The organism is Nocardioides sp. B-3, from assembly GCF_024703895.1.
Lineage (GTDB): Bacteria > Actinomycetota > Actinomycetes > Propionibacteriales > Nocardioidaceae > Nocardioides.
On sequence record NZ_CP087968.1, the window covers coordinates 440,166 to 497,074 of the forward strand.

55 protein-coding genes and 9 pseudogenes (2 of these 64 cut by a window edge) are annotated in these 56,909 nt (G+C 71.5%); 25 read left to right on the forward strand and 39 right to left on the reverse strand.

The annotated features are described in order from the left end of the window. Positions 1-305: the 3' end of a hypothetical protein gene (locus LP418_RS02995; RefSeq protein ID WP_257955175.1), read on the forward strand. Its footprint begins 376 nt before the window's first position; only the last 305 of its 681 coding nucleotides appear in the window; its start codon lies off the left edge, out of view; its stop codon occupies positions 303-305. Positions 306-350: 45 nt separating this feature from the next. Next, entirely contained in the window at positions 351-1,187 is an 837-nt protein-coding gene (locus tag LP418_RS03000; protein ID WP_257955176.1) for a hypothetical protein, read from the forward strand. Between the two features lie 51 nt (positions 1,188-1,238). Here the strand turns inward: LP418_RS03000 and LP418_RS03005 are convergent, their stop codons facing one another. From LP418_RS03005 to gatC, 4 genes and pseudogenes are all read right to left on the reverse strand, one after another. After that, on the reverse strand, positions 1,239-2,933 hold the full coding sequence (locus tag LP418_RS03005) for a hypothetical protein (protein ID WP_272496310.1): 1,695 nt from the start codon (positions 2,931-2,933) through the stop codon (positions 1,239-1,241). A gap of 211 nt (positions 2,934-3,144) precedes the next feature. Continuing rightward, positions 3,145-4,682, reverse strand: a pseudogene (gatB, locus tag LP418_RS32240) (Asp-tRNA(Asn)/Glu-tRNA(Gln) amidotransferase subunit GatB). Beyond that, a pseudogene (gene gatA / locus LP418_RS03040) lies at positions 4,679-6,165 on the reverse strand (Asp-tRNA(Asn)/Glu-tRNA(Gln) amidotransferase subunit GatA). Before gatA ends, gatB begins: the two co-directional pseudogenes overlap by 4 nt. Positions 6,166-6,211: 46 nt before the next feature. Further along, positions 6,212-6,493, reverse strand: a pseudogene (gene gatC, locus LP418_RS03045) (Asp-tRNA(Asn)/Glu-tRNA(Gln) amidotransferase subunit GatC); the annotation flags it as partial. Between the two features lie 63 nt (positions 6,494-6,556). Between gatC and LP418_RS03050 the strand changes: the two are divergent. After that, the gene (locus LP418_RS03050; protein ID WP_257955179.1) at positions 6,557-7,108 is read left to right on the forward strand and encodes a sigma-70 family RNA polymerase sigma factor; all 552 of its coding nucleotides are present in this window, start codon (positions 6,557-6,559) and stop codon (positions 7,106-7,108) included. Then, a complete protein-coding gene (locus tag LP418_RS03055) occupies positions 7,105-8,265 on the forward strand; it encodes a hypothetical protein (RefSeq protein ID WP_257955180.1) in 1,161 nt (386 codons plus the stop codon). The genes LP418_RS03050 and LP418_RS03055 overlap by 4 nt, the downstream gene beginning before the upstream one ends. Before the next feature lie 230 nt (positions 8,266-8,495). On the opposite strand, the gene LP418_RS03060 is transcribed toward LP418_RS03055, so the two are convergent. The 3 genes and pseudogenes from LP418_RS03060 to ligA all read right to left on the reverse strand — a co-directional run bounded on the left by LP418_RS03060 (position 8,496) and on the right by ligA (position 12,091). Next, positions 8,496-9,740 (reverse strand): calcium-binding protein, encoded by a 1,245-nt coding sequence (locus tag LP418_RS03060; protein WP_257955181.1) that lies wholly within the window; start codon positions 9,738-9,740, stop codon positions 8,496-8,498. Between the two features lie 69 nt (positions 9,741-9,809). Next, positions 9,810-9,947: a hypothetical protein gene (locus LP418_RS03065; protein WP_257955182.1), complete on the reverse strand. Its 138-nt coding sequence runs from the start codon at positions 9,945-9,947 to the stop codon at positions 9,810-9,812. 20 nt (positions 9,948-9,967) lie between these two features. Then, a pseudogene (ligA, locus tag LP418_RS03070) lies at positions 9,968-12,091 on the reverse strand (NAD-dependent DNA ligase LigA). Between the two features lie 136 nt (positions 12,092-12,227). Between ligA and LP418_RS03075 the strand changes: the two are divergent. The 3 genes from LP418_RS03075 (at position 12,228) to LP418_RS03085 (ending at position 14,579) form a co-directional block, all read left to right on the forward strand. After that, positions 12,228-12,971, forward strand: a complete 744-nt coding sequence (locus tag LP418_RS03075) for a TetR-like C-terminal domain-containing protein (protein ID WP_257955183.1) — start codon at positions 12,228-12,230, stop codon at positions 12,969-12,971. Next, on the forward strand, positions 12,964-13,686 hold the full coding sequence (locus LP418_RS03080) for an MFS transporter (RefSeq protein ID WP_257955184.1): 723 nt from the start codon (positions 12,964-12,966) through the stop codon (positions 13,684-13,686). The genes LP418_RS03075 and LP418_RS03080 overlap by 8 nt, the downstream gene beginning before the upstream one ends. Positions 13,687-14,102: 416 nt before the next feature. Further along, positions 14,103-14,579, forward strand: coding sequence for a hypothetical protein (locus LP418_RS03085; protein ID WP_257955185.1), 477 nt, complete (start codon positions 14,103-14,105; stop codon positions 14,577-14,579). Positions 14,580-15,132: 553 nt separating this feature from the next. Here LP418_RS03085 and LP418_RS03090 read toward each other — a convergent pair. The 7 genes and pseudogenes from LP418_RS03090 to LP418_RS30230 all read right to left on the reverse strand — a co-directional run. After that, positions 15,133-16,650, reverse strand: coding sequence for a hypothetical protein (locus tag LP418_RS03090; protein WP_257955186.1), 1,518 nt, complete (start codon positions 16,648-16,650; stop codon positions 15,133-15,135). Positions 16,651-16,667: 17 nt separating this feature from the next. Beyond that, a complete protein-coding gene (locus tag LP418_RS03095; RefSeq protein WP_257955187.1) occupies positions 16,668-18,077 on the reverse strand; it encodes an ArnT family glycosyltransferase in 1,410 nt (469 codons plus the stop codon). Positions 18,078-18,266: 189 nt separating this feature from the next. Further along, positions 18,267-18,650, reverse strand: a complete 384-nt coding sequence (locus tag LP418_RS03100) for a hypothetical protein (protein ID WP_257955188.1) — start codon at positions 18,648-18,650, stop codon at positions 18,267-18,269. Between the two features lie 525 nt (positions 18,651-19,175). Beyond that, positions 19,176-20,234, reverse strand: a complete 1,059-nt coding sequence (locus tag LP418_RS03105; RefSeq protein WP_257955189.1) for a flippase-like domain-containing protein — start codon at positions 20,232-20,234, stop codon at positions 19,176-19,178. Next, the gene (locus tag LP418_RS03110; RefSeq protein ID WP_336275891.1) at positions 20,231-20,821 is read right to left on the reverse strand and encodes a class I SAM-dependent methyltransferase; all 591 of its coding nucleotides are present in this window, start codon (positions 20,819-20,821) and stop codon (positions 20,231-20,233) included. The genes LP418_RS03105 and LP418_RS03110 overlap by 4 nt, the downstream gene beginning before the upstream one ends. Positions 20,822-21,430: 609 nt before the next feature. Next, on the reverse strand, positions 21,431-21,793 hold the full coding sequence (locus LP418_RS32245) for a glycosyltransferase (RefSeq protein ID WP_442940218.1): 363 nt from the start codon (positions 21,791-21,793) through the stop codon (positions 21,431-21,433). After that, positions 21,777-22,049, reverse strand: a pseudogene (locus tag LP418_RS30230) (glycosyltransferase family 2 protein); the annotation flags it as partial. The pseudogene LP418_RS30230 and the gene LP418_RS32245, both read right to left, overlap by 17 nt. Between LP418_RS30230 and LP418_RS03120 the strand changes: the two are divergent. The 3 genes from LP418_RS03120 to LP418_RS03130 are packed head-to-tail and all read left to right on the forward strand — an operon-like array spanning position 22,048 to position 23,400. Then, positions 22,048-22,725, forward strand: a complete 678-nt coding sequence (locus LP418_RS03120; RefSeq protein ID WP_257955191.1) for a hypothetical protein — start codon at positions 22,048-22,050, stop codon at positions 22,723-22,725. The pseudogene LP418_RS30230 and the gene LP418_RS03120 sit on opposite strands and share 2 nt — an antisense overlap. After that, positions 22,673-22,969: a hypothetical protein gene (locus LP418_RS03125; protein ID WP_257955192.1), complete on the forward strand. Its 297-nt coding sequence runs from the start codon at positions 22,673-22,675 to the stop codon at positions 22,967-22,969. Before LP418_RS03120 ends, LP418_RS03125 begins: the two co-directional genes overlap by 53 nt. Continuing rightward, entirely contained in the window at positions 22,966-23,400 is a 435-nt protein-coding gene (locus LP418_RS03130; protein ID WP_257955193.1) for a hypothetical protein, read from the forward strand. The genes LP418_RS03125 and LP418_RS03130 overlap by 4 nt, the downstream gene beginning before the upstream one ends. On the opposite strand, the gene LP418_RS03135 is transcribed toward LP418_RS03130, so the two are convergent. The 4 genes and pseudogenes from LP418_RS03135 to LP418_RS03150 all read right to left on the reverse strand — a co-directional run bounded on the left by LP418_RS03135 (position 23,341) and on the right by LP418_RS03150 (position 26,802). Continuing rightward, positions 23,341-23,961, reverse strand: coding sequence for a hypothetical protein (locus LP418_RS03135; protein ID WP_257955194.1), 621 nt, complete (start codon positions 23,959-23,961; stop codon positions 23,341-23,343). The genes LP418_RS03130 and LP418_RS03135 overlap by 60 nt on opposite strands. Then, entirely contained in the window at positions 23,933-24,331 is a 399-nt protein-coding gene (locus LP418_RS03140) for a hypothetical protein (protein ID WP_257955195.1), read from the reverse strand. Before LP418_RS03140 ends, LP418_RS03135 begins: the two co-directional genes overlap by 29 nt. After that, a pseudogene (mnmA, locus tag LP418_RS03145) lies at positions 24,328-25,465 on the reverse strand (tRNA 2-thiouridine(34) synthase MnmA). Before mnmA ends, LP418_RS03140 begins: the two are co-directional and overlap by 4 nt. Further along, positions 25,465-26,802: a cysteine desulfurase family protein gene (locus LP418_RS03150; RefSeq protein ID WP_336276011.1), complete on the reverse strand. Its 1,338-nt coding sequence runs from the start codon at positions 26,800-26,802 to the stop codon at positions 25,465-25,467. Before LP418_RS03150 ends, mnmA begins: the two are co-directional and overlap by 1 nt. Here LP418_RS03150 and LP418_RS03155 point away from each other — a divergent pair. The 3 genes from LP418_RS03155 to LP418_RS03165 all read left to right on the forward strand — a co-directional run bounded on the left by LP418_RS03155 (position 26,712) and on the right by LP418_RS03165 (position 29,117). Next, positions 26,712-27,155: a hypothetical protein gene (locus LP418_RS03155; protein ID WP_257955196.1), complete on the forward strand. Its 444-nt coding sequence runs from the start codon at positions 26,712-26,714 to the stop codon at positions 27,153-27,155. The two genes, LP418_RS03150 and LP418_RS03155, sit on opposite strands and share 91 nt — an antisense overlap. After that, on the forward strand, positions 27,094-27,942 hold the full coding sequence (locus LP418_RS03160; RefSeq protein WP_257955197.1) for a hypothetical protein: 849 nt from the start codon (positions 27,094-27,096) through the stop codon (positions 27,940-27,942). The genes LP418_RS03155 and LP418_RS03160 overlap by 62 nt, the downstream gene beginning before the upstream one ends. A gap of 182 nt (positions 27,943-28,124) precedes the next feature. After that, positions 28,125-29,117 (forward strand): hypothetical protein, encoded by a 993-nt coding sequence (locus tag LP418_RS03165; RefSeq protein WP_257955198.1) that lies wholly within the window; start codon positions 28,125-28,127, stop codon positions 29,115-29,117. Between the two features lie 37 nt (positions 29,118-29,154). Here LP418_RS03165 and proB read toward each other — a convergent pair whose 3' ends face one another. From proB to LP418_RS03220, 11 genes and pseudogenes are all read right to left on the reverse strand, one after another. Next, positions 29,155-30,276 (reverse strand): glutamate 5-kinase, encoded by a 1,122-nt coding sequence (gene proB, locus LP418_RS03170; RefSeq protein WP_257955199.1) that lies wholly within the window; start codon positions 30,274-30,276, stop codon positions 29,155-29,157. Further along, positions 30,273-31,828 (reverse strand): annotated as a pseudogene (gene obgE, locus LP418_RS03175) (GTPase ObgE). The gene proB and the pseudogene obgE overlap by 4 nt, the downstream one beginning before the upstream one ends. A gap of 95 nt (positions 31,829-31,923) precedes the next feature. Continuing rightward, positions 31,924-32,178, reverse strand: coding sequence for a 50S ribosomal protein L27 (gene rpmA, locus LP418_RS03180; RefSeq protein WP_257955200.1), 255 nt, complete (start codon positions 32,176-32,178; stop codon positions 31,924-31,926). A 46-nt stretch (positions 32,179-32,224) separates the two neighbouring features. After that, positions 32,225-32,536, reverse strand: a complete 312-nt coding sequence (gene rplU, locus LP418_RS03185) for a 50S ribosomal protein L21 (RefSeq protein ID WP_257955201.1) — start codon at positions 32,534-32,536, stop codon at positions 32,225-32,227. Positions 32,537-32,752: 216 nt separating this feature from the next. After that, entirely contained in the window at positions 32,753-33,265 is a 513-nt protein-coding gene (locus tag LP418_RS03190) for a hypothetical protein (RefSeq protein WP_257957305.1), read from the reverse strand. Positions 33,266-33,278: 13 nt separating this feature from the next. After that, positions 33,279-35,168 (reverse strand): annotated as a pseudogene (locus LP418_RS03195) (Rne/Rng family ribonuclease); the annotation flags it as partial. Beyond that, a complete protein-coding gene (locus LP418_RS03200; RefSeq protein ID WP_257955202.1) occupies positions 35,086-35,367 on the reverse strand; it encodes a hypothetical protein in 282 nt (93 codons plus the stop codon). The pseudogene LP418_RS03195 and the gene LP418_RS03200, both read right to left, overlap by 83 nt. A gap of 910 nt (positions 35,368-36,277) precedes the next feature. After that, positions 36,278-36,940 carry a TIGR03936 family radical SAM-associated protein gene (locus LP418_RS03205; RefSeq protein WP_257955203.1) on the reverse strand — a complete coding sequence of 221 codons (663 nt, stop codon included), beginning with the start codon at positions 36,938-36,940 and terminating at the stop codon, positions 36,278-36,280. Between the two features lie 78 nt (positions 36,941-37,018). After that, positions 37,019-38,206, reverse strand: a complete 1,188-nt coding sequence (locus tag LP418_RS03210; RefSeq protein WP_257955204.1) for a winged helix DNA-binding domain-containing protein — start codon at positions 38,204-38,206, stop codon at positions 37,019-37,021. Positions 38,207-38,210: 4 nt separating this feature from the next. Further along, positions 38,211-39,488: a hypothetical protein gene (locus LP418_RS03215; RefSeq protein WP_257955205.1), complete on the reverse strand. Its 1,278-nt coding sequence runs from the start codon at positions 39,486-39,488 to the stop codon at positions 38,211-38,213. Between the two features lie 8 nt (positions 39,489-39,496). Next, a complete protein-coding gene (locus LP418_RS03220) occupies positions 39,497-40,786 on the reverse strand; it encodes a glycosyltransferase family 39 protein (RefSeq protein ID WP_257955206.1) in 1,290 nt (429 codons plus the stop codon). A 69-nt stretch (positions 40,787-40,855) separates the two neighbouring features. On the opposite strand from LP418_RS03220, the gene LP418_RS03225 reads away from it, so the two are divergent. Both LP418_RS03225 and LP418_RS03230 read left to right on the forward strand, forming a co-directional pair. Continuing rightward, complete coding sequence (locus LP418_RS03225) at positions 40,856-41,416, forward strand: glycosyltransferase family 2 protein (RefSeq protein WP_257955207.1); 561 nt, start codon at positions 40,856-40,858, stop codon at positions 41,414-41,416. 5 nt (positions 41,417-41,421) lie between these two features. Further along, positions 41,422-41,757: a hypothetical protein gene (locus LP418_RS03230; protein WP_257955208.1), complete on the forward strand. Its 336-nt coding sequence runs from the start codon at positions 41,422-41,424 to the stop codon at positions 41,755-41,757. Between the two features lie 6 nt (positions 41,758-41,763). Here LP418_RS03230 and LP418_RS03235 read toward each other — a convergent pair whose 3' ends face one another. Both LP418_RS03235 and LP418_RS03240 read right to left on the reverse strand, forming a co-directional pair. Next, positions 41,764-41,952, reverse strand: coding sequence for a hypothetical protein (locus tag LP418_RS03235; protein ID WP_257955209.1), 189 nt, complete (start codon positions 41,950-41,952; stop codon positions 41,764-41,766). A gap of 113 nt (positions 41,953-42,065) precedes the next feature. Next, positions 42,066-42,989, reverse strand: coding sequence for a glycosyltransferase family 2 protein (locus LP418_RS03240; RefSeq protein WP_257955210.1), 924 nt, complete (start codon positions 42,987-42,989; stop codon positions 42,066-42,068). A gap of 181 nt (positions 42,990-43,170) precedes the next feature. Between LP418_RS03240 and LP418_RS32250 the strand changes: the two are divergent. From LP418_RS32250 to LP418_RS03270, 7 genes and pseudogenes are all read left to right on the forward strand, one after another. Beyond that, positions 43,171-44,115, forward strand: a pseudogene (locus LP418_RS32250) (DUF7657 domain-containing protein); the annotation flags it as partial. A gap of 706 nt (positions 44,116-44,821) precedes the next feature. Next, on the forward strand, positions 44,822-45,031 hold the full coding sequence (locus LP418_RS32255; RefSeq protein ID WP_442940219.1) for a DUF7654 domain-containing protein: 210 nt from the start codon (positions 44,822-44,824) through the stop codon (positions 45,029-45,031). Positions 45,032-45,197: 166 nt separating this feature from the next. After that, positions 45,198-45,419 (forward strand): hypothetical protein, encoded by a 222-nt coding sequence (locus LP418_RS03250; RefSeq protein ID WP_257955212.1) that lies wholly within the window; start codon positions 45,198-45,200, stop codon positions 45,417-45,419. A 16-nt stretch (positions 45,420-45,435) separates the two neighbouring features. Further along, entirely contained in the window at positions 45,436-45,708 is a 273-nt protein-coding gene (locus LP418_RS03255) for a hypothetical protein (RefSeq protein ID WP_257955213.1), read from the forward strand. Between the two features lie 282 nt (positions 45,709-45,990). Next, positions 45,991-46,470, forward strand: a complete 480-nt coding sequence (locus LP418_RS03260; RefSeq protein WP_257955214.1) for a hypothetical protein — start codon at positions 45,991-45,993, stop codon at positions 46,468-46,470. After that, positions 46,403-47,089, forward strand: a complete 687-nt coding sequence (locus LP418_RS03265; RefSeq protein WP_257955215.1) for a rhamnan synthesis F family protein — start codon at positions 46,403-46,405, stop codon at positions 47,087-47,089. The genes LP418_RS03260 and LP418_RS03265 overlap by 68 nt, the downstream gene beginning before the upstream one ends. Further along, positions 46,980-48,257 carry a hypothetical protein gene (locus LP418_RS03270; protein ID WP_257955216.1) on the forward strand — a complete coding sequence of 426 codons (1,278 nt, stop codon included), beginning with the start codon at positions 46,980-46,982 and terminating at the stop codon, positions 48,255-48,257. Before LP418_RS03265 ends, LP418_RS03270 begins: the two co-directional genes overlap by 110 nt. Here the strand turns inward: LP418_RS03270 and LP418_RS03275 are convergent. Genes LP418_RS03275 through LP418_RS03290 form a run of 4 tightly spaced genes read right to left on the reverse strand, consistent with a single transcriptional unit; the run spans position 48,200 to position 51,123 of the window. Next, entirely contained in the window at positions 48,200-48,541 is a 342-nt protein-coding gene (locus tag LP418_RS03275; protein WP_257955217.1) for a hypothetical protein, read from the reverse strand. The genes LP418_RS03270 and LP418_RS03275 overlap by 58 nt on opposite strands. Continuing rightward, positions 48,487-49,251: a hypothetical protein gene (locus LP418_RS03280; protein WP_257955218.1), complete on the reverse strand. Its 765-nt coding sequence runs from the start codon at positions 49,249-49,251 to the stop codon at positions 48,487-48,489. Before LP418_RS03280 ends, LP418_RS03275 begins: the two co-directional genes overlap by 55 nt. Beyond that, positions 49,166-50,773, reverse strand: coding sequence for a rhamnan synthesis F family protein (locus LP418_RS03285; RefSeq protein ID WP_257955219.1), 1,608 nt, complete (start codon positions 50,771-50,773; stop codon positions 49,166-49,168). The genes LP418_RS03280 and LP418_RS03285 overlap by 86 nt, the downstream gene beginning before the upstream one ends. Further along, positions 50,770-51,123, reverse strand: a complete 354-nt coding sequence (locus tag LP418_RS03290) for a hypothetical protein (protein WP_257955220.1) — start codon at positions 51,121-51,123, stop codon at positions 50,770-50,772. Before LP418_RS03290 ends, LP418_RS03285 begins: the two co-directional genes overlap by 4 nt. A 278-nt stretch (positions 51,124-51,401) precedes the next feature. Between LP418_RS03290 and LP418_RS03295 the strand changes: the two genes are divergently transcribed. Next, a complete protein-coding gene (locus LP418_RS03295; RefSeq protein ID WP_257955221.1) occupies positions 51,402-51,593 on the forward strand; it encodes a hypothetical protein in 192 nt (63 codons plus the stop codon). A gap of 113 nt (positions 51,594-51,706) precedes the next feature. Continuing rightward, on the forward strand, positions 51,707-52,378 hold the full coding sequence (locus LP418_RS03300) for an alpha/beta hydrolase family protein (RefSeq protein WP_257956882.1): 672 nt from the start codon (positions 51,707-51,709) through the stop codon (positions 52,376-52,378). Positions 52,379-52,420: 42 nt separating this feature from the next. Here LP418_RS03300 and LP418_RS03305 read toward each other — a convergent pair whose 3' ends face one another. The 3 genes from LP418_RS03305 to LP418_RS03315 all read right to left on the reverse strand — a co-directional run bounded on the left by LP418_RS03305 (position 52,421) and on the right by LP418_RS03315 (position 55,605). Next, positions 52,421-53,212 carry an aminoglycoside phosphotransferase family protein gene (locus tag LP418_RS03305; RefSeq protein ID WP_257955222.1) on the reverse strand — a complete coding sequence of 264 codons (792 nt, stop codon included), beginning with the start codon at positions 53,210-53,212 and terminating at the stop codon, positions 52,421-52,423. 5 nt (positions 53,213-53,217) lie between these two features. Beyond that, positions 53,218-53,523: a pyrimidine/purine nucleoside phosphorylase gene (gene ppnP / locus LP418_RS03310; RefSeq protein WP_257955223.1), complete on the reverse strand. Its 306-nt coding sequence runs from the start codon at positions 53,521-53,523 to the stop codon at positions 53,218-53,220. Between the two features lie 108 nt (positions 53,524-53,631). After that, positions 53,632-55,605 (reverse strand): TIGR03960 family B12-binding radical SAM protein, encoded by a 1,974-nt coding sequence (locus tag LP418_RS03315; RefSeq protein ID WP_257955224.1) that lies wholly within the window; start codon positions 55,603-55,605, stop codon positions 53,632-53,634. A 148-nt stretch (positions 55,606-55,753) separates the two neighbouring features. Between LP418_RS03315 and LP418_RS03320 the strand changes: the two genes are divergently transcribed. Further along, positions 55,754-56,713, forward strand: coding sequence for an endonuclease/exonuclease/phosphatase family protein (locus tag LP418_RS03320; RefSeq protein WP_257955225.1), 960 nt, complete (start codon positions 55,754-55,756; stop codon positions 56,711-56,713). A gap of 79 nt (positions 56,714-56,792) precedes the next feature. Here the strand turns inward: LP418_RS03320 and LP418_RS03325 are convergent, their stop codons facing one another. Beyond that, positions 56,793-56,909, reverse strand: the 3' portion of a protein-coding gene (locus LP418_RS03325) for an FtsW/RodA/SpoVE family cell cycle protein (RefSeq protein ID WP_257955226.1). Its footprint extends 264 nt past the window's final position; 117 of the gene's 381 nt are visible here — the last part of the coding sequence; its start codon lies beyond the right edge, outside the window — the gene reads right to left on this strand; it ends in the stop codon at positions 56,793-56,795.

Below are 56,909 nucleotides of genomic sequence, written 5' to 3' on the forward strand. Positions count from 1 at the left end.
ACCAGCACCCTGCCGTAGCTGACGCCACCGAAGAGGACCCGGAAGGCGACGCGGATGATCACGATCATCAGCCCGAGCAGGAGGTAGAGCCGGAACGACCGCGCCCACGGGTGGTCGGAGCGGCGCGCCATCACGACGAGCGCCGTGGTCGTCACGAGCAGCGCCAGCAGGAGCGGGTTGGTCGTCAGCGTCGCTGCGGCGGCCGGGCCGACCGCCCAGATCCACCACGCCACCGGGTGCAGGTCACGAGGGAGGCGGGGCCCGGTCGGCGCCATCAGGCGCGGGTACGGCGACGCGCGGCGTAGGCCGACATCCCGATCGCGAGCAGCAGCATCGCGAGGATCGTGAGCGTGAGCCGGGTCGGGACGCGGCTCGACTGCTCGTCCGTGCGTGCCTCGGGCGGGACCGGGTCCGTCGGCGTCGCGGTGGCCTCGGTCGGCTGCGTCTCCGAGGGCTGGCTCGTGGGTGACTCGGTGGGCGACTGGGTGGCGCTGGACTCCGTGGGCTCCGGCGTGGGCGAGCCGGTCGTGGCCGAGGTGCTCGGTTCGGTGGTCGACGGCGTCTCGGTGGGGGCGGTCGGGGTGGTCGTCACCGAGCCGCTGGTCGTGGGCGCTGTCGTCGGCTTCCTCGTCGGCTTCCCGGTGGGGCTGGTCGTCGGCGAGGAGGTCGTGGTGGTCGATCCGGTCGAGGTCGGCGACGTCGGTGCGGGTGCTGTCGACGTGGGCGTCGGTGTCGGTGTCGCCGTGGGGTGGGCGGTCGGACTCTGGCCGGGCGGGCGGCGGACGCCGCTCTGCCGAGGCGAGACCGATGTAGCCGCCGTCGGGCACCCGGAGACCGGTGGCGCCGACGTCGGCGTAGTGCCGGGCGCCGTCCTTGCCGTCGGACCAGAAGAGGCCCCAGTAGGCGTCGGGCGGTGGGGTGTTCACGCAGGTGCTCCCGGCGGGGACGCCGTTGACTCGGCAGATGAAGCCGGGCTGACGCTGGACCCGTGTCAGCGCGAAGCCGGCGGCGGTGATGACCTCGTTGGCCGGCCTGTTGGCGCCGTCCGCCACGCACGCGGTCTGGATGCCGCCGGTCGCACCCTCGAAGTCGACGACGACCGACACCCCCGACGAGGACGAGCACGCCTCGGCGCTGGCGGGGGCCGAGGCCCCCGACCAGCGCGGCCGGGGTGGCCGTCATCGTGACGATGACGGCCACCGGGCGGCGTACCCACCCCGTGGGGGTGTCGAACGAGGTCACTTCTTGCGCAGCCAGAACTTCGTGACAGCGCGCTCGGCGCCCGGTGCCGTCTGGACGGCCTTGACCTTGATCCGGCCGTCCGAGAGCAGCTTGCGGATCGGCTTGGACACGCGAAGGCGGATCGTGGTCCTTCCGTCCGGGGCCACGGTGTAGCCGGTCGTCTTCGCGACTCGCAGCTTCCCGGCCTTCGCATCGCCGACCCGGAACTTGCGAGTGGTGCGGATGACCAGCTTGCCCTCGCAGGCCTCGGTGTCGTCACACTTGACGGCCAGCTTCACCCTGTTCTTCTTGACGGTCTCGACCCGGTTGGCGATGAGCTGGCCGACCTCCGGGGTGGGGATCAGCGTCGCGGTGGTGACGGCGTTCTGCGCGCCGGCCGGGGTGATGAGCTTGAACGTGTGCGTCGCCGCACCCGCCGGCAGGTCGAAGGTCACGGACACGTTGCCCCCGGTGCCGGTGACCGGCTTGGTGACGGAGCCGAACGTGACGCACCCGGCCTCGCCGGCGCCGAGGCCGGCAACCGTCACGGTGACGGTGCTCTTCTCGACCGCGGTGGCCGGAGCCGAGACGGTCAGGGGGCCGGTGCCGGCGGGCACGCTGGCCAGTGCGGGCAGGGCCCGGGCGGTGGCGAAGGCGTACGAGAGCCGCTGGCCGGCGGGGATGGCGCCCGCGGTCCGGGTCGAGGCGAGGATCTCCGGCTTCGGCGCGACGGCGCCGTTCTCGGCGGTGAGCTGGGTCGCGCACGGGGCCGGGTCGGCGATCTGGACAGCACGCAGCCGGGTCGCGGCCTTGGTGGCCGAGGCCGTGTCGCCGGCCGCGGCCAGAGCCCGCGCGACCAGTCCGGTCGTGTTGGCGTTGGTGCCGTTGTCGGTGTTCGCGAACGAGCCGTCCGCACCCTGCTGTGACTTCAGCCGGGTCGCGGCCTTCGAAGCGGCAGCCGTCCCCTCGGCGGAGACGCCCGGGGTGTCGAGGAGGTTGATGACGGCCAGCGCGGTGGTGTCCGTGTCGGGCGCGCTGTCAGCGGCTCCCGTCACGCAGCCCTGCTCGGTGGCGGACTTGTCAGTCGTGAGGTCGAAGCGGAAGAAGCCTTCGGTGCACTGCTGGTCGAGCAGGAACGCGGTGGCCTCACCGGCGCGCGCGGACCCGACCGCCGTCAGGGCACGCGCCGCGAACGACTGACCGATGGCGTTGGCGTAGTCCCCGTACATCGAGACATCCACGATCCGACCGGCCGTGGGGGCCGTGGTGCTGACCGTGCTCTCGAGCCGCGAGACGAGGTCTGCCCCGCCGTAGGACGCGGGGTCGGCGCCGACCACCGTGGCGAAGGTCGCGGCCTTGGCCGCTGCGCCGGCGTAGGTGCTGCCGGCGTCGCCGAAGGCCTCGCCGGAGATGTAGTTCTCGATCTGGGGTCGCAGGGCGGCGTCGACGAGACCGGCGCCGGCGCTGTCGCCCACCTCGGCGAGGGACAGGGCGACATCGATCGAGGGCCCGTAGGCGGGACCGAACTCGCCGACGAGGAACCCGCCCTCGAGCTCGCCCTTGAGCCACGAGGCCGAGGCGTTGACGGCACGATCGCCTGCGGGGTGCGCGTTCGCGGGAGCGGAGGTGAAGCCGAGGCCGGCGGCGACCAGCGACGTGGTCGCCAGCGCGGCGGCACTGCGGCGACCCCGGGTGGAGGAGAGGTGAGACATGATGGTGAGGGTCCTTCCCGCTGTACGGGAGGGCGCTCGGGGCGTCGACCCGCTGGTTCCGCGCAGCGTGATGTCGGGTGCTTGCACGGGGCGGTCCGGCTCGCGTTCCGCCCTCCCTCGAGTGGGGGCGGAACGCCTACGGTTGCAGGGTCAGCGCCGGGATTCGACCGGCTTCCCCACGTGCTCGCGATTGATGTTTCCGGGGCGAACACTACAACCAGCTGCTCAGGTCAGCTTCTCCAGGGATGAGCTCGCGCACCCGGCCCGCGTCGGCCTGTCCACGCATCTCCTTCATCACCGCACCGATGAGCGCACCGGCGGCTGCGACCTTGCCGTCGCGGATCTTGTCCGCCACGTCCGGGTTGGCCGCGATCGCGGTGTCGACGGCGGCGCTCAGGGCGCCCTCGTCCGACACGATCGCCGGAGCCGCGGGCGGCGACGATCTCGGCGGGCGTGCCCTCGGCGGCGTACAGGCCCTCGAAGACCTGACGGGCCAGCTTGTCGTTGAGCGAACCGTCGTCGATCAGCTTCTGTACGGCGACCACGTCGGCCGGGGTCACGCCGAGCTCGGCGATGTCGGAGCCGGTGTCGTTGGCGCGCCGGGCGAGCTCGGAGAGCCACCACTTGCGCGCGACCTGCGGGGTCGCGCCGGCCGCGATGGTCTCCTCGACCGGGCCGAACGCGCCGGCACCGATCGTGTCGCGCATCTCGAGGTCGGTGAAGCCCCAGACCTCCTGGAGTCGGGCCCCGCTTGACGGTCGGGTTCTCCGGCAGCGTGCCGCGGAGCTCCTCGACCCACTCGCGGCTGGGCGCGACCGGGACGAGGTCGGGCTCGGGGAAGTAGCGGTAGTCCTCGGCGTCGGACTTCTCGCGGCCACTCGTGGTGACCCCGGTGTCCTCGTGCCAGTGGCGGGTCTCCCGGAGGATCGAGCCGCCGCCGTCGAGGATGGCGGCATGCCGCTGCATCTCATAGCGGGACCGCCCGCTCGACCGAGCGCAGCGAGTTGACGTTCTTGGTCTCGGTGCGGGTGCCGAGGGCGCCGGTGCCGATCGGGGCGAGCGACAGGTTGACGTCGGCGCGGATCGAGCCCCCGGTCCATCCGGGCGTCCGAGACGCCGAGCGCCACGATGAGCTCGCGGAGCTGGGCGACGTAGGCCTTCGCCACGGCGGGTGCCCCGGCGCGGGTGCCCATGATCGGACGGGTGACGATCTCGATCAGGGGGATGCCGGCCCGGTTGTAGTCGACCAGTGAGTAGTCGGCGCCGTGGATGCGGCCGGTGGCGCCACCGACGTGCAGCGACTTGCCGGTGTCCTCCTCCATGTGGGCGCGCTCGATCTCGACCCGCACGACCTCGAATTCACCTCGGGCCGCCTCCATCAATGGGCACGGTGACGTCCATGAAGCCGTCGAAGGCGATCGGTTCGTCGTACTGCGAGGTCTGGAAGTTCTTCGGCATGTCCGGGTAGAAGTAGTTCTTCCGGGCGAAGCGGCACCACTCGGCGATCTCGCAGTTGAGCGCGAGGCCGATCCGCATGGCCGACTCGACGGCGACGCGGTTGACGACCGGCATGGCGCCGGGCAGGCCCGGGCAGGTCGGGCAGACCCGGGTGTTGGGCTCGGCTCCGAACTCGGTCGGGCAGCCGCAGAACATCTTCGAGTTGGTGTTCAGCTCAACGTGGACCTCGAGGCCCATCGCCGGGTCGAACTTCGCCAGCGACTCCTCGAAGGTGAGCAGTGCGTCAGTCATCGGGTCTCCTCCGAAGAAAGGGCGGGAGCCCGGTCGAGCAGCGGTGCGCCCCACTGCTGCGCGAGCAGGGTCTCGAGCGCGGCGCCGACGCGGTAGAGGCGCTCGTCCTCGAGCGCAGGGGCGAGGATCTGGAAGCCCGCGGGCAGCCCGTCCTCGTCGGCCGGCCGCTCGGGACCGAGATGCCGGGGACACCGGCCGGGTTGGCGGGGATGGTCGCGAGGTCGTTGAGGTACATCGCGATCGGGTCGTCGAGCTTCTCCCCCAGCTTGAAGGCTGTGGTCGGGGCGGTCGGCGACACGAGCACGTCGACCTGCTCGAAGGCGGCCTCGAAGTCGCGGCTGATCAGCGTCCGCACCTTCTGCGCCCGGCCGTAGTAGGCGTCGTAGTAGCCGCTCGACAGGGCGTAGGTTCCGAGGATGATCCGGCGCTTCACCTCGTCGCCGAATCCGGCGTCACGGCTGGCGCGCATGACGTCTTCCGCGCTCGGGTCGCCGTCGGGGACGACGCGCAGGCCGTAGCGCATGGCGTCGAACTTGGCGAGGTTGGAGGACGCCTCCGCCGGCAGGATCAGGTAGTAGGCCGCCATCGCGTGCACGAAGCTCGGGCAGGAGACCTCGACGACCTCGGCGCCGGCCTTGACCAGCAGGTCGATCGACTCCCGGAAGCGGGCCATCACGCCGTCCTGCCAGCCATCGCCGGCCAGCTCGGTGATGACACCGATCTTCACCCCGGTCATGTCGCCGGTCGCACCGGCCTTCGCGGCGTCGGTGAACGACGGCCGGGCACGGTCGATGCTGGTGGAGTCGCGCGGGTCGTGCCCGCCGATGACGTCGTGCAGCAGCGCCGAGTCGAGGACGGTCCGGGTGACGGGGCCCGCCCGGTCGAGGCTGTTGGCGAGGGCAACGAGGCCGTAGCGGGACACTCCGCCGTACGTCGGCTTCACGCCGACCGTGCCGGTGACCGCGCCGGGCTGGCGGATCGAGCCGCCAGTGTCGGTGCCGATGGCGAGCGGGGCCTCGAAGGCGGCCACGGCCGCGGCCGAGCCACCGCCGGAGCCGCCGGGGATCCGGTCGAGGTCCCGTGGATTGTGGGTCGGGCCGTACGCAGAGTGCTCGGTCGACGAGCCCATGGCGAACTCGTCCATGTTGGTCTTGCCCGGGATCGGCAGGCCAGCGGCCTTCAGCTTCGCGACGACGGTTGCGTCGTACGGCGGGATCCACCCCTCGAGGATCTTCGACCCACACGTCGTGGGGAGGCCCTCGGTGGCGAGCACGTCCTTGACCGCGATGGGCACGCCGTCGAGCGGGCTCAGGGTCTCGCCGGCGGCGCGGCGGGCGTCGGCGGCGGCGGCCTGTTCCAGAGCGCCGTCACGGTCGATGTGCAAGAACGCGTGGACGGCGCCGTCGACTGCGTCGATGCGGTCGAGGTGGAGCTCCGTGAGCTCGACGCTGGTGACGGTCCCGTCGGCGAGCGCCTGCGCCATCTCCGCGGCCGTGCTGCGAATGGTGATCGTCACTGTTCGTCTCCCGGATCCGCGGGACGGAGAAGCGCTGCTGGTCGACCGCGGGGGCCATGGCGAGCGCCTGCTCGGCGGTCAGCCCGGGCGTGACGACGTCGTCGCGGAAGACGTTGGTCAGCGGCAGCGCGTGCGACGTCGGAGGGACGTCGTCTCCGGCCACACCGTTGATGGAGGCGACGGACTCGAGGATCACGCTCAGCTGGGGAGCGAGGTGATCGAGCTCTGCGTCGTCGAGGTCGATGCGGGCGAGGTTCGCGAGGTGCGCGACCTCGTCTCTGGTGATCTCGGGCATGGGCTGAATCCTAGGTGCGCCCAACCGATGTGCCGCACGCGGCGTCTGTTGGGGTGACAATCAATGAGGCATTCGAGGGGGACTGATGGCTCGACCACCCACTGGCGCGCTGCACGACGCGGACTTCACCGAGTTCGTGCAGGGCCAGCTGGCCGGCGCTCTACCGCACGGCCTACCTGTTGCTGGGCGATCGCGAGCTGGCGGAGGACCCGGCGCAGACCGCCCCAGGCCAAGACCTACGCCGCCCGGTCCCGCATCGACGACCGGGTCGCCGCTCCGGCCTACGCCCGGCGCACGTTGGTCAACACCGCGGCCTCGTGGTTCCGCAAGAAGGGGTGGCGCAACGAGCTGCCCACCTCCTCCCTGCCGGAGGCGTCCTACGCCTCCGACCCGAGCACCCGGCCGGCGGTGATCGACGCGCTCGGCCAGCTGCCACCGCGGCAACGCGCCGTCGTCGTCCTCCGCTACTACGAGGACCTCTCGGTCGCCGAGACCGCCGACGCGCTCGGCTGCTCGCCCGGGACCGTCAAGAGCCAGACCTTCGAGGCCTTCGCCAAGCTGCGCGTGCTGCTGGGCGATGCCGTCATTCCCGAGACCCCAGGGAGCCCACCGTGACTGAACGACTCTCCGCACTCCTCCGCGCCGATGCCGACGCCCCGGACGTCCCTCCCGTCGACCACGCGGCGATCCCGGGCCGGGGGCGTCAAGCGCGCACCCGTCGCCGTACGACCATGTTCCTCACCGCTGCGGCCGTCCCGGCCGTCGTCGGCACGGGCACCGCACTCGCCCTCAACGGTTCCGGCTCCCCCGACCGCGACGGCAAGGCCACCGACTCGATCGCTTCCGAGACCCCGTCGCACGGCATCGTGGCGTACGGCGCCGGCTCGACGGTCGTCGTCGACGGCGTCACCGCCACCATCCCGGACACCCTGCACTCGTTGCACTACACGTCGGTCGGCGTGCTGACCCGCAGCAATCCCCACGACGGTGCGTCCGACGGCTCGGGTCCCGAGAGCCTGACGCTGGTCGCCGCCGACGGCACCACGACCGACCTCGGCACGATCCCCGAGGGAGTCGGTCCCGCCACGGATCCCGACGAGCGGGTCTACGCACTGGCCGAGAAGTCGGGCGACGGTTTCCGGGCCGTGGTCCGCGACGCCACCACCGGCGAGGAGGTGAGCAGCGTCCCGCTCCCGGACCTGCCGATGAGCTACTGGCCGGTCCCACCGCTCGCGCTCGACGGCGACGTCGTCTATGCCGGGTTCGAGCAGGAGGCCTACGCCGTCAACTGGCGCACGGGCGAGATGCAACCCGCGACCGGGCTGGGCGGAGGGATCCTCGAGGTCCGTGGCGGATTGGCGCTCGACCACGGCGAGGAGATCGGTGAGGGCGGAGCCCTCGACATGGTCATTTCGGTCGTCGACGCAGCCACGGGCGCGAGCGCGCTCGTCGTCCCTTTGGAGGAGGGTGAGTACGGCTCCGGCAGCCTCTCCCCCGACGGGAAGTACCTTCGCTTCACCCGGGACGGGATGAGCGGGAACGGTGAGTACTCCGAGCCCGACTCGGTTCACATCTACGACGTCGCCACCCGGGAGCGGGTGACCCTCGTAGGCGACCCGTACGGCTGGGGCTGGACCTCTGGAGGCTTCGCTTTCAGCGTGTCGGGCAACGAGCTCACTGTGTGCGATCCCGCCACGGGCGCATGTGAGACCGAGGCGGGACCCGGTGTCGGTCAGAACCTCAGGCTCGGCGGGAACGCCTACGAGAGCTGATCACGACGCGACTCGGCGGTGGCGACCCCAGTGGGTTGCCACCGCCGCTGTGCGCCGTACCCGATCGACCCCATCCCCAGCGGTGCCAAGCCCACATTCCCAGCGTCGCGAATGTGGGTGGCTCACCGGCGGGCCGGCGAGCCTCCGGCGACACGCCCCATGGCGGTGTCAGGGCCACATTCTGAGCGCAGAAAATGTGGGTCACTCACCGCCGCAAGATGAATGACGCGTCAGCAGCTCTTGCGCCGCTCGATCAGCTTGCACTTGTCCCGGCCACCCTTGCCGAAGCCCGGGTCGAAGCCCTTGCCGCCGATCAGCAGGTCCAACTTGTTGGAGCCAGTGAGCACGTCGGCGCCGCCGCGGGTCTTGATGATCGCGCGGAAGTCGGGGTGGGCGTCGATGACCTCGCCCTTGTCGGTGCCCTTGTAGATCGTCTTCGCATTGGCGGGCAGTGAGACCTCGGTGAAGCTCTGGATCTTGCCGGTGATCGCGACCGGCAACAGCTTGGTCACCTTGGTCAGTCCCTTGCGCTGGTCGATGCGCACCGTCGGGAAGATCGCCGGGTTGGCGTAGGACACCATCCGCAGCTTGTCCCGGCCGCCGTTGCCGACCACCTTGAAGCCCGACTCGCTGGGCACCGGGATGGTGACCGTGTCGCCGCCAGAACCAGCCTTGATCAGCTTCGAGTTCGGCGAGGTCGCGGTGATGGAGTCGGGGCCGGGGCCGCCGACGATGGTGTCGGCGCCGGCCGGGCTGACGATCGTGTCGTCGCCCGATCCGCCGTCGACGGTGTCGTTGCCGGCACTGTCGTTGCCGTCGGGCGTGATCACGTCGTCGCCGTCCCGGCCGAAGAGCTGGTCGTCGCCGGCCATGCCGTAGAGCCGGTCGGACTTGTAGGTGCCGCGGATGATGTCGTTGAACGGCGTCCCGATGAAGCCGATGGGCGAGCCCGCGGCGATGACGATCGTGTCGGTCCCGTCGGCCCCCACGACGGCGGGTACGGCGCGGAGGTCGACCACCGCAGGAGCCGGGGCGCCGAAGTAGCTGATGGTGTCCTGCTCGACCTTCACGCCCGCCGAGACCGGCCGGGCGTCGTAGCCGGGGTCGACGTAGTCGTTGCCGGCGCCGGGGATGATCGTGTCGCCCGTCCGGTGGAACCGGCCGAAGGCATCGGCGCGGTAGTCGTCGAGCTCGCCGTAGATCGTGTCGTCGTCGGGACCGCCCGAGATCCGGTCCGCGCCGGCGCCCGCGCAGATCAGGTCGTTGCCACCCGGGCCGGAGATCGTGTCGTTGCCGGCGCCCGCCCAGATCACGTCGCGCTTCGCCGTACCCGTCAGGTTGTTGGCCTTGCCGTTGCCGACGACGGTGGCCCGCTCACCGGCGCACAGGGGCGCGGCCGCGACCGCGGGCGCACCCGGGGCGATGAGTGGCACGGTCAGCGCGAGCGAAGCGGTGATGGTGGGCAGGAAACGCATGGGAACCTCCGGGTTGACGTCCTGTGCTCTGTGTCCAGACGTGGGACGCGGCAAACCTCGGCGGAGTTGTCAGGCGCGTGTCCAGAGCAGCCACAACGTGAAGCCGTCGGCCACGAGCACGGAGACCACGACGAGCGCCATCGTGGAGTCGGACCATCGCCGGGAGATGCCCACGAACGGCAGGATCATCCCCGCGTGGCCGCGCACGACCCCCGGGTCGTCGGCCGTTACGCCGGCCCGTTGGCCAGCAGCGCGACGAAGCCGGCCTCGTCGAGGACGGGCACGCCGAGCTGTTCGGCCTTCTCCGCCTTCGACCCGGCGTTGTCGCCGACCACGACGTAGTCGGTCTTCTTCGACACCGAACCGGAGGCCTTGCCGCCGCGCACGATGATCGCCTCCTTGACCGAGTCCCGCGTGTAGCCCTCGAGCGAGCCGGTGACGACGATCGTCAGCCCCTCGAGCGTGCGGGCGACGGACTCGTCGCGCTCGTCCTGCATGGTGACGCCGGCCGCGGCCCACTTGTCCACGATCGCCCGGTGCCACTCGTGCTCCGGGCCGTCGAACCACTCGCGCACCGATGCGGCGATGGTCGGTCCGACGCCGTCGGTGTTGGCCAGCGTCGTCTCGTCGGCCTCGCGGATCGCGGTCATCGAGCCGAACTGCGTAGCGAGCGCCCGGGCCGCGGTCGGTCCGACGTGGCGGATCGACAGCGCGACGACCACCCGCCACAGCGGCACGGTCTTGGCCTTGTCGAGGTTGTCGAGGAGGCGCTGGCCATTCGCAGACAGCTGCGGGCCTTCCTCGCCCTTCTTGGCTGCGCGGGTGAACAGCGCGGCCTTGAGCAGGTCGTCCCCGGTCAGGTCGAACAGGTCGCCCTCGTTGGCGATCGCCCCGGCGTCGAGGAGCGCGACCGCGGCCTCGTAGCCGAGGCCCTCGATGTCGAACGCCCCCGGCCGGCGACGAAGAAGGCGCGCTCGCGCACCCGGGCCGGACACTTCTCGTGGTTGGGGCAGCGCAGGTCCTTGTCGCCGTCCTTCTGCTGGACCAGCGGGGTGCCGCAGCCACCGACCTCCGGCGGGCACACCGTCGGCGGCACCCACGGCTCGAGTCCCTCGGGCCGCAGCGCCAGCACCGGACCGACGATCTCCGGGATCACGTCGCCGGCCTTGCGCAGGATCACCGTGTCCCCGGGAGTGCCCGGCCGGACGTCCTTGCGCACGACCTCGTGGAAGTTGTGCAGCGTCGCGTTCTCCACGGTGGAGCCCGCGACCCTCGTGGGCTCCATGACGCCGTACGGCGTGACGCGACCGGTGCGCCCGACGTTGACGCGGATCTCGAGGAGTCGGGCGTTGACCTCCTCGGGCGGGTACTTGAAGGCGATGGCCCAGCGAGGCGCGCGACTGGTGGAGCCGAGCCGGCGCTGCAGGTTGACGTCGTCGACCTTGACCACGACGCCGTCGATCTCGTAGCCGACGATGGTGTGGCGGTGCTCCCCCACGTGCTCGATGTAGGCCCGGACGTCGGCCAGTGTCGGCACGACCTTGACCTGGTCTGAGGTGGGCAGGCCCCGGGCCCGCATGGCGGCGTAGGAGCCGGACTGGGCCGTGGGCTCGAAGCCCTGCCGGGCGCCGAGGCCGTGGCAGACCATGCCGAGGGAGCGGGTCGCGGTGACCTTGGGGTCCTTCTGGCGCAGCGAGCCGGCCGCGGCGTTGCGCGGGTTGGCGAAGAGCGGCTTGCCCGCGTCCGCCATCGAGGCGTTGAGTCGCTCGAAGGCCTCGGCGGGCAGGAACACCTCGCCGCGCACCTCGACCAGCGTCGGCACCGGGAACTCGTCGGTGCCGGTGAGGCGGTGCGGGATCGAGTCGATCGTCTTGACGTTGGGGGTGACGTCCTCGCCGGTGCGGCCGTCGCCGCGGGTCAGGGCGCGCACGAGGCGACCGCCTTCGTAGAGCAGGTTGATCGCCGGGCCGTCGACCTTGAGCTCGCAGAGCAGGTCGGCCGACTCGACCCCGTCGCGGGCGAGGCGGGCGTGCCACGAGGCGAGCTCCTCGAAGGAGAACGCGTTGTCGAGGCTCTCCATCCGCTGGAGGTGGTCGACCGCCGTGAACTCCGTCGACACCGCGCCGCCCACGGTCTGGGTCGGCGAGTCGGGAGGTGCGGAGCTCTGGGTGGGTCTCCTCGAGGGCCTCCAGCTCGCGCATCGACGTGTCGAACTCGGCGTCGGAGAGGGTGGGGTCGTCGAGGACGTAGTAGCGCCAACGGGCGTCCTCGAGCTGCTCGCTGAGGGCCCGGTGACGCTCGCGCGCCTCCGGGGGCGCGGGCTCGACGGCTGGGGTCTCCGACTCACTCATGGGGACAGTTTGCCCGTCCTCACCGACGTCGCCGTACGCCCGGGGTAGTCCAGTTGCAGATGGCTGTCAACGAGCCCTCCGGACGACCATCTGCCACTGGACTAACGAGGTTTGCCGGCCGGCCACCCCCTGCCCGATGAAACGAACTTGTTCCATCGGAATATTTGGCCTACTTTCCTGCTTGGGAACGAAACAGTTTCGTTTCATCACCACGGGAGGAACCACGACCATGAATGCCCCGGACCCGCAGGCGACGCGCCCGCGCATCGAGGGCGACCGTGAGCAGGAGATCCTGCAGGCCACCCTCGACGTGCTCGCCGAGGTCGGCTACGACCGCCTGACCATGGACGCGGTCGCGTCCGCGGCCAAGGCCAGCAAGGCCACGCTGTACCGCCGCTGGAACGGCAAGGTCAGCCCGGTCATCGACGCGCTGCTGTCGCAGAAGCAGCCGAGCGAGGTGCCCGACACCGGCACCCTGCGCGGCGACCTGATCGCCGCCTACTGCGGCATGGGCGGCTTCGGCGACGCCCGGGCCGTCTCCACCTTCACCAGCGTGCTCACCGCGATGGTGCGCGACGAGGAGTTCGCCGAGGCCTACCGCCGCGATGTGCTCGGACCCAAGGTGGCGGCCAGCTCCGCCATCTACGCCCGCGCGCTCGAACGAGGAGAGCTCGGCGAGGGGGCAGACGTGTCCGTCCCGGCGCCGGCGCTCGCCGGCATCGTCATGCACCGCTTCTTCCTCCATGGCGAGGAGCCGAACGAGGAACGCATCGCGCGGATCATCGATCAGATCATCATTCCGGCCGCAACCTGTCCGCATCTGCCGACAGCCTCCGACCAGACACCCCACGAACTCACAGACGAGGAACTCCATGACTGACACCACAGCGGTCGCCCCCGAGGTGACCCCCGCGGAGCACAAGCGCCTGCGCTGGGCGCTCGTGCTCATCTCCCCGGCGCAGCTGATGGTGGTGCTCGACAGCACCATCGCCAACATCGCCCTGCCGTTCATCGGCCGGGACCTCGACATCTCGCAGGGCAACCTGCAGTGGATCGTCACCGGTTATGCGCTCGCCTTCGGTGGCCTGCTGCTCCTCGGTGGTCGCCTCGGCGACCTCTACGGCAGGCGCCTGATCTTCATGATCGGTGTCACGGTCTTCGCCGTGGCCTCGCTCACCGGCGGACTCGCCCAGAACGAGGGCATGCTGCTCACGTCGCGAGCCCTCCAGGGGGCTCGGCGCCGCGCTGGCCTCCCCGCCGCGCTGGCCCTGATCACCACCACGTTCCCCGCCGGCAAGGAGCGCAACCGGGCCTTCGCGGTCTACGCCATGATGTCCGGCGCCGGTGCCGCGGTCGGCCTGATCCCGGGTGGCTGGCTCACCGGCATCCACGACCTCGAGCTGCTCGGCACGCCCGTCAACGGCTGGCGCCTGACCTTCTTCATCGTCGTCCCGATCGGCCTCGTCGCCGCTGCCTTCGCCCCGCGCTTCTTCGAGGAGTCGGAGCGCCACGCGGGTGAGCTCGACATCCCCGGTGCCATCACCGGCACCCCCGGGCCTGCTCGCCCCGGTCTACGGCTTCTCCCGTGCCGGTGACGCTGCCCACGGCTGGAGCGACTCGGTGACCATCGCGTCGCTGGGCGCCGGCGTCGCACTGCTCGTCATCTTCGCGGTGATCGAGTCGCGCGTGGAGCACCCGCTGCTGCCCATCCGCATCTTCGCCAACCAGACGCGCGCCGCGTCCTTCGCCGCGATGATGCTGATGCCGGCCGCGATGTTCTCGATGTTCTTCTTCCTCAGCCTCTACATCCAGAACATCATGGGCTACTCCCCCCTCAAGGCCGGCGTCGCGTTCCTGCCCTTCAGCGTCGGCATCGTCATCTCGGCCACCATCGTGTCCAACTTGGTCGGCCGGTTCGATCCGCGCTTCATCGCCGGCACGGGTACGGCGATGGCGGCTCTGGCCCTGTTCCGGGTTCTCGCGGCTCGACATCCCGGACGGTGCCGGCGACGTGCTCTCGGCCGCGTCCTCCGGAGCGTTCCTCGGTGCCGACGTGAACTACTGGACGAGCATCTTCCCGTTCGTCATGTTGATGTCGCTGGGCATGGGCGCGGTCTTCGTGCCGCTGACCCTGACGGCCGTGCACCACGTGCGCGCCGAGGACTCGGGCATCGGCTCGGGAGTCCTGAACACGATGCAGCAGGTCGGCGGTGCCCTCGGGCTCGCGATCATGTCCACCATCGCGAGCAGCGCGGCCACCGACCACGCCGACAAGATCGCTCCCGGCGTCGCCAAGGGCCTCGCCGGCGCGGAGCCCAACGTGATCCGGGGCCTCGTCCAGCTGGGCTCGTTCCCGACCGGCGCCACCGCGGCGTTCTTCTTCGGGACGTTCCTGATGGCTGCCGGCTCGCTCATCGTGTGGCTGTTCCTCAACGTGAAGCACGAGGAGCTCGCCACCGACGGTCCCGCGGCCGTGCCCGGCCACTGATCGCCGTACGAACAAAGGGAGGGCACCCGGTTCCACCGGGTGCCCTCCCGTCGTCCCATCCGATGTCCCGATCGCTCCGAAGGAGAGACGTGACCGATCCGTTCCTGACGAAGCTCGACGCGCGGGGACGCCCGCGCGCGCTGATCCCGGGGCTGCACGGCGGCAAGCCGCGCTCGCACCAGCCGGTCGACGGTCGCAGCGCGTCGTGGCGCCGCGCCGCCCGGCTCCAGCGCGACATCGCGCCGCGCGCACAGGCGGCCGGGATCGGAGTCTGGCTGCTGCGCTACCGCGAGCGCGGCTGGAACGGCGGCGCCGACCGGATCGCCGACGCCCGCTGGGCCCCCGGACCGTGTCCGTACGGCGCACGGCGACGTCCCCGTCGTGATGCTGGGCCACTCGATGGGCGCACGAGTCGCGGTGCACGTCGCAGACGACCGCTCCGTGGTCGGCCTGATCGGGCTGGCGCCCCGGTGGTCGGCCGAGGACCCCGTCTCGACACTCGCAGGCAAGGCCCTCGTGGCCGCACACGGCCGGCGGGACCGGATCACCTCCTTCAAGGAGACCACCCGCTACGTCGAACGCGCACGACACGTCGCCGACAGCGTGCAGCTGCGGGACATGGGCGCGCTCGGCCACTACATGCTGACCGGCTCCGCCACTCGGCACGACGTCGCGATCGACTCCGTGCTGGACCTCGTGGCCGCCCGCGCCCGCCCGACCAGCACCGAGACGATCGCCACCCCCGACACCGACCGCCAGCACCACCAACACGTCCGGCAACGGGCCGTCGACCGGCGAGCTCTCCTGCCGGTCGAACACGTAGTACTTCTCCAGCCGGGCCAGCGCCCCCGCCAGCCACACCAGCAGCACCGCTGACCACCCGGCGGCCACCCACCAGTCGCGACGCTCGGCCGCCCGGGTCGCATGCGCTGGGCGGCGCCACCAGCGACCCACCTCGAGCATGCCGACGGCGGTCGCCGTGGCCAGCAGCGGCATCGCCTGCATGAGGTAGCGGTCGTGGAAGCCGCCGCCGGTGGCGAGGAAAGCGACCACGTTCTGCAAGGTGACCAGTGCCTGCAGGCACAGCAGCACCCACACCGCATCGAGCCGCACGCCGTCGCGTCGCACCGAGCGCGCCAGCGCGATCGGGACGAGCACCAGCGCGGCCACGATCACGATCGGTGTGGCCAGTGTGGGCTCGGTGAGCCCCGGGATGTTGTCGATCCGGTCGAGTCCCGCCACCGGGGACCGCCCGAACTTGGCCAGCAGGGCGTTCTGGCCCGTGAGGTCGCCGTACAGGTGCAGGTTGCGCACGTAGAACCAGCCGAACGCGAGGGCCGGGATGCCGCCGACCGTGGCGAAGGCTCCCACTCCGCCGCGCCACCCCTCCCGCCGGGTCAGCACGATGAGCAGCGCGACCGCGCACAACGCGACCATCAGCACGCCCCGGGCCCGGGTGCCCGCCGCCACCGTCCCGGCCAGCGCAGCGATGGCCAGCAGGCGCGGGGTCACGGCACCACGCAACATCCGGATCGTCATCAGGACCAGCAGCAGCGCGGACGCCGACGCCCAGCCGTCGTTGACGAAGAACGCCGACCGCAGCACGAGTGTCGGGGCCGCCGCGACCACCGTCGCCAGCGCCGCCACCGCGGGCCGTCGAGGCACCAGCTCGCGCGCGATCGCGCCCACCGGGGAACAGCCACACGGCGAAGCCCAGCGTGTTGGCGAGCCGCATCGTGATGATCATCCCGCTCTGGTGCTCAGACGCGACCCACCAGACCGGCACCATCGCCGGGTGGAACAGCGGCGGGTGGTTGGCCGTCCAGATGTCGCCGTGGTCCTCGTCCCAGCCGCGGAACTCGCCGGCGGTCCCGGGGAAGCGATCGGGGTCGTCGACGATGTCGGTCTCGATGGTCGGCAGCCGACCCTCGGCCAGCGCGGCGACGTAGCCGGTGTGGGCGGGCTCGTCGTTGCCCCAGCTCGGCACCTTGAAGACCATGGCGATCTGGGCGCCGACGAGAGCCGGGAGCAGCGCGGCCAGCAGCGGGACGGCGTAGGGGTGGGTTCGCATCCGGGAGATGTGCACGATCAGCGTCCTTCTTCGGCGGAGCAGCCACGCAGGTGGCGCAGCTCGATGACGGGTCCCGGGCGACGGTGCGCGGGCGGGTAGTAGTTGAAGCTGAAGTCGTAGGAGAAGCCGGTGGGCGCGTCGCCGTTGGCGAACGGGCTGGCGCGCAGCACGAGGTCGCTCTCGGCGGCCAGCGTCGTGTAGTAGGCCGCGGCGTCAGTGAGCCCGGCGGCGAGGCCGCGGTCGTGCTGGTGGCCGTTGACCATCACCCAGCAGAAGCCGTCGGCGCGGTAGTCCTCGACGAGGCCGGAGTTCAGCGACAGCTCGTAGCGCTGGAACGGCCGCTCGATCGGGTACAGCTCGAGCCCCGCGTTGCGGAGCTCGCGACGGTACGTCCCCGGCACGGCCGGCTCCACCACGATCCGCTCGCCGGCCGGGACCTCGGCCAACAGCCACGTGAGCGCGGCGGCGCGGGTGTCGGTGCGGGTGAGCAACAGGTCGCTGCGCACGACGTCGACGACGGGCTGGGCCAGCACGACGATGGCCACGAGGGCGACCACGGTTCTCTCTTCCAGTCGCGGGAAGCGCGTGCCGAGTGCGTCGACGACCCTGCTGGCGCCGTACCCCGCAAGGACGGCCAGCGCCGGATAGGCCGGCAGCATCCAGCGACCGAAGTAGCGGCCCTGCATGGCCATCGCGACGTAGAGGACGACCGGGAAGGCGACCGGGAGCAGGGTGCGGGCGCGGTTGTGGCGCCACGCGAGCACGAGGCCGACCGCGGCGAGGAGGAGCGGCACCACGCCGAAGCCCCAGAGGAGGGTCACCGGATAGCCGACCCGGGCCGAGCCGGTCTGGCCGAGCTTGGTGGTTGCTGCCTGTGCCGACTGGCCGGTGAAGTTGGCCCAGAACTTGTCGAGCTCGACGGCGATGAAGGGGTTCAGTGCGAGCAGGCAGGCCACGCACGCGAGGGCCGCCGCGGCCAGCCGGACGAGGGCAGGCGTGGGGCGCATCCGCCCCTCCGGGACCCGCAGGAGCAGGGCCAGTCCGATCAGCAGCGCCATGGGTGCGGCGAGGTACTTCGTGGCGGCGGCGACCCCGACCAGTCCGCCGGCGAGCAGCACGTCGGTCCAGGAACCGCGCTCGTGCACCGCCGGGCACGCCACCAGCGCGAGCGTCAGCGGCAGCAGGGTCGGGACGTCGTTGATCGCCCGGTGGCCGTAGAAGACCGGGAGGTAGGCGAAGCCGACGAAGGCCGCCGCCCACACTCCCGTACGGCGGTCGAAGAACCGTCGCCCCGCGAGGAAGACCGCCGCAACCGTCGCCGTCCCGAGCAGCGCGACCACCACGCGGGCCACGGTGAACACCGCCGTCGGGTCGTCGACGAGCATCGAGGACACGTCCCGGTCCCAGAACACGACGCGGTAGAGCACGGCCGGGGAGGTCGGTGAAGCCGCTCGGGTTCTCGAAGTAGCCGGAGTACCAGTCGCCGTCCGCGGCGCGGGTGGCCTGCGGGACGTAGTGCAGCTCCTCGTCGGCGTTGTAGGCGTGCGGCAGCCCGTGCCGGATCCCCGACCGGGGCGCGAGCAGTGACAGCGCGAGCACGAGGCCGAGCGTGAGCCTCACGACCATGTCCACACCCCGCCCCAGACCGGGTAGCCGAGGCTCTGCGCGGCGGCCGGGACCCAGAGCAGGACGGTGATCACGGCAAGGGCACGCAGCCGTCCCCCGAGCTGCAGCACCCGGGCCAGCAGCATCGGCTCGCAGCCCCAGCGCAGGTAGGCCTGCCCGCGGTCCCAGACGGGCAGGCACAGCAGCAGGGCGAGGTAGCCGGCGAGCGCGAGGCGTTCGTACGGCGGGCCGTCGCGGTGTCGCAGAGCGGCGGCCGCGATGCCGAAGGCGGCCAAGGTCGGGAGCAGGAGCACGAGGTTGGGCCACTCGCTGCCGAGGTGTGTCGCTGCGAGACCGAGGTACTTGCCCAGTGCGGTGAGCGGCGCCTCGAGCACGTTGTCCCGGGGCCCCTCGCCCGACCAGCGCTGGCGAACCCCGGTACGCCAGGGCGACGTAGACAGTGAGCGGGACTGCCCCCGACCCACCACGGGGGCGACGCCCGCCTCTCAGGGCCGCCAGCAGCACCGCCACCGCCACCACCAGCGTGGTCTCCCGGGTCAGCGCGGCAGCGGTCAGCGCGAGCACGGCCCACACGTGGCGGCGCGCACGGAGGGCCACGAGCGCACCGAGCAGCAGGGCACCGGCCAGCGGTTCGGTGAGGTCCCGGCCGACACCGACGACGTACCCCGCCCACATCGCCGGGACGGCGCCCCACCACGGGCTGCGGCCGACCTCGCGTGCGAGCCGGGCAGCCGTGCAGGCGAGGACGAGCACGGCGAGGAGGTTGACCAGCAGCAGCGCGATCGGGACGAGCGGGGCCCGGCCGCCCGAGACGGCCCACACCGTCAGCGGGTAGCCGACACGGGTCTGCCAGTAGGCGGGCCGGGTGAAGGTGATGCCCGCGGCGGTGACCTCGTCGGTCAGCGGGTCGAGGGCGAGCCGGTAGTAGGCCAGCCCGTCGTATCCGAGCGTGAAGCCCTGCGGGTCACCCCCGAGCACGACGAGGCGTGCGCCGACGAACGCGAGGTAGGCCACGGCGACGACCGCGACCACCGTGGCGACGCCCGCGCTGCGGCGTACGGCGGCGATCGGCGGCGCCTCACGCGTGGCCGACACCGACGGGCTCTCGGGTCCGGCGCGCCCGGGCCACGGCGCCGGCCGCGAGGGCGAAGTCGCCGACCGAGTGCGCGACGCGGGCGAGCAGGGCGGCTGCCGCCGCGGTGGGTACGCCGACCACAGGCGACAACAACGCGATCAGCACCGCCTCCCGGGCACCGAGGCCGGCGGGCGCGAACACGAGCAGCACCCCGGCCGCGTGGGCGAGGGCGAACGCGGCGAGGGCCGCGAGGACGTCCCCGCCCGGCAGCAGGACCCACAGGCTCACGCCGTAGCAGGCCCACACGGAGGTCATCAGCACGAGCGCCCGCACGAGGTCGGGGATGCCGAAGGCGATCTCGACCCCGGCCGGGGCGGCGCCCGAGGAACCTCAGCACCGGCGGCGCCAGCGCGACGGCGCCGCCGACGACGACCAGCAGCCACCACGCGGTGTCGAGCCCGGTCGACACCACTCCCCCGGCGACCAGCAGGCCGCCGAGCACGAGTCCGCTGAAGGTGTGCAGCAGCAGGAACAGCGCCGAGGCGGTCACGCTCGAGCGCGCGGGCACGCCGTGGCGCCGACCGAGCTGTGCTTGCACGGCGAAGCTCCAGACCGAGCCCGGGACGTACTTGCCGAGCTGGCCGACGAAGAAGACCGCGCCCGCGTCACGCAACGGCACCGGCGACCCGAGTCCGGCGAGCAGGTTGCGCCACAGCACTCCCGTGAGGGCGAGCCCGGCAGCCGCGACCGCGACCGAGAGACACAGCCTGACCGCCCCCGTGGCGGCGGCTGCGTCCCCGATCTCGGCCCAGCGTCCCTCAGAACCCCCACCGGGGCGAAGCCGATGACCGGGGAGGACGAAGACGATCCGAGCACCCCTCATGCGGTGCCGGAGGAGCGCAGCAGGGCCGTTCGCGTCGGATAGGGCAGGGCCGGCGTGAGGCCGCGCGTCATCGTGACGTCCACCCGGTCACCGAGGGTCTCGATCGCATCGACGTAGCGACGACGGTCGACGTTGTCGAAGACGATGATGCCCTCGGGCGAGAGCCGTTCGACCGCGGCGCTCAGGCAGGCCTCGCGGGCGCGGCCGTCGATCACGATCACGTCGAAGTCACCTGCGACGTCGTCGATCGCGCAGACGTAGTCGACGAAGTCGAGGCCTGCGTGGCCCGGCTTGGCCGAGCCCACGACCGGGGTCGCCGTCTCCACGGGCTCGACGACGCGCAGGGTCACGTTGTCGGGCAGCCGCGGCGAGAGCTGGGCGGCCCAGCCGGCGTGGTGCTCGACCGAGTGCACCGAGCCCGCGCGGGCGGCCAGCCACAGCGTCGATGCGCCCGAGCCCCACTCGAAGACGCGGGCGTCGGGGTGCTCGCGCAGGTAGGACGCCACCTCGTCGGCCGAGTCGAAGGTCCACCGGGGCAGGTCGAGTGCGCCCGGGCCGTCCACGTCGTGGATCGCGAACAGGGACACGAGCCACGTCGCCGTACGCGATCGGGGCGCGCGGCGCTCGAGGAACGCCCGGGATGCCGAGGGCGCGCAGCAGGCCGCCGATCAGGCGGACGATGCGGATGTAGAGGGTCTTCACAGGATTCCTGCCATCTCGATGGGCTTGTCGATGGGTGCCGTGGGCACGCGCAGCATGTCGAAGCGCGCGCTTGGTGTGCTCGAGGTTGGTCTCGATCAACGCCCGGTTGGTGCGGATCAGGTCGGAGACGATGCCGAGCATCAGGCACAGCGACGACATCACGACCAGCGCGGCGCCGGCCAGCAGCGACTGCACGTGGCCGCCGCCGTCGCCCGTCGCGGTCAGGACGGCATAGCGGAGGTACGGCGCCGGGCCGAGCACCCCGAAGAGGGCCGCCATCACGCCGAAGATCACGTAGGGCCGATACATGATGTAGGCCCGGGTGATGGCCGCGCCCGAGCGGAACACGTGCTGCCGGGTCGAGGAGAACAGCCGCGACTCGCGGGTCTTGGCGTTGGTGATGACCGGCACGCTCGCGATCGCGAGGTTCTTGTTGCCCGCCCGGATGATCGTCTCCATGCAGTAGGAGAAGCGGGTGACCGTGTTGAGCCGCATCAGGCTCTCGCGCAGTAGGCGCGGAACCCGCTGGCGGCGTCGGGGAGCTCGGTGCGGGCCGCGAGGTTGACGACGTGGGAGCCGAACCGCTGCAGCGCCTTCTTCGACGGCGAGAAGTGGTCGATCAGTCCTACCCGGCGGTCCGCGATCACGATGTCGGCCTCGCGGCGCAGGATCGGCTGGACCGGGTCGGCGATCCGCTCCCGGGGGTACTGGTTGTCGCCGTCGGTGTTGACCACGATGTCGGCGCCGAGCGCGAGCGCATGGTCGATGCCGTCGGTGAAGGAGCGGGCCAGCCCCCGGTTGCGGTGGTGGCGGACGAACTCGGTGACGCCGTGGGCGCGCGACCTCGACCGTCCGATCGGTGGAGCCGTCGTCGATGACGAGCACGACGATCTCGTCGATGCCCGGGATCTGCTTCGGGATCGACGACAGCACGGCGGGGAGGGTCTCCTCCTCGTTGAGGCACGGGACCTGCACGACGAGCATCATGCGGCGGACCCTAGGAGCGGGTGCGGACCCGGACGGGGCCTCGAGGTGACAGGCGAGCGAGACAGTGGGCGAGCGTCCGATACGCCGCTCGCCTGTGGAGGGGCCTGCCCGGACAATGGCCCCCATGTCTCGATGGGGTCTGCCGGCGGCCCTGTTCCTCGTCTGCGCCTGCGTCTACGGCCTCACCGTCAGCACCAACCCCAGTCCCGACGCGTTCACCGCCGACTTCGCCGCCCGGCACATCGCCCGCACCGGCGACCCGGTGCCCGACATCGCCGACTTCCCGCTGCTCGACGACAACATCATCCGCGAGACCCGGATCGTGTCGACCGCCGACGGCCGGGAGGCGGTCGGCCGGGCCCCCGGGGTGATCGCCTTCTCCGTGCCGGCCTACGTGCTGCTCCCCTCGGCCACGATCAGCGCGGCGCCGGGCGGGTTGACCGCCGCCCTCCTCAGCGCCCTCGCGGTCGTGCTGTTCTTCCTGCTGCTGCGCGACCGCACCGGATCGCGCACCGCCTTGATCGCCGCACTCCTGCTCGCGTTCGCGACCCCCGTCTGGTCGGTGGCCGCGGACGCGATGTGGCCGCACACGCTCACCACGCTCGGGATCATCGGCATGGCGTGGGCCGCGGACCGGCGGCGGTGGTGGCTGGTCGGCCTGTTCGGCGGCCTCGCGTTGTGGGGTCGCCTGCACGCGGCGATCATCTGCGCGGTCCTCGGAGTGGGAGTCGCCCTGGTCCAACCGTCGTATGGCGATCGCGCTGCGCGTCGGAATCACCTCGGCGCTCTCCCCGGGTGCTGATGTGTGGCTGGACGCGCTGGATGTACAGGCTCCCTGGGACCCGACCTCGGGCTATCGCGCGGGCGACTTCGGCGACAACGTCGGCACCTACCTGCTCCACCTTCCCAACTACCTCGGCTTCATCTTCTCCGCCGACCGCGGGCTGCTCTGGTGGTGCCCGCTCCTCTTCCTGCTGCTGCCGGCCACTGGCGCAACCGGCACGAGCTGCCGGACTGGGCGACTCGGCTGGCGCTCGGCGGGGTGACCTACCTGCTGAGCCGGGCGGTGCTCAACCGGTTCAGCGGCGGCGACCAGTTCTACGGCTACCGCACCAGCCTCGAGCTGGTGGTCTCGCTCGCCCCGGCGCTGGCCCTGAGCGCGCACCGCCTCTCGGATCGAGCGCGCCGCTGGTTCACGCCGATCGCGGTGCTGCAGGTCGTGCTGATCGCCCCCGGCGCGATGGTCGACGGGTTCCACTCCCCCGTCGCCGACGTGTGGTGGCGCAACGCGTTCCTCGACGCGCTGTCGAGTCGGCCTCTCGAGATCCTGCCGCTCGCCGGCGTGGCGCTGGTGGGTGCGTTGTTCGCCGTACACCTGCTGAAGCGGCCGCGGGTGGACCGGCTGCTCGAGGCCGACTCAGAGGTGGCTGGCCACGTCGTGGCTGAGCGAGAGGGCCCGACGGCCCCAGTCCGGTGACGCGCCGGCCAGCCCGCACGACGGTGTGATGACCAGCCGCTCGCGCACGTCGGCGGGGTCGAGGCCGAGCATGTCCAACCAGCGCAGGACCTGCTCGGCCAGCACCTTCTCGGTGGGTACGGCGACGGGGTCGGTCGAGGGCACGACACCGAGCCCGACGACCAGCCCGTCGTCGAGCGCCGTGGCCAGCGCGTCGAAGTCCTTGGCGCCCAGCATGGTGTGGTCCACCGACAGTCCGCGAGCACCGGCTCCGGCGACCAGCGCCCACGGCACGCCGGGGGCGCACGAGTGCACCCACGGCTCGGCGCCCGCGTCGGAGATGGCGGCGAGCACGATCTCGAGCGCGGCCGAGGCCTCGGGTGGGTGCACGGTCCGGTGCCGGCCGAAGCCGGACGCGGTCGGCACCCCGGCCTCGAGCACGGCGGGCAGCATCGGCTCGTCGACCTGCACGATCAGCCGCTCGACCTTCGGGAGCCGGCGGCGCAGGTCGGCGACATGGCCGCGCACGCCCTCGGCCAGCGCTCGGGCGAGGTCACGCCCGGCGCCGTGGTCGGAGAGCACCTTGTCCCCGCGAGGCTTCTCGACGGTCGCGGCCAGCGTCCGGGGGACCGGTGACCTGCGCCTTGAAGGCCCCGGTCCAGTCCCGGGCCTGCTCCTCGACCCGGTCGAGGTCCCGGGCCAGCTGCGAGCGGGCGCGGCGGTGGTCGATCCCGGACGCGTCGGTCAGCCGCCACCCCGCGGGCTGGAGGTCGACACCCAGCCCGTCCACGATCGCGAGCGCACGACCGGTCATGCCGGCGGTCACTCCCCTGCCGGGGAGCTCAGGGACGAAAGCCGGGTCGGGCAGCTCGCCCAACGTGAGGCGGACCGCTTCGGCGTACGCCCGGTTGTCGTCGCCGGGCATCGACCCGATGCCGGTCGCGATCGTCACGTGCGGGCCCGGGTGAGGTTCTGTGCCAGCGCCCGGCTGCGGTCCGTCGCGCTGATGGTGGCCGATCCGACGACGCGGGTGGCGTCGTAGATCACGGCCGCCCGGCCGGGCGCGATGCCCTCGGCCGGGTCGAGCAGCTCGATCTCGAGACCCTCACCGTCGACGCGCACGATCGCCCGGTGCTCGCCGCCGTGGGCTCGCAGCTGCACGGTGACGTCGGGGCCGTCGAGAACCGAGGGGACCGTGCCGCACCAGCGCGGCTTGATGCCGGTGATGCGGTCGATCTTGAGGCCCTCGCGCGGGCCGACCTTGACGGTCCCGGAGACCGGCTCGATGTCGAGCACGAACCGCGGCTTGCCGTCGGCGGCTGGCACGCCGAGGCGCAGGCCGCGGCGCTGGCCGATGGTGAAGGCGACGGTGCCCTCGTGCTGGCCGAGCACCTCGCCGGTGGCCGAGTCGACGATGTCTCCGCTCGTGTTGGGGTTGCGCTCGCCGAGCTTCTCCTTCAGCCAGCCGGCGTTGTCGCCGTCGGCGACGAAGCAGATGTCGTGGGAGTCGGGCTTGTCGGCGACCAGCAGGCCGCGGTCGGCCGCTTCGAGGCGTACGGCGGGCTTGGCCGTGTCACCGAGCGGGAACAGCGAGTGCGCGAGCTGGTCCCGGGTGAGCACGCCCGGGACGTAGGACTGGTCCTTGCCCATGTCGACGGCACGGTGCATCTCGATCAGCCCGTCCGCCCCGGTGCGGAGCTGGGCGTAGTGGCCGGTCGCGACGGCGTCGAAGCCGAGCGCCAGCCCGCGGTCGAGGACGGCCGCGAACTTGATCTTCTCGTTGCAGCGCAGGCACGGGTTGGGCGTGCGGCCGGCGGCGTACTCGTCCATGAAGTCCTCGACCACGTCCTCGTGGAACCGGTCGGAGAGGTCCCACACATAGAACGGGATGCCGATGATGTCGGCCGCGCGGCGGGCGTCGTTGCTGTCCTCGATCGTGCAGCAGCCGCGGGCGCCGGTGCGATAGGACTTCAGGGTTGCGCGAGAGCGCGAGGTGGATGCCGGTGACGTCGTGACCTGCCTCGACGGCGCGGGCGGCGGCGACCGCGGAGTCGACGCCGCCGGACATGGCAGCGAGGACTCTCATCAGCGGGCCTTCGCCGTCCCGGCCCGCTCGACGACGGGACCGATCGCCTCGACCAGCGCATCGACGTCGGCGGGCGTGGAGGTGTGGCCGAGCGAGAAGCGCAGCGAGTGCCGGGCCCGGTCGTCGTCGCAGCCCATGGCGAGCAGCACGTGGGAGGGCTGCGGGACGCCGGCGCTGCAGGCCGAGCCGGTGGAGCACTCGATGCCCCGGGCGTCGAGCAGCATCAGCAGCGAGTCGCCCTCGCAGCCCGGGAAGCCGATGTGGGCGTTGCCGGGGAGCCGGTTGTCGGGGTCACCGTGGAGGTGCGCGTCGGGGACGACCTCGACCACGCGGCGTACGAGATCGTCACGCAGGGTCCTGAGACGGGTGGCGTGCTCGTCCCGGGCCTTGACCGACGCCTCGACGGCCGCGGCGAGCCCGGCGATGGCCGGCGGGTCGAGGGTGCCGCTGCGGATGTCGCGCTCCTGCCCGCCGCCGTGCACGAGGGCGGAGACACGGAGGTCGCGACGCACGATCAGCGCGCCGACGCCGTAGGGGCCGCCGACCTTGTGACCGGTGAGGCTGAGCGCGTCGACGCCGGACGCGGCGAAGTCGACGGGTACGGCGCCGATGGCCTGCACCGCGTCGGTGTGGACCGGGATGCCGTGCTCGGCGGCCAGCGCGACCACCTCGGCGATGGGCTGCAGGGTCCCGACCTCGTTGTTGGCCCACATCACCGAGATCAGGGCGACGCTGGCGGGGTCGCGCTCCACGGCGGCCCGCAGGGCGTCGAGCCGCAGGTGCGCCTGCTGGTCGACCGGGATGAGCTCGACCTCGGCGCCCTCGGCCTCACCCAGCCAGATCAGCGGGTCGAGGACGGCGTGGTGCTCGATCGCGCTCGTCAGGAGGCGGACCCGCCGCGGGTCCTCCGCGCGACGCGCCCAGTAGATCCCCTTGAGCGCGAGGTTGTCGGACTCCGTGCCACCGGCGGTGAAGACGACGTCGCCGGGGCGACAGCCGAGCGCGCGGGCGATGGTCTCGCGGGACTCCTCGACGACCCGGCGCGCGTGGCGGCCCGAGGCATGCAGCGAGTTGGCGTTGCCGACCCGGGCCGGTGCGAGGTCAGTGCCTCGATCGCGGCCGGCAACATGGGGGTCGTCGCGGCGTGGTCGAGGTAGACGGCCTGCCCGGTGGGGATGGTCATAACCGGTCCAGCCTAACGGGACTGGCCTACGATCGTGACCATGCGATCGGGGGCAGCACGCGGATGGTCGCGACCCTGCTCGCCTCCGTGGTCGCGACCCTGTGCTGCGGCGCCTGCACCGGTTCCACCGACGAGCCGCCCGCCAGCACGGGATCGGCCGAGCCGCTGAGCGCCACCGCGTTCCGGGCGGCCGCCGCCGAGATCGTCGAGCGGCGCGAGAAGGCGCTGCAGGACGGCGATCGGGATGCCTTCCCGGCGACCGTGGACGACGACGAGCTCCAGTTCGTCGCGACGCAGAGCCGGCTGTTCGACAACCTCGCGGCGATGCCGATCGACCGAGGTGCGGATCGAGACGCTGGACAAGCCCGCCGCGGACGCCGAGGAGGGCGAGCTGCAGCTCCCGGTCGACTTCACCATGAGGCTCGACGGCTTCGAGGAGCGCAGCGTGACTCAGCGGCTGCTCTACACGTTCCGGCAGGTCGACGGCGAGGTCGGCCTCGTCAATGACCGCAACGCGCAGCGCGACCTGCGGACGGGGTGGCTCCCGGACCCCCGGGACGTCGGCGACGTCGTGGTGCGCGAGAGCGGCTCGATCCTCGCGTTCTTCGACGAGGAGACCGCCCCCTACGCCGACGCCGTCATGAAGGACCTCAGGGCTTCGCGAGAGACGGTCCTCGCCGCCGTACCGAACTGGTCCGGCCAGCTCGTGGCCTACGACATCTCCGACTTCGCCGGCCTCGAGAAGCGCACACCGATGCAGGTGTGGGAGACCGGTGGAGTCGCCTATCCCGTCTTCGTCCGCCCCGGCTCCGACGAGGTCGCCGCCGTGCGCTTCATCGTCAACCCGGACGTGGTCCACAACAGCCTGAACCGCGAGTTCCTCCTCCCGCACGAGCTGACGCACGTGGCGCTGGGCAGCAGGGACGACGCGAGTCCGCGGTGGCTGTCGGAAGGTGCCGCGGAGTACGTCTCCCGCACGCAGTACTCCGTCGAAGAGCAACGGCGGATGGCGGGCTTCGCCGCCGACTACCTCGGCATCACCGACCCGGTCCCGGTCAACGGCACCGACTTCTACGCCAACCCCAACGTGAGCTACGAGACGGCCTCGATCGCCTGCACCTACCTCGCAGTCACCCGCGGTGAGCAGACACTGTGGGACCTGATGGATGCCTTCACCACCGCGGGCCGGGGACTCTCAGCGGCGCAGGTCGACGCCATCGTCCAGCGCGAGATCGGCCTCGACACCGCCACGCTCGCCCGCGACGCCGTCGCGTGGGCGGCCGCGGCCGGCTGAGGCTCGTCGGCCAAAGTGCGAGAATCCGGAGCATGCTGACACCTCGGGGGAACGCTCATCGACCGCTCGCGGCACTACTGGCGGGCGCAGTCCTCGCCCTCAGCGCCTGCACCGGAGACTCGCCACGTTCTTCGAACGACGGATCGACAACGACACCGTCACCGACCGACTCGATGCCGACCGTGGCCGAGTTCGACGTCAACGCAGCGGAGAACCTCGACCCTTGCATGATGGTGCCGAAGGAGACCTGGCTCACCTTCGTGCCCAAGGGCAACCGAGACGACGCCCGCGCCCGCCAGCAGCTTCTCGACCGGCCGCTGGGCACAACCAGCCTCCTGTCTACGTTCATCAAGGACGAATATCCCAAGTACGCCTGCGTCGTGACCTACGACAGCCCCAAGACTGAGATCTCCGCGGTTGCACCGGGGTTGGTACCTCGGCCCCTTTCCCCCGCAGAAGGTCAACAAGATCTTCGCCGCTGGGGGCGGGACGGAGCACGACCGCGGCACCTACGCCGCTGTGACGGGGGCGACCTGCTCACGGCGAACGCGGTCGGCCTCACCTCCTACGACGCGGGCTTCTTCGTGACCGTGGATGCTCCGATCGGCTCCGATCGCAGGCTCGATCAAGAGCAGGACGCGGACGGCAAGGGCAAGGTCTTCAGGATGGATCGGCGCATGTTGGACGTGCTCGACCTGATTGCCGAGTACAAGGACACTCAGCCTCCCATCCAGCTCCCCGAGGGGTGCCCAGAGCCTCAAGACTCCGCGATCACGGCGGTCATGGGCAAGGTGAGGTACGCCCGAGGTTCCCATGACGGCGAAGGCACGCAGTTCTGCCTCTACCGAAACCCGGAGCGCGGGACGGTGCTGCGGCTGAGGGGCGGAGCCGGCACCCAAGAGGTCCTCGACGGCCTCCTCGCCACCTTGGAGGCCGAAGCGCGCCAGCAGGACAGGTTCGACGGTTCGACGGGCGCTCGGGGCCGGGCCGCCACGGCCTCGAACGGCCTCGCGGCCGGGAGCCCGGTCGACACGGAGGAGTTGCGCTACGCCTTCGCCGACGTCGAGATCGACGACTTCGAGCGTGACGCGCCGAAGATCCCTCGGCCCGCACTGATCGAGCTGCTCGAGGCCTATTACGCCAGCGAGCCGTGGTCGGTCCCGGCTGTGTCCTAGGGCCGACGAGCAGCACGCCACCGAAGGGCGACCGCCGTCAGAGCACGATCAGGTCGTCGCGGTGCACGACCTCTCGTTCGTACGCCGAACCGAGCTCTCGCTTCAGGTCCTTGCTCGATCGCCCGAGCAGACCCGGCAGCTCGTCGGCGTCGAAGTTGACGATCCCGCGGGCCACACCGGCTCCGGACGGGTCCACCAGGTCGACGGGGTCACCGGCCACGAACGACCCGACCACGCCGGTGATGCCGGCAGCGAGCAGGGAGGCACGGCGCTCGGTGACCGCAGCGACGGCGCCCGGGTCGAGCACCAGCGAGCCCTTGGGCTCGGTGGCGTGGGCCAGCCACAGGAGCCGGGTGGGTCGACGCTTGCCGGTGGGCAGGAAGACGGTGCCCACCTCGGCACCGGAGAGCGCGTCGGACGCGCGGTCGGCAGAGGTGAGGACGACCGGGATCCCGGCCCCCGTGGCGATGCGAGCGGCGTCGACCTTGGTGACCATGCCGCCGGTGCCGACACCTGCCGCGCCGGGCGAACCGATCGAGACGCTGGTCAGGTCGGCCTCGGAGCGCACCTCGGTGACCAGTCGCGAGCCTGCCCGGCTGGGCGGACCGTCGTACAGTCCGTCGACGTCTGAGAGCAGGACCAGCAGGTCGGCGTGCACCGGGTGGGCGACGAGGGCAGCGAGCCGGTCGTTGTCGCCGAAGCGGATCTCGGAGGTGGCGACCGTGTCGTTCTCGTTGACGATCGGCAGGACGCCGAGCTCAAGCAGCTTGGCGAAGGTCTGGTAGGCGTTGCGGTAGTGCGCGCGCCGGATGACGTCATCGACGGTGAGCAGGACCTGCCCGGTCACCGTGTCGTGGCGGGCAAACTCCTCCCCGGTAGCGGTGCGCCAGCAGGCCCCCGGCCGACCGACGCGGCCGCCTGCTGGGTGGCCAGCGACCCGGGACGCTTCGTCAGGCCGAGCGGGGGCCGGGCCCGCCGCGATCGCGCCGGAGGAGACGAGCACGACCTCGGAGCCGCGGGCGCGCACCGAGGCGAGCACGTCGACGAGCTGACGCACCCGCGTCGGGTCGATCCCGCCGGCGGCGGTGGTCAGCGACGACGAACCGATCTTGACGACGACCCGGCGCGCTCCTGCAACGAGCGCCGCCCGATCGGTCACTCCTCGCCGTCCCAGTCGGGGTCGTCCTTCGAGCCGATCTCGTAGGACATCGGGCCGATCCCGGAGCTGGTGACCGTCTTCGGCGCGACCTTGGTCCGGTCGATCCGTCGGGCCACGTCGGCACGGGTCTCGGTCTCGGAGCGGTCGGGCATCTGCTCTCGGATGTCCTTGCGGCGGGTGGCGGCGGGGCGCTCCTCGCGCAGGCGCTCGTCCTCACCACGACGACCGAGCATCTCGGCACCGGTCTGGACGCTGGGCTTGAAGTCGAAGACCACGGCGTTGTCGGGGTGACCGATGAGCACCGTGTCGCCCTCCCGGGCGCCGAGCTTGATGAGCTGTTCCTCGATGCCGATCCGGTTGAGGCGGTCGGCGAGGAAGCCCACGGCCTCCTCGTTGCCGAAGTCGGTCTGCCGCACCCAGCGCTCGGGCTTCTCGCCGCGCACGCGCCAGCCCTCGGGCGTCTCGGTGATCTCGAACTCGCCGCCGCCGTCGATGGCGCGGGGCCGGATCACGATGCGGGTCGTCTCGGCGACCGGGCGCTCGGCGCGAGCCTGCCCGACGATCTCGCCCATGGCGTAGACCGGGGGCAGGCATGCCGGCGCCGGAGGCGGCGCTGACCGGGAAGACGCGCAGGCCGCGGCCCTCGAGGTCCTCGCGCACCATGTCGGCGATCTCGTTGCCGTCGGGCACGTCGACCTTGTTCAGCGCGATCAGGCGTGGCCGGTCCTCGAGCCCGCCGTAGCGGCTCAGCTCGTTCTCGATCACGTCCGGGTCGTCGAGCGGGTTGCGACCCGGCTCGATGGTCGCGGTGTCGATGACGTGCACCAGCGCCGCGCAGCGCTCGATGTGGCGCAGGAAGTCGTGGCCGAGGCCGCGACCGTCGGCGGCGCCCTCGATCAGGCCGGGCACGTCGGCGACGGTGAACGTCACGTCGCCGGCGCGGACGACGCCGAGGTTGGGCACCGGGGTGGTGAACGGGTAGTCGGCGATCTTGGGCCGTGCCCGGGACATGGCCGCGATCAGCGACGACTTGCCCGCGCTGGGGAAGCCGACCGGGCCGATGTCGGCGACGACCTTGAGCTCGAGGCGCACCTCGACCTCCTCGCCGGGCTCGCCGAGGAGCGCGAAGCCGGGCGCCTTGCGCTTGGCACTGGCCAGCGCCGCGTTGCCGAGGCCGCCGCGCCCGCCCTGCGCGATGACCATCTCGGTGCCGGCACCGACCATGTCGCCGAGGATCTCGCCGTCGAGGGTCTTGACCAGCGTGCCGTCGGGCACGGGGAGGTAGAGGTCGCCGCCGTGCGCGCCGTTGCGGTGGTTGCCCGCGCCGTGGCCGCCGTGGTCGGCCTTGCGCTTGTTGCCGTGGTGGTAGTCGATCAGCGTGGTGATGTCGGGGTCCACCCGCAGGATCACCGATCCGCCAGGGACCGCCGTTGCCGCCGTCAGGACCGCCGAGGGGCTTGAACTTCTCCCGGTGGACCGACGCGACACCGTGCCCACCCCGGCCGGCGCTGATGTGCAGCGTGACCCGGTCGACGAACGTGGGTACAGCCATGGGGGGTCCTAACGAAGGTGAAATGGCGCGAAGGGCGTACCCCTGAGTCTAGGGACGCCCTTCGCGAAAGAAGTCGAACGTTTTAGCTGGTCTTGTCACTCACCGGGGAGGATGTTGACGACCTTGCGGCCACGCTTGGTGCCGAACTGGACGGCACCCGCGATCAGCGAGAAGAGGGTGTCGTCGCCGCCGCGGCCCACACCCGAACCCGGGTGGAAGTGGGTGCCACGCTGGCGGACGATGATCTCGCCCGCGTTGACGGCCCGGCCGCCGAAGCGCTTCACACCGAGGCGCTGGCTGTTGGAGTCGCGACCGTTCTTGGTGGACGCGGCGCCCTTCTTGTGAGCCATGAGTTCAGTCCTTTATCAGCAGGTAAGAAGAGTTCCGAGCGTGAGCTCAGAGGGAGATGTCGGTGACCTTGACTCGGGTGTACTTCTGGCGGTGACCCCGGCGTTTCTTGTAGCCGGTCTTGTTCTTGTACTTCTGGATGATGATCTTCGGGCCCTTGGTCGCACCGAGGATCTCGACCGTCACGGCGGCCTTGTCGAGGCCGGTCGCGGTGACCGTCTCGCCGTCCACGACCATCACCACGGGGAGAGTCAGGGTGCTGCCGACCACGTTGGCCTTCAGGTCCATCTTGTCGATCTCGATGACGTCGCCAACAGCAACCTTCTGCTGCTTGCTGCCACTGCGCACAACTGCGTACACGGCGGACTCACTCTCCTCAGGCCTTGGTTGCCATTGACTGGCACGGTGAAAACACGGTGAAAAACTGGGGTGTTCGGGTCCTGCTCGGGCTTCGCGACCCCACGATGAGTGGAGGGTCAGCAGAGGCCATGCAGGAGGGGTACGCACGGGGCGCACAAGGAGCGACTTTACGGCTCCGAAGGCGACCGGGTCAAAACGAGCCGACCCGGACGCACCTCAGCGCTTGCGAGTGCCCCGCTTCTTGATCGGGACGTGCTCGACGTGGGGCGCGTCGTCGTGGGCCGCGTCGTGCTCGGATCCGGGCTCGACGCCGGCGGTTCCGGGCTCGACGATGCCCGTGTCGGGCACTCGGCCGGCAGCACCGACGGGCGCGACGACCGGCGGACCGGCGGGGCGGGTCGCAGACCGGCGACGCGTGCGCGTCACGACCTGCGGCTTGCTCGCCTCGACTGCCTCGACGGGTTCGGCTACTGCGACCGGCTCGGCCTCAAGGACCTCAGGCGCCTCAGCAGCCGGCTCGTCCCCTTTGGGCGTCTCCGCGGGCACCTCGACCGACTCCTCGACAACGGGCGCCTCAGCGGCCTGTACGTCGACCGCAACCGCGGCAGGGACCTCGTCGGGCGTCTCGGGCTGGTCTGCCTGCTCGGGTGTCTCGGCTCTGGTCGGCCTTCTCCGAGCGCGGCATGGCCGCGACGTCCTTGGGCGACGGGGTGGCCCCGTTGCCGGCACCGTTGCCGGCGCCGTTGTTGGACCTGCCCCCGTTGCCGGGGCCGTCCCGGCCGTCCCCGCGACCGCGGCCGCGACTACGACGTCCGGTGGCGCGGCGATCGCCGTCGTCCCCCTCGCCCTTGGGCTCGACGGGTTCGCTGGTGATCACGACGCCGCGGCCCCGGCAGTGGTCGCAGTCGGCGCTGAACGCCTCGAGCAGACCGGTGCCGATGCGCTTGCAGGGTCATCTGGACCGGGCCGAGCGAGGTGACCTCGGCGACTCGGTGGCGGGTCCGGTCTCGCCCGAGGCACTCGACCGGGCGGCGTACGACGAGATCGCGGTTGGACTCCGGGACCATGTCGATGAAGTCGACGACGATGATGCCGCCGATGTCACGCAGCCGGAGCTGGCGGACGATCTCCTCGGCTGCCTCGAGGTTGTTCTTGGTGACCGTCTCCTCGAGGTTGCCCCCCGAGCCGGTGAACTTGCCGGTGTTGACGTCGACGACCGTCATCGCCTCGGTGCGGTCGATGATCAGCGATCCGCCGGAGGGCAGCCAGACCTTGCGGTCGAGACCCTTCTGGATCTGCTCCTCGATGCGGTAGGTCGCGAACACGTCCTTGCCGTTCTGGCGACCCTCCGCGGCGGGCTCAGAACTTCTCGAGCCGGTCCCGGAGGTCGGGCGCCACGTGGGAGACGTAGCCCTGCACGGTGTCCCGGGCGTCGTCGCCCTCGATGACGAGCTTGGTGAAGTCCTCGGTGAACAGGTCGCGCACGACCTTGAGCGTCAGGTCGGGCTCGCCGTACAACAGCTGGGGCGACTGGCCCTTGGCCTTCGCCTCGATGTCGTCCCACCGGGCCTTGAGGCGCTCAACGTCGTGGGTGAGCTCGTCCTCGGAAGCGCCCTCGGCGGCCGTGCGGACGATCACGCCGGCGGTGTCCGGGACGATCTCCTTGAGCAGCGCCTTGAGGCGGTTGCGCTCGGTGTCGGGCAGCTTGCGCGAGATGCCGCTGGTGGTGCCGTCGGGCACGTAGACCGAGGAATCGGCCGGCGAGGCTGACCTGCGAGGTCAGGCGGGCGCCCTTGTGGCCGACCGGGTCCTTGGTGACCTGCACCAGGACCGACTGGCCACTGGAGAGCACCGACTCGATCTTGCGCTGCTGGCCGTCCTTGTGGCCGAGCGCGGCCCAGTTGACCTCACCGGCGTAGAGGACGGCGTTGCGGCCCTTGCCGATGTCGATGAACGCGGCCTCCATGGAGGGCAGGACGTTCTGCACGCGGCCGAGGTAGACGTTGCCGATCAGCGACGTCTGCGACTCGCGAGCGACGTAGTGCTCGACGAGGACCTTGTCCTCGAGCACGGCGATCTGGGTGAGCTCCTTGCGCTGGCGGATGACCATGACCCGGTCGACCGACTCGCGGCGGGCCGAGAACTCGGCCTCGCTGACGATGGGGGCGCGGCGACGACCGGCCTCCCGGCCCTCGCGGCGGCGCTGCTTCTTGGCCTCGAGCCGCGTGGAGCCGGCGAGCGCGGTGATCTGGTCCTCGGGCGAGCGGCGGGTGCGGACGCGGGTGACGGTGTTGGGCTCGTCGTCGGCCTCGCCACCCTCCTCACCGGCACGGCGGCGACGGCGACGGCGACGCGAGGTGCCGTCTCCCTGCTCGTTCTGCTCACCGTCGGCACTGCCCGACTCGGTCTTGTCGGCCTTGTCGGCCTCGTCCACCTCGTCGTCGGACTCGTCGTCCGAGTCGTTGTCCCGGCCGTCGGCCGAGCCCTCGCCGCCCTTGCGGCGACGGCGTCCACCACGGCGGCGGCGACGGCGGGCGGGACCGGTGCCGTCACCGTTGTCGGTGCCGCCCTCGGTGCCCTCGTCGTCGGTGTCGGTCTCGTCCGCCTCGGCCTCGGTCGGCGGTGTCGGCCGCATCGTCCTTCACCGGCGTAGCGGCGGCCTTCTTGGCCGGGGCCTTCTTCGCGGCGGTCTTCTTGGCGGCCGTCTTCTTGGCCGGGCGGGCCGCGGGCGCCGACTCGGCGGCAGCTTCCTCGTCCTCGGCCTCGACGTCCTCGACCGGAGCCGGGACGACCTTCTTGGCCGTGCGGGTACGGCGAGTGGTGGTGACCACCGGCGCCCGGAACAAGGGGGCGATGCCCGAGGCCGGGGCCTCGGTGGTCTCGGTCGACTCCGCTGCCTCGGCAGCCGCGGGGGACCTCGGCGGCCTTCTTGGCCGTCCTCTTGGCTGCCGTCTTCTTGGCTGCGGGAGCCTCGGCGGCCTTCTTCGTGGTGGTCTTGGCGGCCGCGGTCTTCTTGGCGGCGGTCTTGCGGGCCGGAGCCTTCTTCACGGCCGGGGCGGCCTCGTCAGCAGCGGGGATCAGCGCGTCCCGGACGGACTCGGCGGGCGCGGCGACGGCCTTCTTCGTGGCCCGGGTGCGCGTGGTCTTCTTCACCGTCGGCGCTGCGGGGGTCTCCACGGCGTCGGTGGCGCTGGACTCGACCGGGGCGGGCGCCTCGATCACGGGCGCGACCGCGGGCGTGCGAGTGGCGGCGGTCTTGCGCGGGGCCCGCGTGGTCTTCTTCACGACCGGTGCGGTCGGGGCGGAGTCAGAACCGCTGGTGGTGTTGTCGTTGTCGTTCGGGTTGTCGTCGAGCATGTCGCTCTCCTTGCCGGCGCCCGGATCAGCTCCGGGACCGTGTCGGCGCCGCGAGGCCCGGGTGAGGGGCGTCGGACGCAAAGCCAACGTGTGTCGCCGACACCCTCCGCGTGCGCGTCACCCGATGCGCGTCGGTCACCATTCCGCGGTCGCCGGGCCCGGATGTGCATCTCTGTCACCGATGCACTGGCAGCGTCGCGGAACTGGTGTCGACCAACATCTGAATGTGCCGGACCTTGAGGGGGCCCGGCGAGAACGTCGTCGGCTCGTCGGGGATGGCGGACCAACCTCGTCGAACGTGGCGAGTATCGCACACTCGCCCAGAAACGCCGTCAACCCGAGACACGCACCGGGACGACCCAGAGCTCGGCTCAGACGGGCGGGTCACCGATGGCGCCGGACTCCTCGAGCGGGCCCCGGGCGAGCCTCGTCATGAGGGGGGCCTCGCCCATCGGGGTGCCGGAGACGGCGGTCAGCGCCGTGAGCACGTCGTCGGGACGGACCGCGGGGACGCCGTGGCGCAGCACGAGGTCGAGCCGCGCGAGCTCGCCTTCCCGCGCCGCTGGCCGTGATGCTGAGTACGGCGCCGCGCGCATCGAACTCGCGCAGGCCCTTCTTCGTCATCCGCTCGACCAGCACCTCGTCGGCGTCGTAGAACGCCTTCACGGCGGCCTGCAGGTCGGCGGCCGGGACAGAGAGGTCGATGCGCCAGCGGCTCGCCTCGAGGCGGTCGGCCAGCGACCCACCGGGCGACTCCACGACCTCGAGGATGTCGAGACCGGGCGGGAGCGCCTCGTCGAGCAGGGCGTGCACCTCGGACGGCACCAGCACCCGGGCCAGCGCGATCTCGAGGTACTCCGCCTCGCTCGCGGAACCCGTCGGAGCTGCGCCCGCATAGGACATGCGCGGGTGCGGGTTGAAGCCCGAGGAGTAGGCCATCGGGATGCGCGCACGGAAGACCGCCCGCTCGAAGGCGCGGCTGAAGTCGCGGTGGCTGGTGAAGCGGAGGCGGCCACGCTTGGCGTAGCGCACGCGAAGGCGCTGCACCGGGGGCGGCTGCTGGGGTGGGTCCTTGCGTGCCATATCGCCGGACAGGCTATCCGCCTGCAGGCGAAGAGGCCGACTTCAGGGCAGCTTGGCCTCTCGCATCTGCCCGGACGCGTAGATGCTGTTGACGATCTCGCCGTCGAGCCAGCCCGTGAGCCGCTCGGCCTCGCCCTCCAGCGCGACCACCGCGTCGGCGCCGACGTCCTCGCGCAGGATCACCCGCACCGAGGCGTCGGGGTCCCGGATCCAGCAGCCGACGACGCGCCCGTTCCACCACGCCGTCGTGCCGCCGTTGCCGTTCGTGTCGAAGAGGTACGGCGTGTGCTCGGGATCGAGGTAGAAGTCCCGCTGCTTCCAACCCATCAGGGTCGGGTCGAGCGCGGGCAGCAACGCACCCCACGGCTCGACCGCTGGTTCCGGCTCGACGTCGTCGGCGAGCAGCCAGCCGGTGTCACCGGAGTCCGGGGAGACGGTCACCGCGCCGAGGTCGGCCAGCGCCCGGCGCACCACGGCCTTGGTCGCGCCCAGCCACCAGACGATGTCGGTCTCGGTGCCGGGTCCGAAGGTGAGCAGCCATCGCCGTACAGAGCTCGGCGTAGCCCGCCGCCTCGTCCAGCGGTTCCGGGAACGTCGCCCAGCCAGGGTCGCCATCGAGGTCCACTGCGGCTGCGAGACGCGCCAGTGGCTGGCGTTGCGGCCGCGCACGATGCGGGCATCGGCGCCGAGCTGCGTCAGCACCCGTGGGGCGATCTGCGCGTCGACGGCCCACTTCGCGTCGCCGCCGGTGCGGATCCTGCCGGCGAGCACCGGCAGCTCCGCGCGCAGGGTCTTCGCGCTCAGCTCGTCACCACCGGCCAGCCGCGCGAGCACCGCTTCGCGTGCGGCCCGCAGCCACGCCTCACCGTCGTCGGTGAGCCCGCCCTGCACGACGTCCTTGGCGATCCGCTTCCACTCTCGGGCTGCGACCCGGGCGGAGGCACTCCCCCACGCGGCGGGCAGCAGGTCGCGGGGGAAGACGAAGAGGGTGCGCCGCATGGCGAGCTGCTTGACCGGGCTGCGGTCGTCGTAGAGCGCACGGTCGACATCGGTGCGGGTGAGTCCGTCGACGCGCGCCTGCAGGGAGAGGTACGGCGTGGGCGGCTCCGTCGAGTGCAGCACCGTCATCGCCCGGGTCGCCGCGACGGCGTCCGCGACCCGGTGCTCCGGATGGATGGCGTGCCGCCGAGCCAGCCGGGCCCGGCGTTCGGTGTCGGTGACGTGGCGCATCGGCTCAGATGGCGACGGTGTCGAGCGAGAGCAGCGCCGGCATGGCGGCGTACAGGACAAGGAACCCGAAGGCGAGCACGATCGCGGTGCGGGTGCGGAGCAGGAGGGCGGCGAACGCGATGCCGAGCGGGAACACCGCGAGCCCGTAGCGCAGGTGCACGGCGAAGTACTGCTCCGTGGTGGCGAACACCATGACGTCCGGGACCACGGCACCGATCGCGGCGCCGAGGAGGTAGCCCGGCGCGAACTGCCGGACGTACGGCGCCGGGTCGCGCAGCAGGCCGGCCCAGACTGCCAGCGCGGTGCCGCCCATGGCCAGCACCAGCCACACGGCCGGGGCGCCCAGCATCCCCTCGCCCCGGGTGCTGAGGAACTTGGCGCTGTCGACCGTGACCGCCTGCCAGTCGAGACCGGGCACGGCGTAGAAGCCGGGCGGGTCGTAGTCCGCGACCCGGGTCGCGGAGATGAGGGCCCGGTGGCCGACGAACAGGGCCAGCGTGGAGGTCATGAGGACGGCGCCGGCGACCGGGGCACGGAGGCGATCGCGCCGTTCGATCGTTCCCGGCCAGAGCACGACCGCCGCGAACGCGATGCCGACGGCAACCGCGATCACGATGTTGGACCCCTTGACGCCGACGATCGTGAGGGCCGCCAGCGGCAGCACCCAGACCGGCCACTCGCGGCGCAGGAACTTCAGCGACGCCAGCGCGGTGAACGCACCCACGGGGATGTCGAGGGCGTGCGGGGTCATGTGGATGTACTGCTGGAGGAAGGCAGGCACGAGGAGCACCGTGCTCGCCGCGACCGCCGCGGCGGGCCGGGTGGCGCCGAAGGCGCGGGCCAGCAGCCACAGGGTCCACATGCTCAGCCCGGCCCAGAAGATGCCCACCAGCCGGCCGGCGATGACTGGGTTGTCGACGATGCCGACCTTGAGCGGCACCGCGGCGGCGAGCCCGGTGAGCACGAAGTAGGGCGCCGGGTCGGGCCCGGCGTAGTTGGGCGTGCCCTTCGAGATCGCCGGATCGGGTGTGCACGCCAGCGGGGGCAGGATGCGCTCGACGCCGCGGCAGGCACGCGCCACCTCGCCCCACCCGGAGACCTGTTCGCCGTCTCGCATGAAGAGGTGTCCCTGCGTGACGGCGTGGACGCGGTCGGCGTACTGCCACTCGTCGTAGACGCTCAGCGGCTTGTCGTTGACGGCGCGGAACCCGACCAGCGGCGCGGCGACTAGCACGAAGGCGATGAGGAGCAGGGCCTGCCGCTGCCATGCCTTGAGATTCATCAGGTCCGTCATCTCAGGCCGCAATCGTGTCGAGGGAGAAGATGGCGGGCAGGGCTGCGTAGAGGACCAGGAACAGGAACGCGAGCGCGACCGCCGCACGCGTGCGCAGCAGGAGCGCCGCCGGGGCGAGGCCGATCGGGGAACACCGCGAGTCCGTAGCGCACGTGCACCCCGAACTGCTGCTGCGTCGTGACGAAGACGATGACATCGAGGACCACCGCGCCGAGAAGGGCGCCCGGGAGGTATCCGGGAGCGAACTGTCGCACGTAGGCGGGCAGGTCGGGGATCAGGCCGGCCCGGGTCACCATGGCCGGGCCGCCCAGTGCCAGCACGAGCCACGCACCGGGAGCCACCGGGCCGGACTCTCCCCAGCTGGAGAGGAACTTGACGCTGTCCCGGGTGACGTAGAACCAGTCGAGGCGCTCGACGACGAAGTTGCCCGGCGGCGGGTGATCGGCGATGCGGGTGGCCGACAGCAACCACTGGTGGCCGATGAGGAGACCGACGGTGGAGACGGTCAGCACGACGCCGCCCACGACGGCGCGCGCTCGCGCACCACGCTCGATGGTGTTGGGCCACAGCACCACGGCCGCGAGGGTGATCCCGATCGCCACCGCCGCGACGACGTTCGACCCCTTGACGCCGACGATCGCCACGGCCGCCAGCACCAGCACCCAGACCGGCCACTCGCGCCGGAGGTAGCGCAGGGTCGCCGGGGCGGCGAACGCCCCCACCGGGATGTCCGGGGCGTGCGGCGTGACCTTGGTGTACTGCTGGAGGAAGACCGGCACCGGGACGACCGTGCTCGCCACCACCAATGACGCCGCCCGGCCGGTGCCGAAGGCACGCGTCAGCAACCACAGGGTCCACATGCTCAGGCCGGCCCACACGATGCCCACCAGTCGGGCGGCAGCCGGGCCGTCGTCGACGACGCCCGACTTCTCCAGCGCGCCGGCCATGAGCCCGGTGGCGACGAAGTAGGGCACCGGATCCGAGGCGGCATAGTTGATCAGCACCTCGGGGTTCGGGCCCGGGCGGCACGGTGGCCGGGTGGGCTCGCCCACCCCGGTGACACCGCGGCAGGCACGAACCACATGGGCCCATCGCGAGACGGCCTCTCCCTCGCGCATGAAGAGGTGACCCTGCGCGACGGCGTGCACCCGGTCGGCGTACTGCAGCTCATCCAGCACGCTCAGCGGCTTGTCGTTGACGGCGCGGAAGCCGACCAGCGGTGCCGCGACCAGCACGAACGCGATCAGCAGCAGTGCCTGTCGCTGCCATCCGCTGAAGCCCTGCATGAATGGATTCGGCACCGGCGCAGTATCCCCCAAGGTGCATTGCACCCGGCGTTGGCTAGCGTTCGGCCCATGTCCGGCTCCCCACGCATCACGTTCGCGATCCCCTACTACCGGGGTCGGGACTACCTCAGCGAGGCCATCGGCAGCGTGCTGGCGCAGACCGTGTCGGACTGGCAGCTGTTGGTGGTCGACGACTGCGGCCCCGAGCCCGCCGACGACGTCGTGGCCGCCTTCCACGACCCGCGGATCACCTACGTGCGCAACGAACGCAACCTCGGTCTCGCCGGCAACTGGAACGAGTGCGTGCGCCTCACCACGACACCCCCGGTGACGATCCTGCACGGCGACGACCGGCTGCTGCCGGACTACGCCGCCCGCGTGCTGGCCGCCGCAGAGGCCCAGCCCGGCGTCACGGTGCTGTTCACCGACACCGTGAACATCGACGGGGACGGCGCACCGACCCGCACCCCGGCCGACATCGTCAAAGGGCTGCTCCCCGGCGCAAGGGCGACCACGAGCTCGCGGGCGACGACGACCTCGCCGGGCTGCTGGCCGGGAACTACATCGTCTGCCCGACCATGTGCCTACGTCGCGATCTCGTCGGCGACGCACCGTTCGATGCGTCGCTGAAGTTCGTGCCCGACTGGGAGTTCACGACGCGCGTGCTGATGGAGGGTGGCCGGCTGTTCGCCGTACGCACCCCGCTGCTGGAGTATCGCCGCCACGGCGGCAGCGAGACGTCGTTGCAGACCGAGGACGCGTCGCGCTTCGTCGAGGAGATCGCCTTCCTCAAGCAGCGGGAGGCGGAGCTGGGGTCCCCGGGATGGGCCGCATCGACCGGGTCGGCACGGCGTCGGATCACCGTGCGCGGGCACCTCTTCGTGCTCGCGACGCTCGACCTCGTGCGCGGGCAGCGTGCTGCCGCGCGCGCCAAGTGGCAGGTGCTGCGCGCCGACCTGCGTCGACGCTGAGGAGGCTCAGACCTCGGTGGTCTCGACCTCGGGCTCGGGGTGCACGACCCGGATGCGCAGCAGCGAGAGGAACAGGCCCGCCATGATCGTCTGCGCGCCGATGATCAGGCTGAGCATCGCCGGCATCACGCGGCGCACGCTGTCGGACGGGTCGAGCGCACCGAAGTCGGAGCCACCCCACCAGACGAACGACACGACCAGCCAGACCAAGGCCGAGCACGAAGATCACCACGCCGGCCACCGTGAGGTTCTCCGGGCTGAGGCGGCCCCGGAGCGTCCGGAACCGCTGACTCGCCGGCAGGAACCCTTCATGCAGGGCATAGACCTTCGACAGCAGGAAGAACAGCACGGCTCAGGTAGCCGACGACCGCGATGGCGGCGGCGTAGAGCATGGTGCCGATGTCGAGGCCGAACTCCCCGATGGACACCGGGCCGGCGAGCAGGACCGCCGTCGCGATCAGGCCGAGCGCCGTCAGCAGGAGGCCGGGGTAGAAGAACACCCAGCGCGGGCTGTAGAGCATCAGGAAGCGCAGGTGGCGCCAGCCGTCGCGCCAGCTGCGCAGGTGAGGCGGGCGGCTGCGGCCGTCCTTGCGCAGGGTCGTGGGCACCTCGACGATGTGCAGGCCGGAGAGGGAGGCCTTCACGACCATCTCGCTGGCGAACTCCATGCCGGTGGTGCGCAGGCTCAGGGCGGTGATGGAGTCGCGACGGAAGGCGCGCAGCCCGCAGTGGAAGTCCTTGACGGGGGCGTTGAAGAACAGCCGTCCGACGAGCGACAGCACCGGGTTGCCGAGGTACTTGTGCAGCGGGGGCATGGCGCCGGGCTCGATGCCGCCACGGAAGCGGTTGCCCATGACGAGGTCGGCGCCCTTGCGCAGCTCGTCGACGAACGGGCCCGGGCCCTCGAAGTCGTAGCTGTCGTCGGCGTCGCCCATCGCGACATAGGTGCCGTGAGCGGCCGCGATGCCGCCGATCAGCGCTGCGCCGTACCCCTTCTCCGGGACGTTGACCACACGCGCGCCCTCGTCGAGGGCGATCTGCTGCGAGCCGTCGGTCGAACCGTTGTCGGCAATGATCACCTCGCCGACGACTCCCGAGGTGGCGAGGAACGTCAGCGCGTGCCGGATGCACGTCGCGAGCGTCTCGCTCTCGTTGAGGCACGGCATGACGATCGAGAGCTCGATCGGAGCAGTCTCGTCGACGGGAACGGGGACGGGCGCACTGGCAGACACCCGAGGAGGATAGGAGACGAGCGGCCTCCGTGGGGATTCGGGAGGCTCACGCGCGCCCCGGGTGCCGACGCCCCGGTTGGACCGGGGGGCGCCTCGGTTCACTAGTCTCAGCCCTTTGCACCAGTGCACCGGGGGTGCTCCGACGCGCACCCACCACACCGAGAACGCGGGGCAGGCAGACATGACTCAGGTCGACGTACCCGAGGTCGGCGAACCTCCGGCAAGCCCTCCCCGGAGGCCGTGGGGCACCATCGCCGGCATCGTCATCCCGCTGGCGCTCTACGTGATCGTCGTGCTGAGCGGCGCGTCGCTGTCGTCACTCGGTGTCGCCAGCATGCGCGAGGAGCCGACCGCCCCGCTCGGCACCCAGTGGGGCGAAGCGCGCGACATCCGCTCCGACGAGTACTTCACCCAGTCCTCGCAGGAGCTCGCCGTCCCGGCGACCGGCCACTCGACCCACTCGCTGCTGGCCCGCGGCCCCGACATCACGTTCCGGGTCTCGTCCGGCCAGCTCGCGGAATCGGTGCTCTTCACGGAGAACAACCTCCTCCGCCTCGGCCCGTGGCTCCCGGACGAGCAGCTGTTCGCCGCCGTTCGCGGTTTCTCCTTGCTGTTGCTGGCCCTGACGCTGCCACCACTGCTACGACGCTTCGGTGCCACGACGCCCACGGCCCGGCTCGCCGTAGGACTCACGATCCCGGCGCCGGTGAGCCTGTGGTGGTCGCTCACGCCCGTCCGGCTGATCTCGCACGCGAGTGCCGGTTGCCTGTTCCTCCTCCTCGCGCACGAGCAGTGGGTGCGTGCCGCAGATCGAGGTCGTACGGCGCTGCGCCGGACCGGCGCCTCGGCGCTCGCCGCCGCCGGCGGCATCATGTTGGCGCGCTTCGCCACCAACTACGTCCCGTGGTACATCACCATCGGCCTCCCGTTGGTGATCGCCACCGGGCTCTACCTCGTCCGCGAGGCACCCCGCCGCCCCGCCTTCATCGTGCTCGGAGCCGGCGCGGCCAGTGGTGCGGCCGTGCTCGGCGCGACGCTCTGGCAGAACTGGTCCGCCATCGAGGCGACACTCAACACGCTCTACCCCGGCCAGCGCCGCGAGACCGGCGTCATGGCAGACGCGTGGGCGATCTTCGGCACACTCGGTCTCTACCGCCTCCAGGGACGGCGCCGCGCCGGTGATCCTGAACCAGCCGGAGATCACGTCGGCGTACACGCTCTGCGGAATCTGGGCCCTGTGGCTCCTGCGCCGTGGTCTGCCCGACGCCACGCCACGGATGCGCGCCGCCGCCCGGGGACTGGCGCTGACCACCGGTTTCTGGGTGCTCTGGTGCACGGTCTCGTGGGGTTCCTTCGGGGCCAGCCTGCCCGGCATCAACCTCGTCCCCCCGGGCCGTGCGGCCCAGTCCGTCGGCTTCGGCTCCGCGATGCTGCTGGCCGTCGCGCTGGGTCGTGCTCCCAGATCCGGTCGCGTCGCCGCCCTCGTCCCGGCCGGACTCTGCGTCGCGATCACGATCGTCGGGCTGCTGGACCTGCAGGAGATCCTGCCGGCCCTGTCGACGACGGCGGTGGTCGTCGCCTGCGCGATCGTGGCGGCGCTGGTGTGGCTCCTGACCGTGAGCCCTCGTGCGCTGCCGGTCGCTCTCGCCTGTGTGGTCCTCGCCTATCCGGTCGTGCACATCAACCCCGTGCTCTTCGGCCTCGGCGACATGCGAGACAGCAACGCCGCACAGCTCGCCGACGGCCTCGGGGACGAGGCCCGCGCCCACGGCGAGTTCATCGCCGCCGACTCCCCGGCGACCTCGGCGCTGCTCGTGGCCAACGGCGCCCCGATGCTCACCGGCTGGCAGATCAGCGGCCCCAACGAGGCGCAGTGGCACAAGCTGGACCCGACCGGGAAGTACGAGGGCGCCTGGAACCGGGGCGCGAGCTACCTCACCATCCTCTTCGAGCAGGAGCGCACGCCCGAGCCAGTCGTGGCCGCGCTGTTCGCCGACGTGATCCGGTGTCGGTGCACCCGTGCGAGCTGCCGGAGTCGCTGAAGGTCGGCTGGATCGTGACCTCGACCCGGCACCGCGGTGGCTGCCCGGACTCGGAGCAGGAGTTCCGCTGGAGCGGCCGGGACCAGTTCCTCTACTCCATCCGCGTCGGCGGGGACACCGCCGACGACGCCGACAGCCGGGAAGGACAGCGCTAGTGTCTGGAGCCATGTCAGACGATCTCGAGAGCGATCTCGGCCTCGCGCGGCGCGAGCTCAAGTGGGTCCGCACCGACCCGGAGCACGTGACCGAGGCTCTCCAGCGCGTACGCCGCCAGCGGGCCCGGCTCCGGGAGCAGTCCGAGGCACTTGCCGCGGGTCTGGCGGCTGAGCTGTCAGCGGCCTACTGGCGCGACCGGGGAGTCCGGTCTCGGGCGGCTGCGACGGCGTGACCCGGAGGCAGAGCTGGTGCGCGAGGTCGAGGGCAACGCGCGATTCGACGCTGGGTGGTACCTCCGTCAGAACCAGAAGGCGATCCTCGAGCAGCGCCTCTCCCCTGCCCTCCACCACGTCCGCCACGCCAACGAGAAGCGGCTCGACCCCGGCGAGGGGTTCAGCACCGGTCGCTACCTGCTGCGCCACCCCGAGGTCGTGGGCAGTGGACTGCCGGCGCTCCTGCACGCCGAGCGGAACGGCCAGCTCGACGACGGCACGGTCGTCGTCGACGCGAGCGAGGACTGATGCTCGACCTCGACGACTACCGCACCCGGTGGCTGGCGTTCTGCGAGCGGTTTCTCGACTCGGACAGCGCGGAGCGACGACGCCCGGCCGCGGAGGCCGTCGAGCGCGGACTGCCACCCGGCGAGCCGTCCTCGGGCTTCGACCCGAGTGCCGTGGACCGGGGTCGCGCCGAGGGGGCCGTGATCCTCGCCGCCGGGCTGTTCGACTCGCTCGGCTACTTCCAGCACAACCCCGACCTGTTCTGGAACCTGTGCGGCTCCCGGGGAGGAGCTCGAGCACTTCGTGCTGCGGGGCTGGAAGGAGCTGCGGCACCCGACGGCCGATTTCGACATGTGGAGCTACTGGTGCGAGCACCTCGACCCGACGCGCGAGGACATCAACCCCGTCGTCCACTACGCGGTCGAGGGTCGCCGCGCCGGCCTGTCCACGTTGCCGCGACTCGAGACCCTCCCGGAGCCGGAGCCGCCGGGGCCGGACTACGCACCACGCCGCGTCTGCCTCTTCGCCGGCTACGACGGCGACGGGGTCATCGACGACACGGTGGTGGCCTACCTCGCGGACCTCAGTCGCTTCGCCGACATCTACTACCTCGCCGACTGCGAGCTGGCCGACGGCGAGCTCGAGCGGATCGCTCCCCACACCAAGGGCGCCCGGGGGCATCCGCCACGGTCGCTACGACTTCGGCTCCTACTCGATGCTGGCCAAGGAGCTCGTCGGCTGGGACGTCATCGACTCCTACGACGAGCTGATGCTCGCCAATGACTCGTGCTTCTCGGTGCAACCGCTCGACCGTGTCTTCGCCAAGATGGACGCGACCACCTGCGACTGGTGGGGGCTGCAGGCGACGTACGACGACTTCGACGACCGTGCGTTCCAGAAGCTCGGGCGGCGCCTCGGCCTCGACGAGGTCGGCGAGCAGATGCGCGAGCTGTCGCTGTGGCGCTACTCCGACTTCATCCACGTCGGCTCCTACTTCCTCTGCTACCGCCGCCGTGTGCACCGGGACCCGCGGTTCCGCAAGCGGCTCGACGACGTGGCGTCGCAGTCGGAGAAGGTCACGATCATCCTCAAGTACGAGATCGGTTTCTCGCGGCTGCTGATCCCGGCCGGCTTCAAGCTGGCCACCTTCGTGGACGGGATCCCGGCCTACCACCCGGTCTACCGCGCCTCGGCGTTCGACCTGATGCGCGAGGGCTTTCCCGCTGCTCAAGCGCCAGCTGCTCACCGAGAACCCGTTCGAGACGCCCGACCTGCACCGGTGGAAGGATCGCGTGCTCGAGGCCGCGCCCGGGGCCGACGTGGAGGCGATCGACCTCAGCCTGCGACGGACGGCACCGCCGTGGAGCCCGGTCCGCAGCTTCGGCTTCCGCACCCGCCGTGACGGCACGGTCCAGCCGCCGGGACACATCGGCCCGACGGAGTTCGCGGACGAGGACCGTTGGGTCCCCACGTTCGACCACTGGTGGGTCTTCCCCGCCGACCCGCGCACGGGCATCCTGTCCGGGCCGGTGCGCGCCGTCTTCGAGGAGGTCCGCGACGACCCCTCCGTCAAGAAGATCGTGCTGCTCGGCTCGCGGGGCCTGAAGATCGGCGGCGACAACGTCGCCGTCGTCGCGAGCGAGAGCGCGGCCGGCCAGATGTACGGCCTGCGCGCAGGCACGTTCCTGTGCACCATCGGGCCGCGAGCCGACGTCAACCACCCGCTGGGACGCCGGCACCATCGCTTCGTCGACCTCGGCCGCCCCACCGGCCTGCCGCCGGACCTCGTCGCCCTCGGTGGGCAGGGGCTGCACGGTGAGCGACCCATGCCCGACGCGTCGTACGACGCGCGCCTGACGCGGGCAGTCGTCACCTCCTCCGACGCGGGGAGCGCCGCGGCCGACCAGCACTTCCCCGACCTCGACACCGACGGTGTCTGGGCGATCGGATCGCCCCGGGTCGACCTGCTGCTGCGCGACGAGGACGCTCTCTCCCCGGAGCTGCGCGGAGAGCTCGCCACGTTGCGCGGGTGGCTGGACGGGCGTCGACTCGTCCTGCTCTCGCCGAGCACCGGGCGCGAGCTCGACCTCGCCGCGGTCGCTCGGTGGGCCGGCCAGCGTGAGTCCGAGGTCGTGGTCGCGGTGCTGCCGACCTCGGGCGCGCTGCCGCGCGTGCCGCCGCCCCCGGTGGACCTGATGGACACGCGGTTCCCGGAGGCGACCGTGGGACTCCGCGTGCCGCCGGTCGCGGAGATGGTCTGGCGACTGGCCGACGTGCTGGTCAGCGGCACGCCCGCCGACCCGGCCGACTTCTCGCCTCTCGGCAGGCCGGTGGTCGCGGCCCCGGGCACGAGCGGCCTGCCCTTCGCCGTACCAGCCGACACCGAGGCGCTGCTGACGGCCGTCGAGACCGCGCGCGACGCCGATCCGTCCTACCTCGCCCGGGGGCAGGGTCTCCACGCGCACTCCGACGGACACAGCGCCGCCCGGTTCGTCCGCCGCCTGAAGCAGACCTACCTCCCCCGGGAGGAGTGGCTCTCGGAGACCGAGATCGTGGTCAGCGACGCCTGAGGCCCCGCAGGCGGTGCACGAACCTGCGCGCCGCCGCCCCGTCGAGCGGCGGAGCGTCGTGGGGGCACGGTCACGTCCCGGCGGGCGAAGCCGCCGGCCGCGATCCTGACCAGCTCGGCCAGCAGGGCGGCCGCGTCGGCACACTCCGTGGGGCGCGCCCAGCCCTCGTCGGGCAGGGAAGCCGCGTGATCGCGCGCCGATCCGGTCAGCCGCAGCAGCGGGGCACCGGTCACCAGCGCGTCGAGGGCTCTCGGGTCGTCGTCGGTGACGACGGCCGAGGCCACCCGGTGCACGGACACCTCGGAGGTGACGGCGCGGTCCGACAGGTCCACGAGGTGGGGCAGGTCCTGCTCGAGCAACGCCCGCGTCCAGCCGTCGGCACGGTCGGGTCTGGGGTCCCGGACCCCCACGACCACGTGGTGGTCGCGCGCCCGGGCGGCCAGTCCGGCCGGCACCTCGCGCGCCGGGCCACGAGCCCACCACACCACCAGCGGTCGGCCGGCCAGTGACTCCCGCAGCCGCTCCTCGTCCGCCCGGACGTCGGGTGGCAGGTGCTCGGGGCGCGAGCACGAGGTGGTCGTGGCGGGGCAGGCCGGTCACCCACGGGCGATCGAGCCCGAGGTCGGGGGACGGTGGCGACCCGGACCAGCGCCTCGCCCTGCGAGCAGGCTGCGAGTCCGCTGAGCCGGGCCCAGTCAGCGTCCACGTCTCCGTCCCCGGCCGAGCCGATCGGCAGCACCGGCAGGCCGACACCGAGGTGGACATAGGCGTGACGCGAGCGCGGGAAGGTGAACGGATAGGCGACGTCCGGGGTGTCGTCGGCCAGCATCAGGCCGCAGCGCACCATCGCGGCCTGCCCGTCGGGGGTGTCCATCGGCACGATGGTGACGCGCTCGCCGGCGAGGGCATCAGCGTCGGCGAGGGGGCGGCCCCGGGTGAGCACCACCTTGTGCAGGCTCGGGTCGTCGCGGACCTCCTCGAGGACCGCGCGCATGCCGGGGTCCATCCGCCCGGAGGCCGACACCGGGAAGGCCCACCAGTGGTCGAAGCTCGGCGTCTCGCGATCGAGCCGCCTCAGGCCATAGCCCCGGGTCGCCCGCACCGGGATCTGCCGGCGTCCGTCGTCGGCCGGGTGTGCGGCGTACGCCTCGTGCAGCATGGCGGGCGACGTGACGCGCTCGAGGTGGGAGCGCATCGCCGTGAACGGCGCGTCGGGCACGAGCGGTCGCAGCCGCTCCTCCCACTGCTCCGGGTCGGCGACGTGGCGCGGGTTCTCGCCGAGGTAGTTGCGCTTGACCAGCGGGAAGCCCCGCTCGACGAGCTCGAAGAAGTGGCGCCCGTAGAGCGGGTGGAAGGCCCACAGGTCGGGCAGGAAGGTGTCGAAGTCGAAGCCGGCGTCGAGGAGGTAGCGGCTGATGCCGACCTCGTACTTGTGGATGACGAGCCGCTTCTCCTCCTGTCGCGCCACCGTGTCCGGGGCGGAAGCGGAAGCCGGGGTCGTCGAGGACCGGCCTGCGGAAGGCGAGGAAGTAGGAGCTCAGGTGCACGAAGCGGTCGTCGGTCCAGTGCCGCGGCCCGATGAAGCGACGCTTCGCCTCCGCGAGCGGGATCGGCGAGTCGTCGCTGATGTAGGACTCGTCGTGCTCCATCGAGGTGGCCTGCAGGCTCCACCAGTCGCACGCGCGCGTGTCCATCTCGGCGAAGACGTCGTCCAGCGGGCGCAGGAGGTAGCAGCTGTCGTTGGCGAGCACGACCTCGTCGTACGGCGCCAGCCGCTCCCACCCGACCAGCTCGCGTGCGAGCAGGGAGAACGAGCCGAAGTCGTACGCGCCGTGCGGGACGCTCCGGGCGCCTGCTGTGACCCCGGCGAGCCTGTCGAGCTGCCCCGGCCCGAGCACGCCGTCGGCGAGGTAGAAGACATCCGCGTGGCGCGACAGCTCCGTGAGGTAGGCGACCACGGTGTCGTCGACGAGGCCGTCGCGGTCGTGGCCGGCGAAGAGGCAGGCACGTCGGGGCTTGCCCGCCAGCGTGGTCGGCTGCCTTGTCTCCGTGGGCGTCGGCACTGGCGAAAGACCGTCGTGCCGACCGCGGAGGAGGAAGTGGAGCAGGGGATTGACGGTGTCGTCGGTGGGGTCGAGGTGCTCGGCCCAGTAGGACCACAGGTCGAAGCGCAGGCTCGGCGTGCGCAGGCTCCGCCAGCCCTCGTCGACGAAATGGCGGACGGGGTCGGTGCCACGCCGCAGCCGGTGCTGGAGGGCGTACTCGTCGGCGTCCATGAAGCCGCTCGCCGCCACCACCGCGCGTGCGCAGGCGCCCTGCACCGCGTCGGGCGGCGGTGCCGGGTCGCCGTCGACGATGGGCGGCAACCCCTCGGCCAGCGCCGTCGCCACGAGGGTCCGCGCCTCGTCGGTGTCGCGTCGCGAGGCCGCGCGCCAGCGGCGGGCGAACCTGAACCACCGGCGCCGGAAGTCGGCCACCTCGGCCTGTCGCAGACCCAGCTCGTCGTGCGTGCTCAACGGGGCTTGGGCGGGTAGGCGTCCGCGCCCTGCGCCTCGGGCGTGAGCAGGAAGTGGACGAGCGGGTTGATCCGCTGCTCGACGGCGTCGGGGTGGTCGATGAGGTACTGCCGCACGTCGAAGCGCTCGCTGGGGTGCCGGACGGGGTAGTAGGGGTGGCGCAGGAAGTGCAGGGCCGGGTCCTCGCCGAGCTCGACCACGTCCGGGTAGCTGCGGAGGTACCACGCCGGGTCCCACAGGACCGAGTCGCGCAACAGCTCGAGGTGCACCTCCTCCTCGCGCGTCGGCGCGTTCTGGCGACCCTTCAGCAGCGCACTGCCGCGACCTCGCCCGGCCGAGTCGATCCGCACCCGTGCGGCCAGTGCCTCGGAGAGCGAGCGCGCAGCGCGATCGGACTGCTCGCGGGCGGCGAGCAGCTCGGCCTCCCGCTCCGCGACCCGCTCCTGCGCCCGGGCGCAGCTCGGCGAGCTCGGCCCGCGCGGCCGCCAGCTCGGCCACGAGCTCGGCGGGGTCAGGCTCGGGGCGGTGCGCAGTCACGTGCGCGACCATATCGCGGCCCGTACATTGACCCCGTGACGCTCGTACGGCGACTCGCTGCCTTCTTCATGTCGGGCGCCCTGCTCACCGCGTGCACGACGGCGGAAGCTCCTTCCCCGGAGCCCACGACCCCGACATCCACCGCCTCGTCGTCCGCGACTCCGACTCCCGCTCCCCCGCCGGACCCGGTCTCGATCGCGGCGTTGCAGGCCACCACGCATCGGGGCTCACTGCTGCGGCTGGGCGCCGTGCGCGAACGCACCGCGGCGTACACCTCCTATGACGTGACCTATCGCGCGGTGTCCGGGCGGCGGGCGTTCACGATCAGCGGGGTGCTCAACGTCCCGACCGGTCCCGGCCCGTTCCCGGCGGTGGTGCTGGCGCACGGCTACATCGATCCGGCGATCTACGTGCGCGGCCGGGGGCATGACGCGCGAACGTGGCGTGTTCGCGAGCCGCGGCTACGTCGCCCTGCACGTCGACTACCGCGGGCATGCCGAGTCGACCGACGACCCGCGCTCCGACCGCGACCTGCGGCTCGGCTACTCCGCCGACGTGATTGCCGCGGTGAAGGCGTTGCGTGCTTCTCCCGACGTGCCCGTCGACGACGACCGGATCGCGCTGATGGGTCGCTCGATGGGCGGCGGGGTGGTGATGAAGGCGCTGATCGCTTCGCCGGGGTTGGTCCAAGCGGCGTCCCTCTGGGCGTCCGTGTCGTCGCTCGAGGGCGAGACCTTCGACCACTTCATCAGGCGCGACGACGACTCCCGTGGAGCCGCGATCGTGACGGCACACGGCCTGCCCGAGGATGAGCCGGACTTCTGGGCGGCCGCCTCCGCCCGGCCCTACCTCTCGACCATCACCGAGCCGGTGCTGATCGTGCACGGACGCGTCGACGACACCTGTCCCCCGCGCTGGGCGCGCCCACCACCCGGCCGCCATGCAGCGAGCCGGGGTCGACTCGACGCTCGAGTGGTACGACGACGGGCACGCCTTCGGACCGGCGTTCGCCGCCGCGATGGACCGCACGGTCCGCTACTTCGACGCCCGGCTGTGATCAGCAGCTGACGTCATGAGACCCGGCTGTTCGGACAGCCGAGCTCCATGACGTCAGCGAAGTAGCTCGAGCACGTGCCGCGCCCGGTCCTCCGACGAGCCCGCCGGGTTGCGCTTGAAGCCGCCGTTGCCGGGCAGCAGCATCATCAGCCAGAAGCAGGCGAGCAACGTCCGGTGCACCGCAAGCCGCTCCCGTTGCGAGGCGTCGAGGTCGAGGGTGTCGAGGAGGGCGTCCACGTCGAGGCTGCGGGTCAGCCGAGACGACGCGTGCTCGACCACGTCCGCGATCTCGTAGGTGAGGTCGGAGGCGCCGTACTCCTCCCAGTCGATCAGCCGGCACACCTCGCCGTCCCAGAGCACGTTGTCGAGGTTGCCGTCGCCGATCGCGATGACGCTGTCGACGCGCGCGGGCAGATGCACAGCTGTCAGCCACTCCACGGCGCGATCCGTGGCCGTCTTGACCGTGTCCGGTTCCTGACAGGCGGTGAGGTCGTAGTCCTCGGCCAGCCATTCGCGTACGTGGTCCCGCATCGCTTGCGCTCCGTTCGCGCGCTCCGCCGAGTCCTCCGGCACGGGTACGGCGAAGAGCCGGCGCAGCGCGTCGGCGAAGGCCTTCGACTGGGCGGCGCTCAGCGTGCCGGTCAGCGGCTCGCCGGGGACGAGGGACATCACGACCACGGGCCGTCCGTCCTCGACCTCACGTGCGATCGGGGTCGGCGCCGGGCCGGGCGACTCACGGGACAGGTGCACCAACCCCGCCCACTCCCGCTCCGGCTCGCGGTCGTCCCACGAGACGTAGCACTTGCGCACGACCTCGCCGGTGACCGTGACGTCGTGGGTGTGCACGATCCTCAGCCGTAGTGGCAGACGTAGCTCAGGGTCTCGAGCACCTCGATGTCGAAGGAGGAGTCCCCCGGCACCGAGAACGACTCGCCAGCGGCGTAGGACGTCACCTCTCCGTCGAGCGTGACCCGGCAGGAGCCGGCCTCGATCTCCATCACCTCGGGTGCCGCGGTGCCGAAAGTCAGCCTGCTCGGGAAGATGACGCCCGCGCTCTTGCGGGTGCCGTCGGCGAGGTGGAACGTGTGGCTGACGCACAATCCGCCGAAGTAGACGTTGGCGGCGGTGTCGAGGGTGACGTTGTCGATCGAAGGCATGTGCACATCATCGAGCACGGGTCTACTTCCGCGCCGCCACGCTGTTCACTGTGGACTTGATGTCATCAGCAGGTGATACCAAGTCCACAGCCAGTGAGCGAGTGGAGGTCAGACGACGGCGAGCGGGAGCAGCCGCTGGCCCGTGGGCCCGATCTGGATCTCGGTGTTCATCTCCGGGCACACGCCGCAGTCGTAGCAGGGCGTCCAGCGGCAGTCCTCGATCTCGACGTCGGAGGAACCGTCGGCGACCGCGAGGGCGTCCTCCCAGTCACCCCACAGCCAGTCCTTGTCGAGGCCCGAGTCGAGGTGGTCCCACGGGAGCACCTCGTCGTAGTCGCGCTCGCGGGTGGTGTACCAGTCGACGTCGATACCGGTCCCGTCGAGCGCAGTCGACGCTGCGGACATCCAGCGGTCGTAGGAGAAGTGCTCGCTCCAGCCGTCGAAGCGGCCGCCGTCGCGCCACACCTGCTCGATGATGCCGCCCACCCGACGGTCGCCGCGGGACAGCAGTCCCTCGACGATTCCGGGCTTGCCGTCGTGGTAGCGGAAGCCGATGGCGCGGCCGTAGCGCTTGTCGTCGCGCACGGTGTCGCGCAGCTTCTTCAGGCGCATGTCGGTGGTCTCGTGATCGAGCTGCGCGGCCCACTGGAAGGGCGTGTGCGGCTTCGGCACGAAGCCGCCGATGGAGACGGTGCAGCGGATGTCGTTCTGGCCGGTGACCTCGCGGCCCTTGGCGATGACCTTCTTCGCGAGGTCGGCGACCTGCAGCACGTCCTCGTCGGTCTCGGTGGGCAGCCCGACCATGAAGTAGAGCTTCACCTGCCTCCAGCCGTGGCTGTACGCCGCAGCGACGGTGCGGATCAGGTCTTCCTCACTGACCATCTTGTTGATGACCTTGCGCATCCGCTCACTGCCGCCCTCGGGCGCGAACGTCAGGCCCGAGCGGCGACCGTTGCGGGAGAACTCGTTGGCCAGCGTGATGTTGAAGGCGTCGACGCGGGTCGAGGGCAGCGAGAGCGACACGTTGGAGCCCTCGTAGCGATCGGCCGGGTCCTTGGCGACCTCGGCGATCTCGGTGTGGTCGGCGCTGGACAGAGACAGCAGCCCGACTTCCTCGAAGCCGGTGGTGCGGATGCCGTTCTCGACCATCGCGCCGATCGTCTCGATCGAGCGCTCGCGCACCGGACGGGTGATCATCCCGGCCCGGCAGAAGCGGCAGCCGCGGGTGCAACCGCGGAAGATCTCGACGGAGAAGCGCTCGTGCACGGTCTCGGCCGGGGGCACCAGCGGCTTGCGCGGGTAGGGCCAGGCGTCGAGGTCCATCAGGGTGTGCTTGGCGACGCGGAACGGGATGCCCGGACGGTTGGGCACGACGGCCTCGATGGTGCCGTCGGCGGCGTACGCGACGTCGTAGAACTTGGGGACGTAGACCCCGCCGCTGACCGCGAGGCGGCGCAGCAGCTCGTCGCGGCCCGAGGGCTCACCCTCGGCCTTCCACTCGCGCACGACCTCGGAGATCGCGAGCACGACCTCCTCGCCGTCACCGAGCACGGCGGCGTCGATGAAGTCGGCGATCGGCTCCGGGTTGAAGGCGGCGTGGCCGCCGGCCAGCACGATCGGGTCGTCGTCGGTGCGATCGGCCGCGTGCAGCGGGATGCCCGCGAGGTCGAGAGCATTGAGCATGTTGGTGTAGCCGAGCTCGGTGGAGAAGCTCAGGCCGAAGACGTCGAAGGCGCGCACGGGACGGTGCTGGTCAACGGTGAACTGCGGGATGTCGTGCTCGCGCATCACCGCCTCCATGTCGGGCCACACGGCGTAGGTGCGCTCGGCCACGATCCAGTCGCGCTCGTTGAGGACCTCGTAGAGGATCTGGACGCCCCGGTTGGGCAGGCCGACCTCGTAGGCGTCGGGATACATCAGCGCCCAGCGGACCGTCTGGCCACCCTCCGTGGAGGCGCCGCAGTCCCAGTCCTTCAGGGTGGAGTTGAGCTCACCACCGACGTACTGGATCGGCTTCTGGACGGACGGGAGCCGGGACTCCAGCTGGGGGAAGACCGATGCCGGGGAGACAGCGACGGACACGGGGACAACACCTCGAGGTCTGGCAGGGGAAGGAGCAACCGCCAAGGTTACGCCGGAAGTGGGGACCACGCGCAGTTCCCGAGCGGACTGCGGCACACTTCTCCCCGACAGCCATGCGGTGCACGCCAGAAGAGTCCCGGGGGAAGCAGTGACCAAGCGCGAGAACCTCATCCGCGCCGGCCTGCTGCTCCTCGTCCTCGGCATCATCGCGACGCTCGTCGTGCTCGACCGAACGCGAGGCGACGACCGGCCACAGGCCGAGCCGACGCAGACCGCGTCGCCGAGCCCGACCGGGACGGTCGTGCCGCTGCCGACCGACAAGCCGGGCAAGGGCGAGACCGACGTGATCCCGACGCCGCCGCCCGGCATCGAGGCGATCGCCTGCGAGAAGCTGCAGCAGTCGGTGGAGATCCGCGTCGTCGACTTCAACACGCACCGCTCCTACGGCGGCATCGGCACCGTCGCCGCCGAGATCAAGGCACTCGACCCCGACATCGTGCTGCTCCGGGAGATCGACCGGTTCAAGGGCGGCACGGGCAACATCGACCGGGCGGCCTACTTCGCCGAGGCGCTCGGGATGAACCACGCCTTCGGCGCCAATGTCACCGCGGGCAACGGGGAGTACGGCGTCGCGATCCTGTCGCGCTTCAAGATCCTCAGCTCCGAGAACTACCACCTCCCCAACGGCCCGGGCGGCGAGCAGCGCGGCCTGCTCGGTGTGGGCGTCGAGATCGGCGGGCAGGAGGTGCGGATCTACAACACGCACCTGCAGAACAAGATCGTCGGGCTGCGCGAGGCCCGGGCGCGACACGTCGCCGGCATCCCGGCCAACGAGGAGAACCCGGTCATCCTCGGTGGCGACATGAACGCCACGATCAACACCCCGACGCTCGGCGCGCTGACGGCTCAGCTCGTCGACGCGTGGACGGTCGGCTCCGGCGCCGAGGGCACCGGCCCCAACGGCTCGCGGATCGACTTCCTGCTCGCCAGCCCCACCATCGTGCCGCAGCGCGCGGCCGTGCTGCGCTCCTCGATCTCCGACCATGCACGGTTGTACGCCGATTTCGTGGTCCCCGCCTCGACGGACTGTCCCAAGCGGAGACGGTGAGTGCCCGACGAAGTCGGGAACTCACCATCGGCGCGCAGCCACGCAGCCGCTACGCGGCAAGGGGAAACCGGTCTCAGCCCTAGCGGCGGACCAGCACCCGCGGTGTCGCGAGCAGCCGGGTCGGCAGCGCCGCCGAGGAACGCAGGTGGATGTTCTGGAGCAGGCCGAGCGCCAGCATGCCGGCGAACATCGAGCT

Bases quoted from the DNA above. Each gene is read 5' to 3' on its own strand.
- ppnP (WP_257955223.1), bottom strand. From the start codon at position 53,523: ATGCCTTCGATCGACAACGTCACCCTCGACACCGCCGCCAACGTCTAC.
- LP418_RS03120 (WP_257955191.1), top strand. From the start codon at position 22,048: ATGTCTCGATGGGGTCTGCCGGCGGCCCTGTTCCTCGTCTGCGCCTGC.
- LP418_RS03155 (WP_257955196.1), top strand. From the start codon at position 26,712: ATGGTCGCGACCCTGCTCGCCTCCGTGGTCGCGACCCTGTGCTGCGGC.
- LP418_RS03060 (WP_257955181.1), bottom strand. From the start codon at position 9,740: ATGCGTTTCCTGCCCACCATCACCGCTTCGCTCGCGCTGACCGTGCCA.
- rpmA (WP_257955200.1), bottom strand. From the start codon at position 32,178: ATGGCTCACAAGAAGGGCGCCGCGTCCACCAAGAACGGTCGCGACTCC.
- LP418_RS03075 (WP_257955183.1), top strand. From the start codon at position 12,228: ATGAAACGAACTTGTTCCATCGGAATATTTGGCCTACTTTCCTGCTTG.
- LP418_RS03080 (WP_257955184.1), top strand. From the start codon at position 12,964: ATGACTGACACCACAGCGGTCGCCCCCGAGGTGACCCCCGCGGAGCAC.
- LP418_RS03265 (WP_257955215.1), top strand. From the start codon at position 46,403: ATGCTGGCCAAGGAGCTCGTCGGCTGGGACGTCATCGACTCCTACGAC.
- LP418_RS03250 (WP_257955212.1), top strand. From the start codon at position 45,198: ATGTCAGACGATCTCGAGAGCGATCTCGGCCTCGCGCGGCGCGAGCTC.
- LP418_RS03220 (WP_257955206.1), bottom strand. From the start codon at position 40,786: ATGCAGGGCTTCAGCGGATGGCAGCGACAGGCACTGCTGCTGATCGCG.
- LP418_RS03215 (WP_257955205.1), bottom strand. From the start codon at position 39,488: ATGAATCTCAAGGCATGGCAGCGGCAGGCCCTGCTCCTCATCGCCTTC.
- LP418_RS03005 (WP_272496310.1), bottom strand. From the start codon at position 2,933: ATGTCTCACCTCTCCTCCACCCGGGGTCGCCGCAGTGCCGCCGCGCTG.
- LP418_RS03090 (WP_257955186.1), bottom strand. From the start codon at position 16,650: ATGCGAACCCACCCCTACGCCGTCCCGCTGCTGGCCGCGCTGCTCCCG.
- LP418_RS32255 (WP_442940219.1), top strand. From the start codon at position 44,822: ATGCTCACCGGCTGGCAGATCAGCGGCCCCAACGAGGCGCAGTGGCAC.
- LP418_RS03280 (WP_257955218.1), bottom strand. From the start codon at position 49,251: ATGCGCGCGGTCCTCGAGGAGGTCCGCGACGACCCGAGCCTGCACAAG.
- LP418_RS03210 (WP_257955204.1), bottom strand. From the start codon at position 38,206: ATGCGCCACGTCACCGACACCGAACGCCGGGCCCGGCTGGCTCGGCGG.
- LP418_RS03050 (WP_257955179.1), top strand. From the start codon at position 6,557: ATGAGGCATTCGAGGGGGACTGATGGCTCGACCACCCACTGGCGCGCT.
- LP418_RS03125 (WP_257955192.1), top strand. From the start codon at position 22,673: ATGGCGATCGCGCTGCGCGTCGGAATCACCTCGGCGCTCTCCCCGGGT.
- LP418_RS03225 (WP_257955207.1), top strand. From the start codon at position 40,856: ATGTCCGGCTCCCCACGCATCACGTTCGCGATCCCCTACTACCGGGGT.
- LP418_RS03105 (WP_257955189.1), bottom strand. From the start codon at position 20,234: ATGAGGGGTGCTCGGATCGTCTTCGTCCTCCCCGGTCATCGGCTTCGC.